We start from the raw sequence: 54,785 nt of genomic DNA on the forward strand, positions 1-54,785 counted from the left end.
GATAAGATATCGGGCATGGGCTTGTTGTGGCTTTTGAGTTGTCGTTTGGGAAGACAATAACTCTACTACATCAGCCCTCTCTCTTCATCCTCTTATTTTGGCGAAGGTATTGTTAGCATCAATACTAATTAAACCTTGTTGTTGTAATTTTCCTAACAATCTTGTAATGGTAACTCTGGTAGTACCGCAAGCACTTGCTATATCTTCATGAGTCAAGCGGACGCTTAAGCGAGTCCCTTCTTCTACTGGTTCACCAATTTCCTGTTTGAGAAGTTCTAATAAATGTTGTAAACGGTCTTCGACTAATTGCTTTTTGGAGATGACTAAAAATGATTCTGTTTGTTGTAATCGTTGATTGATTTTGGGTAACAAACTATGACTCAATGCTGGTGTAACTGATAGTTCTGACAGATAAATTGGTACTAACTCCACATCTGATAAAGCAGTAGCTTGGTAAATGGATAGAGAAGTCATCCCAGAACCAAACACCATTTGTGTTTTTGCCAATCCTAACAAGATTTCTTCGCCAGTTTCACAAAATGTACTGAGTTTGACTAAACCTTGGAAAATATACCAAACCACTGAGTTATTGAGAGGAATCGTTTCACCTTTAGAATATTTGTATCGAGGGCGATTTTGGATGAACTCGCTGTAACTCTCGGTTGATTGTAATTCTGTTTGCTGGCGATCGCTAATATTCCGCAGTAACCAGAGTAAATTAATAGCCTTACCTTCCGGGTTACGGATGACTCTGACTGTGAAAGCTGCGTCAAAATACTCGCCATGACGTTGTTGCAAGCGAATAATTAACTCTTTTGTTCTATCTGCTTGATATAGCTGATGGAGTTCTTGGCGAAAGTGCTGTCTTTCTTCTAAACAAACAAATTGAATTATAGCTTTGCCGATGAGAAATTTTTTGGGAATGTTCAGTAATTTCGTTGCAGCTATGTTGGCGTTTTGAATAATCCCCGCTTTATCAGTGACTAAAGAGCCATCTGGCGCATACTCAAATAAATTTTGGTAATTTTGGCGTTCGGTTTCCAGTAAAATTTGTGTTTCTTTAAGTGCTTCATTTTGCTGATACAGTTCTTTTGCTGCTAACTGTAACATCTTGGAATTACTATAAAGTTCTTGATAAGCCTGGGGTAGCATATCGGCAGGAATCCAAGGTAAAATACTAGCAGTTTGGTGCAAATCTGCTAGAGGTTTGTGCAAGGCTTCTAAACGTTTGATAAATAATTTTATATTCATCTTGTCGTCCTGCTATTTGCCAATACGGTTCAGTTAATGAGATGAGATTTGATTTCTCAATTTCTGCTCTACCTATTAGATAATGAGCAAGATTTGGGGGATGCTCCCCCAAACCCCCTCCAAAATTATTCTTTCGTTTTTTGTTGAGTCATTATTTTTTGGTTTTGTGGTGATTTAGGTTTCTTATCTGAACCGTATTGTGCTATCTGCTTGCATATATCAAGAACATCAAAATTTAAGGATTCTATTAACCAACATAATTGGTCTGATAAACTGCGTAATGATGCTTTTTATCAGAGATATTTAGTATTAGATTTATTTGAAATATTAGAATTGATTATTTTTAATTTATGCTCATCAAGATACTACAGATAGTTTATTTATGGAGACTTGGCTATTTGATAAAGTTAGGTCAATTATCATATTTCATATATAATATTACCAAATAATTTATCAATTTTTGCCTTGCCTATCTTGTCACTTTTGTTCACATATCAAATAGAACTTTTATATATTTAATATTGAGCATTTTTTAGGATTTAGGATAATCCATGAACATAGATTCAGTCTAAATTTATATTACAGCCTACTAGTAGTTATTGCTTTTACTTTTGTGATAAAAGTTTAGAATTGGCTCAAAAATCTGTAATAAAGTGGCTAAAATGAGACTGCGATCGCACAAATAAATATTTATGAGATACTTTCTCAGTATTCAAAATAATCATTTTAGCTCCCCGACTGTTGATAAATCGGGGATACTGTTATTTACAAATGATGTAGAACTGCTTTAGCTCAACGATAGTTGTGAATCTTATCGCTAACTTCTATCAAAAGAATAAACACACTACTACCGCAGGTATAGCTTTACCAATAGCCAAGCTTATACTAAGCTAATCAGGATATAAGCTGCACTATTGAAATTGTACATAAATGACTTAAACTCTCTCCTCTGCCCCTCTGCTCCCCTGCGGTCTAAACTGCAAACTAAGTGCTTAATAGCTTACCGTAAACCATCATTATCAATAGCACTATAGCTATCGTTGGCTAAAAGTCCTAACCAGGGGTCAGAACTAGGAGTCAAAAAAAGTTGCGCGTAAACTTTCTCATTCAATTCGGCTACATCACTAGTTTGGGCTTCTTGGGTAAACCATTGATGAATTTGGCTATGCAACATATATTCATTTCTGATGGAATCTAAAGCCATCAAATTTTCAAATTGATTGACGATTTTTTGCAAATTTTCAGATTCAGTTTTGGTTGATGAGAATTTTTTGGCGCTGATTAAAGCGATGCTATTTTGATCGAGTTTGGCATCAGTGGCATAAAGTTGAGCAATTTTATTCCAAGCTTCTTGGTCGGTAATTGCTGCTAAGTTATTGCGATTTGCTTCCGCACCAGGACGTAAAGCACTCAGCATCGGAGTTTCGACGGCCATTTTTGTTACCGCCAAAGAACCTGCGACTTCTGCTGTGGGTGATGGGTTATCTACTAATCTCGGAGGAGTTTGAATCCCCAAGCGGGATAAATCAGCAGTCCATTGAGTTTGGATTGCATTTAGGCGATCGCTATGGTATTTCCTTAAAAAAGCCTGACGTTGAGCAGTAGGAAGTTTACTGTATTCTTTGGCTGCAACTTCAGCTTGTTGTAGCTGGCGTAAAAAAGCTTTGGGGCCGTACAGTCCCGGAATGGCATCAATCGGACGACCAGAAGCATCTAATATATAGTGAATGCTGTTGCCTGTAATGGTTCGTTCTAGTTTGCGACCATCCCCAAAATCAATGGTCACTTTGGGTACAGGTCTGACTGATTGCCAATGTAAAATAAAACGATTTTGTAAAGCTTGAGAAATTGCCGCATTGGGATATAGTGCTACACGAAAAAACCGACTATTGGCACAGCTTAAATCTTGATCTAGCCTGCCTAACAACCGCAGAGATAAAATAGGTTTACCACTAGCCTTGGCGGCGGCTTTGGCTGCTTCTAAGTCAGTGTACCAATACAACCGCGAAGCATAACAATCTCGCTGTTGACAAAGTTGATCTAAGGCGGCGCGAATTTGCGGATTTGGCACAACTGCACCGGAAGAACTTGTATTGAGTTCAGTTTTGTGAGTATTGAGGAATTTTTGCAATCCCTGGCTTCCCTGTTTTCGCAGCACAGTCACTTCTTGAGATAGTGCAGCAGTTTCACTAGTTGATGTTTGTGCTTGGGCGGTTGACCAAAAGTTTACAATCACCAAACTCAGAACAAAGGCTTTTGTGAAGTTTTTCAATGTCATATATTCCTAGATAAATAGAAATTGCAGTACTAAAAGACATTTATTTTGTGAGTCTAAATCAGCAGATTCAGATGTTATGTTTATAACTCAACTCCGGTTGCGATCGCCAAATGGAAATTTGAGTGAGTAGCTATTCAATATAAAGACTTTATATCCAATTTTAAAGTTTCTGCTTTTAATCAAACTTGATCAAGCTGATATACGTCTATTGATTAATGGTTAATCAAAACTTGATGTAGATAACATAATCAACATAATTATTGATAAAAACTTTATATATTGATACCCTGTCAATCCTTAAATATGCGAATAAATTGCAGCCTGATAAATATTAATAGACGTAGTAAAATACGTAATTTTGCTCTTCAGAGATGACTAACTATTCTCTTAGTATTGCTGATAGTTGCGTTGCTCCAAGTTGTGAATCAATCCCATATTTATTATATCAGTGTGCATCTATCAGTTGATTTTCTAATTGTTTTTTAGATGAGTTTTATTTCAAAGATTGCTTTTAAATAGCAGCACTTATTCTGTCTTATTTATGAAGATAAAACTCGGAAATTTAATAGCACAACGCAACACTAATCTGAAGTCCAACCAACACTAAACCACTGCAATGAAACAATATACTTGTCCTTTACTAGCACTACTTTTAAGTGTAGTCTCTAGTTTTATTTGCATTCCTTGTCGCGCTCAAGTTAACACAGAAGCTAAAGCAACTGAATTAGATAGTAATGTTTCATCTGAAAATACATCATTGACGAATGATGAGCGATCGCTAGTTGATAATGCAGACAATTCTGCAAGTGTTAAATCAACAACTGTATCTGAAACTGCTGAGAATACAGTTGCGGTAACTAATAACCCTACCAAGCCTCAGCCGACATTTCGCGTTCCCATCAACAGTAGAATTTTTGCGGCTCCTTCGATGCGGCAGTAGAATTAAAGTTGAATTTAATTAACTCAAATCCCCGACTTTGTGATTAAGTCGGGGATTTATTTATTTATACATAATTTATAATACAATACGGTTCAGTTAAGAGAATAGTAGGTTGGGTGTAGCGATAGCGTAACCCAACAAAGCCTTGAAAATGTTGGGTTCCGTTCCTGTACTCAATCGAAAAACGCTGTATTAAGACTGCTGTAGCAGAACTTGTTCATAACGTTTTCCAGCAATATCCCAGGTGAATTCTGTTTCTACTAATTGTCTACCTTGTTCAGATAATTCTGAACGCAGTTGGGGATGATCAAATAATTGACTAATAGCTGTGACATATTCTGCTGGAGTGTTAGCTCTCAAAGCGCGTAGTGGTTGATCTGCAATATCTACAGCTAATCCTTCCAAACCGCGATCGCTGGCTACAACAGGTACACCTGCGGCCATTGCTTCCAAGGTTTTATTTTTAATGCCAAAACCAGTGCGGAGCGGGACTACACACACTGTAGACTGGTGTAAAGATTCTGCCATTGAAGCCACACGCCCAGTTACAATCACACCAGGAAGATTATTTAACTCTAAAACTTCGGGAGTTGGTCTAGCACCAACAATACTAAAGGTGGTGTCTGGATAATGTTTTTGTAATTGCGGTAAAACTTCAACAGCAAAAAAACATGCTGCATCAATATTATGTGAAGCATCCATAGCACCCACAAAAATTAATTTATGTCCGCCTGGGTCTTGTTGACGACAGGGAAACAATTCTAAATCCACGCCGTTGGGAATCACTTTAATTTCCAGATCAGGACGCAGTTTGAGAAATTCTTGGCGATCGTCTTGGGTTGTCACCACAATGTTAGAAAACTTATTACAATAACGCTGTTCGTAGCGTTTGAGAACCAGAGACAAATAAAGGCGATCGCGCGTTGCATTTTGCGCCGCACCCATTTCTAAATGATCACGAATCCAGCCGTAAACAGAACTGTGAACATCAACCACCGTATTTACTAGATGACGGTAGTCTGGCTGAATATAAATTTCATTGACGCTATGTTCACAAGTAATTACATCGCACTTCCTGGCGCGGACATATTCATCAACCCAAGCTTGAATCTCTGGAGAATAGCGATGGAGTACATTTGGCGGTGTGGCTTTGAGTACCGACTCTAAAAACCGGACTGTTTTACCGACTAAACGAGCGATCGCATTTTTTTCTTGGGGTTCCGGCGGTAAAGGAAAAACAATCAATTCACTCACATATTTCCGTAATTCCTCTATCTCGGCTGATGTTGTTTCCTTGTTACTCTGTGTAATTAACGTTATGTCGTGGTTATATTGAAGATATCGCAGTAAATTAAAAGTTCTAATTTCTGTTCCTCCACGACTGGGCGGGTAGGGAAATGTAGACGATAGCATTAATATCCGCATATAATTTTGCTGCTCCTTTTTTGAATAGTAATTGTGATGCAGTTATGGCGTTAATCGATAATACTTTAACTCTTATTTTGTAAAATGTAAGCTGATGATACTCTGGGAATAATCATCATTTGATTCAGTCCATTCCAAGTCAATTGATCAGCAAAAAAAATGAATAATTAACCGATACTTTATATCATTACTGCTAATAAGAATTAAGTTGTTGAGTTTGGCGATTCTTCCCCATCACATAGCAGTCCTAAATCATTTATGAAATTTCTATATTTCTTCTTTCTTCTTTCTTAGCTTTGCGTCCTTCTCTACGAGACGCTACGCGAAGGCGTTCTTGGTGAAGCAGTCCGGTCTTGGGGGTTTCCCCCATGAGGAACTGCTGTTAACGCAGCGTTAGCGACGCAGGAGCGTCACCCGGAGGGCGGTTCGTTTCCTTATTTATATTTTTCACAACTCATGTAGGATTACTAGCAATTCCATATCAGTCGTGAACAAAAAAACTGTTAACTACGTCAAATGTGCATTAGTTTGACTAGTGCAGTTATTTGACTGCTGCATCCAAGTTAAATGTTATAAATATAGCGGTAGTCAGATATGTTAGGACAATTTGAAAGCTGGAATGCCACGAACAGTAAGACTTTTCCTCCTGCCTGGTTGGTGAGCGAAGCCGAACCACTGCCTCCAGCCTTCTGCTATAACTTTCATAACTTAAGTACAACTGCTGACTAATGTTGCAATTTTTCCCATACCAAAGCTTAAAAATTCATGCTTGGGTAGCTCAGTTATTGACTAAATTTAGGCAATTTTTAAACTGGCGCTCAATTCAGCGTCTCCTACCAGTTTTGTTTATCGCCTCATTCAGCATAGTGGTATTTTTAGGCAATTGGACACCGACAAATGCTCAAATATCTGAGTCACCCCGCCAACAAATTCGCGGAGTTTGGTTGACTAATAACGACTTCGATATTATGAAGTATCAAGCCAAAGTGCAGGATACAATGGCTCAATTGCGGCGGTTGAACTTTAACACAGTCTATCCCGTCGTCTGGAATGATGGTTATACAAAATATCCCAGTGCAGTAGCACAACAGCAGGGTATTCCCTTTTTCTTCAAAGGTGCAGAAGGACAAGATATTATTGCTGACATTATTAACCAAGGCCGTCGCCAAGGATTAGTCACTATACCTTGGTTTGAATTTGGGTTTATGGTTCCCTTAACTTCAGAATTAGCATCCGCTCACCCAAATTGGCTGACACAAAAGCAAGATGGAACTCAAACTTCAATTACTGCGGCGGGTGAAGTAGCTTGGTTTAATCCTTTCCATCCTGAAGTCCAAAAATTTATTACTGACCTTGTAGTTGAAATCATTACCAAATACAACGCTGATGGGATTCAATTTGATGACCACATGAGTTTGCCTGTGGATTTTGGTTACGACAGTTACACGATAAAACTATATACCGAAGAAACTGGCAATCCACCTCCCCCCAACCCTCAAGCCCAAGCATGGGTGCAATGGCGGGCGGATAAAATTACAGCATTCATGCTCCAACTTTATCAAGCGGTGAAACAAATCAAGCCTAATGCAATTATTTCTGTTTCGCCGAATTACTATGATTTTGCTTATAAATTTCAACTGCAAGACTGGCTGAATTGGGTGAGATTGGGTATTGTAGACGAGCTAGTAATGCAAGTTTATCGTAACGAATTAGAAGCTTTTATCAGCCAAATTACTCGCCCAGAAATTATTGAAACACAACAATATATACCGACTGGCATAGGTATTATGACAGGGTTGCGAAATCGCCCAGTTTCTCTACAACAAATTCAGTCTCAAGTCCGGGCGGCTCAACAACGCGGTTTGGGTGCTGTGTTTTTCTACTATGAAAGTTTGTGGGATATTGCACCTGAACCTGTGGCGCAGCGACAAGCTGGATTTTTAGAAGTTTTTGCTAACCCTGCGTTGCGGGATACTTCTCAAATTACCCGTCGCAAGCCTACTTTTGATACGATATCAGTCCCTTTATATACTAAAGGTTCCGTTAGTCAAGCAAGTCGAGGCTATTTTTTAGAAATATCTGTAGCCAACGGGCGACCGAGACGTGTTTTGTTAGATACAGGTTCAGCAGGTTTAAGAGTACCTCCAGAATTTTTCGGGAATGCTCCCATCCGCAAAACAGGTCAAGTTGTCAAGGAAGTATTGAGTGATGGGACAATCTTAGAAGGAGAATTAGTTTATACCAATTTCCGAATTGGTTTCCTGACTGCTGAAGAACCTGTTCCGGTACAGGTTGTGACTAGCCGCAAATGTACTAGCCAAAAACCAAATTGTTCGGCGAAAAGTAGTACAGCGTTTTCCGGTATTATCGGTGTCAATTATTTTGAACGGTCACTTCCTTATAACCCGTTGAGAAAATTACCAGGAAATTTGAGTAACGGAGCGATCGTCACAGGTAATGGTGGTACTAATAATAGTGGTAGTCTCACCCTTGGCTTGACCGAAAAAAATCGCGCAGGTTTTAAGATGATTTCCCTGAAGGCGCAACCTGCAATTGATGGTATACCTGGCAATAGATGGGACTCTAGACTTAACGCCGTCTGTTTAACTATCTCTGGTAGTGCGATGAAAAATAGCTGTAACAGCAGAATGGTGACTGACTCTAGAAATACAAGTGGTTTTGTTGAGTTGAAGTCCCCAAACCTCTCAGGCAAACTTAAACCCGGAAGGTTACGCCCAGAAAACACTGTTAAAATAGCTATTCCTCAAGTTTTGGATTACAGTTTAGTTCCAGGCAACCGTGATGGGTTTAATTTGTGGAATATTGCGATTTCTACCCAAGCTGAACAGCCTGTATTTGTGAATAGTGGTATTGGATTTTTTGATCGATACGATGTTCTTTTTGACGCAATTAATGGACAACAGGGGTTTCGTGTTCGCCGTTAACAAGACTTACGTAGAGGTGTGAAGGCAATACGGTTCGGTTAACAAATGTATCTGTTGAGGTGAGCAGGGGGGCGGAGGAGCTTCAGGTGCAGGGGAGAGCGTACCTTCGTTCCCCCTTTCACCCCTGCACCCCTGCACCCTTGCTTGCCTACACAAGTAAGTTTCTTATCCGAACCGTATTGGGTGTGAGGGTGTAACGAAAAGAAAAAAGCCGATGCAATTCTAAGTTGCACGGCTTTCGGTGTGGTATGAGGAGCTTAACTAAATCTCATAATACGGTAACTAACTAGTTTGCTGTATGCTCGTAACAATTTTGGTAACAGAAATTTTTGGACAGTACAGACTGAGAAGTAGCCGTTTTGAACTTGCATACATAAGAGCATTTGCCGCTTATTAAAGCTAATTTAGCCTACATTTTGGCGGAATTTTTGTTTAAGTAATTATTGAGAGGTATTTTCTCTTGAAAACGGTAGCTCATATATTTCTAAACACTGAAGAGATTGGTAAAAACGCCGATAACGCCTGTCGGTAAGCAATTCATTGTTAACTAAATTAATTCGTTTCCCTGCTGCTTCAACTTCAGGCGCATCGAATGGCTGTGTTTCCCTAAGAGAAGAGTATACGCATACTACCTGTTCTAGTTCTCGAAATTTCTCGACAAACGGCATCAAGGTTATCATACGTCTAACAATATTCTGTACTTCTGGCGTATGTTGTGGATCGAGTCCTCTTTGTTTAGCGTTAGTGATTGCTGCCTTCAATAGTTCCACTTCATTAGACAGGACGGGTGGGAAGCTCGGTCTTTTAAAAATGTTTAGTGATATCAGGCGCAGCATTTGTGTTGATTTCACTTAGATTTGGCTGGCTTGAATGAAGATATTGAATACTTTATGATTTATTTTAGCAATACCTCTGCCAATTTGCGAGGGTTCCAAGCCTGTAACAATGGGATGAATACTTCCCAATCAAGTAAGCTTGGCAAAAATTTGGGCTAATAAAATAGGCTCAGGCTTTGCCTGGATTTCTCTCTTGTGAGAAATCCAGGGGTGTGGGAGGGGTGGGAAGTGTGGGAGGATGGTGAAAAAATCTTTCTCCCCACACTCCCCACACTCCCCTCTCTCCCCTCTCTTCCCACACTCCCCACACTCCCCTCTCTCCACACCCGCTACCCATACGTGAGAAATTCGGGTTTGGAGGAAGCATTTTTTAAGATGTAACCTGCACCTGTTATAAAAAATCCCCTGGTTTTTACGGTTGTCACCAGAGGAAAAATTAATATTGCTCTAATTTAGGATGTTTTTCTTGTTATTAGCATAGCAATATTGACTAGTTTCAAGTTGCCAAAATGGCGGAAAAAAACAGTTTTTTTACAAAGAACAATTCAGAATTCATGGTAATTTTAAAAATCATCTAGAACTCATAGTTGATTTATGAAAAAAATCAGTACACGTAGATAAGGCTTCTTTCCTACTCTGTGTCTACACATTCTCTACTAAATTCCAGAAATAGCCGTCTGGTGCGGTGAAAGAAAAACTTTTTTCTCGAAACTCATTTTCGATGATATTTGTAAAGTTTAGCACCTGACTGGATTTGATGCGATCGCAGTATTCATCGATGTGCTGCACACGGTAAGTATACAACGACATTCCTAAACTTCCTGGTTGGGCGGCTTCAAACCGTGATTCTACGTTCATCGCTTCGGGAAAGCGAATTATATAAAGTCTCCCACTCCGCGCCGCCATTAAGTCAGTTTGGGAAGAACGGGGATCATCAAAGGTTGTGACGATAAATTTTTCCCCTGGCTTGAGGTCGAATAAATCTCGACCTGCGGCTGAAGAATCATAGCTAGTTTCCACATCATCGCGCACACGCAACAAACCTAAAACTTCCTCATAAAACTTCAGGCTAGTTTTGCTATCGTCTTGAACAATAATCCCTATATGAGTAAATTGGCTGGTTTTAAATACCGATGCTTCGTTGATATGTCCGTAATTTGGGATGGTGTAACCAAATCTTTGAAACAAAACTTGTCGAGTTAAGGGTTGCAGTAGTAACATTTCTCGCACCCCAACAGTTTGGTCGATAAAAGGGCGGCTTTTGCGTTCTTTGTTGTAAATTACTTCCCAGTAGGGAATACTATAACGCACTGAGAAACCAGCCGCTTTGGCTTCTTCGGCATGATTTAAAATTGTTAAAATATCAGAGGTGAGGGTAGTTGCCCAACGATTTCCCTTGGTTTTCATAGATGCTAACCCCAAACCTTGATTAGTGGGATTTTGCCAAACCATCAACCGAATCAACCCATGATCTGCGTTTTGATGATATAAGCGAATGGAACGCACAGCAGAATTTACACCATATAATTGATAGGCTATCGCCGCAGGTAATTGACCAACTTGCCCAATACGATAACCAAATTGTTCCCAATATTGAATGGCAAAAATTGGGTCGGGAACCCCAATACATACTTCATAAATACCTGTTATTTTAGGTTCTTTTTCGAGAGTCATAGTGAATTTAATTTAGATATAACCAAATAATATTAATTCAGAAATCAGGTGGTGGAACAGGATTTTTTTGTCTCACGCAGAGACGCAGAGGCGCAGAGGAGGACACTTGCGTGGGCGGGTTCCCCGACTTGAGCAAAGTGTCTGTCATGCAGAGAGGTACAGAGAGTTTATTTGTCGGTGATTTGGTTTAAGTCTTGGAGGACTGCGGCGGCTGATTGATAGCGATCGCTAAAATGATAGCGTACCATTTTATCTAAAATTATTCTGAGTTCAGCACTGATTTGGGCTTTGGGTTGCCACATAATATTACCTGTGTCTGGGTCTGGTTGTAATTCTTGGGGCAAAATACCAGTAATCGCCTGAATTGCCATCATCCCCAAAGCATAAATATCACTAGATAAGCGCGGATGTCCGGCAAATTGTTCTGGTGGTGCATAGCCCCTTGTACCAATAGCAACTGTGGGTAATTCTGTTTGTTCACTAGTTGGTGGCTGCATTAATTTCACTGCACCAAAATCAATTAAAACTAAGCGATTATCTTGATTGCTTCTAATAATATTATGTGGTTTAATATCTCGGTGAATTACTCGATGTTCATGGACAAATGCTAAAACTTCTAATACACCTTTGAGCATTTCAATCACAAAATTTTCGGTTTTTGTGCCATATACAGGTGCTAATTCTTCGTGGAGTGTATGTCCAGCAATGTATTCTTCGACTAAATAAAATTCTTGTTGGTCTTCAAAATAAGCCAGCAAGGCGGGGATTTGCGGATGTTTCCCTAAAGCTTCTAAAATTTCAGCTTCGGTATTAAATAATCTGCGGGCGACTTCTAAAAATTTTGGGTCTCGGCGTGCCGGCATTAATTGTTTGACAACACAAGTAGGACTACCCGGACGTTGAGTATCTTTGGCTAAATAAGTACGTCCAAATCCGCCTGCGCCCAACACTCTGGAAATTTGGTAACGTCCACCCAACAGTAAATCACCAGTTCTTTTTTCGGGTTGTGTAATTGTGGCTGCGGCGTGGGTATGTTGGTCAATAATTTTAGTCGCTTCTGCGGCGGAGGTAGTTTCTTGTAAGAGAATATTTAATTGAGCGATCGCTTCTTGTTGTTGTTCAACTTGCTGAATAATTAATTTAGTTTGCTTTTGGGTGTTGTACGCTGTATAAACCAACATCCCCACACTACTAAATACAAAGGCCGTCGCTGGGGGAATTAAGGGTATCCAAGCAGCAATTAAAAATAAACCCCCGCAAATTCCTATTAAACAAGCGAGGACTACACCTCCCACAACTAACAGCATTAGGGGATGTCCCCACCGCCAGCCTAAAAAGCTACCTAGCAAAGACCAAGCCAACACCCAGATTATTTCCAGCCACTCAGGCCAATACCAAATTAATGGTCTACCATCTAACACCGTACTGAGAATTTGACTGGTTATTTGGGCATGAATAAATAAATTTGATGTTCTAGTGGGATGGTCTGGTGAAGCACTGTAGGGAGTATATACCCCAGGATAAATACTAGTAGCAGTAGTGCCAATAATGACTAACTTATCTTTGACCCAGTTGGGATTAACTTGATTGTTGAAAACTTGAGAAAGAGTAACTGTTTGCGCTAGGTGATTAGGGTGGCGATAATTTAATAATGTTTGATAACCAGCCGCATCTGTCCCTACATAACTACCAGAATTAGCAGTGAGGATAGGGAAAGTGGTTTTACCAAGATGGAAATATTTTTCTGCAAAATCTACATTTATCCCTTGTTTTTCTAAATAAATAATTGCCATTAAACCCGCAAAGGAAAATTGCGTTGCACATTTATTGCTATTAGTCGGGTCGGCAAATAATAAACTCCGGCGAACAATTTGGTCTTCCTGGTTATCAGAAAGTAAATCATTATAACCAACATTATCGATAGGAAAATTGGGCGGTGGCGAAATTTCTGATCTACCTTGACTGCTTAACAAACAAGTAGCAACAATATTCTTCTGATTAGCAATTCCAGCCGCTAGATTTTCTTGATCTGAGCGATAAATATTTAAACCAATAACGCGGGGTTGATAAGATTCAAGTTTCGTTAATAACTGATTGATTGTGGCATCAGATAATGGCCATTTGAATTTTGCCAAATCCTCTTCAGTAATTGTAACTATTAATAGTCGCGGATCTGGTGGTTCTGGAGGGCGCGATCGCAACATTTGGTCATAAGCCTTTAACTCCCAAGGTTGTAACCACTTCAGTTCCCGCATTCCCCACACCAAAGCGGTAACTCCCACACCAGTGACGACAACCATTCGCCACCAGTGAATCTTCGTCAAGGTGTCACGATAATCTTGATTTCGGGTTAAGGCAGTTCGCAGGTATTGTAATATTCCACTAATCACAGAGTTGTAGTAGAAGGCAGGAGGTGAGGCAGTCCCCGTCTTGGCGGTTCCCGTCGATGGGGGAGGCAGAAGGATGAAATTCTACACTTCATCTTCAGACGTTAATTCTTTGCTTTATTTAATTTAACAGCTTACTTGGCTGGATGTTGCCGTTTAATGAATGAATAAAGTTCAGCAAATAATAGGTTGTATAATCTATTGCAATCCTAAGTGGGGAAAAACTCTCTCCCTTGTCTCTATTTTTCATTGTCAACTATCCGTTTCTCCTCTCCATTACTAAAACTCAGCCATGTCAAGCACCGCTATTGAAACCATCATTGCAGACTACTTTAGCAACATTACCGCCATGAATCCAGAAGGCTGGATCGAGAACTTTGCTGAAGATGCAGTGAGTCATGACCCAGTTGGTGAACCCCCAGTCAAGATTCGGGAAGATTATCACCGATTTATCGGGCAATTGCAAGCTGTATTTGAGAAACTAGCCGCAACAACTGAACATATTTTTGTCGCTGCTAATGAAGCAGCCGTCAAGTGGACAATGCAAGGAGTAAGTAAAACTGGTAAATCAGTCAGCTTTGAAGGAATCACAATTTTTGAGATTAACCAAGACGGCAAAATTCAAACAACCCGCGCCTATTGGAACCCCAAACAATTGGTAGCACAGTTGCGGTAGGAAATGAGGCTGTAGTTAGATCGGCACAATGTTTTTATCTGTGCTGGGTAATGCACTCACCCAAATTTTATTTAACATTTTTGGCGAGACTACAAACGCCTCTGTGGGAATTGCTTTGGGTTCTGTATTGATTTTTATTTTCTCGGTGTGGTTTTTGGCTAAGTCATTGGCTAAAATGCGATCGCCTGAAGTTGATTTAGGCAAATTACCACCCAAAAAGCACAAAGGACTCTTGTTATTAGTCAGCCGAGATGAACCTTGTCGCAAAGCCTTAGAATATCATCTGCCACAATTAGAATGTTGCTGGTTGATTTGTTCTACCCAGTCAATTGATATTGCCAAAAAGTTAAAACAAGACTTTTCTAAATTAACAATTGCTGAACCAATCGTAGTTAATGATATCTACGACCCTCTAGAGTTTTATCACGTTGTGCGAAAAATTTATAAAAGCCTGCCCTCTGGATGGACAATGGAAGATGCGATCGCAGATTTTACAGGGATGACTGCCCAAGCTAGTGTTGGTATGGTACTTGCTTCTTTATCTGTACAAAGTCCCTTACAATACACCCCAGCCGAATTACAAGATGGACAAGTAACAGGACGTTCTTTCAACCCCATTGAAATTACTCTCAAGCAGCAGTTCCGCAAATAGATTAGCTAAATTTTTGTAAAATTACTGTTATATCTAGTAGTCTGCCAAGATAACTTTGCGTGGTGGCTGGCAGAGGGGCAGAGGGGCAGAGGAGAGAGAAGAGGCTTCGGGGCAGAGGGGCTTCGGGGCAGAGGGGAGAGTACCTTCATTCTCCCCTGCTCCCCTGCTCCCTTGCTCCCTTACAGGGTCTACACAGCAATATTGGGTTGGTGGACTACTAGGTTTGAGGCGTTTTCACAGAGTTTTTTATTGTTCATCGACGCATCTCGCCAAATCGCCGAAACCCTATATTTTTCGTTGAGATGCGTCGACTGCTTACAGGGCAAGGGTTTGAGGTATGTGTTTTGGTCAATTTTCCCTGATGATTTATAATGATTTTAGAGATGCGTCGATTTGGCGGCTGAAACTCTTACTGGGTAAAGGCTCCTAGACGAACTCCCTACCGATTGGGTCAAATCGGAATAGTTGGAAACCTTTTGAAAATCAGATGAACTGCCTCTCCAAACCCTACCGATTGGGTCAAATCGGAATAGTTGGAAACCGCAGGTAAAGCATCAAGAATCCGAGCCATAGAACCCTACCGATTGGGTCAAATCGGAATAGTTGGAAACCTCTAATGCTTTTTGGAATGCTCTATTAAACCCTACCGATTGGGTCAAATCGGAATAGTTGGAAACCTCTAATGCTTTTTGGAATGCTCTATTAAACCCTACCGATTGGGTCAAATCGGAATAGTTGGAAACAACCAGTTGACATTCTCGTCATTGGAGATTTTTTCCCCCTACCGATTGGGTTAAATCAGAATAGTTTGTAACTCAAAATTAGAAGCTTGAATTTTGTAGTTCTGATAACTAAAAAAGAGGTTAGATACTAATATATCTAACCTCTTTTGTTTATCTATTATTGATATTTTGATAAATCAAATATTTTCTTGTTGATTTAACCAAACTACTAAATCAGGCAGCGATGAAAATCTGAGGATAGCTCTGCCTAAAGCTTCTATAGCAATCCTACCCCAATTGTGAGAAAATACGTAGACAAAAATCCTTGTTTTATAAGCATTTGAGGCTTATTGAACTCTCATGTATCATTTAGGATTGCTATAGCTTTTCTTTATTTAAAACTTGAATTCGCTCAATAATTGACGAATCAATTTCACCAAATCGTTCATTTAGTAATAACAAACAGAATTTAATTTCACCCTTTTGTTCACCCTTCTGAAATATATGCTGATAAATTACTGACTCTTGCATAATCTCCTCTCGTAATAATTGAAGAATTAAACCTTGTTCATACTTTAACCCTGCTAAAATCTCTGTGTAAGCAGCAGTATTTTGTCTAGTCTCGATATCTGGAATTTTAGCAATTTCTTGAGCAACCTGGGATAATAACACTGGGGCTGAATCTGTTTGCGTTAATGGTGCTAGAGGTAATAACCCTAGATTGCTAAGAAATAATGCTGAATCTTGCTCCCACATTCGGATAATTTGATAACGGTGGGTTGTAACTTCACTAACATATTTTGATGTAAAAGCAATTGGATCTGTTGTCTCTTGTAGAAAAATAACTACTTGTGTGACCGGAACTTGATATTTACGTGTTAATCTGACGTAATAATCTAGCATCCGCAGAGCGATTGGTGTTTGAGATTTGATTGTGGTCTGAAATTCTAAATGCAAGATGCGATTTTCTGTTTGCAGAAACGTCACGGAATCAGCACGGATTGGTTCGATACTCAATTCTGTTTTGAGGATTTCAATTTTTTGCGGTTCTTGATTTAATAACCAACGGATAAAATCACGGGGATATGTTTCCGCCAGGATTTTACACAGGTTGTCATATTCTGCCATCTCAAGGATTACGCCTGATTTTTATCAAAGGAATTTTTGGGGAAAACACCGTTTCCACACGTATGCAATAGTAAAACTGTTGTTGAACGATCGCAATTATCTATGCACAGCTACCAAATCAGTTTAGAAGGCGAAGTTTTGCGGGTGGGATTTAATCGAGTTTTACCCGCGCAGGGCGATCGCATTGTGCGCGACGCTCTAGAATTATTAGAACAGATGATAGATTCTGGGCAAATTCCTGGGGGAAATCGCCTATTGATTGACGGGCCGCAATCTGTACCTGTAGCTTATGTGATGGCGCATAAACTATCACATTTATATCAGGCGATCGCTGTTCTAGATCCCAAAATTGGCACACCAGGATACAAAACTTATATAGTCACCATTTCCCACGGTTCCACAGAATACAAAGTTGGTGATTTAATCGAAACTAAAGAACCCCAACCCGTGCGTTCAACTATCAAAGTGGTATTGTGCGGCCCGCAGAATTCTGGTAAATCATGTTTGCGAGATGGACTAAAAAAGACTATTTTAGGCAATTTAGGCGCACCTTATCCTTATGTCATTACAGCTTGTCCTGATGGCGAAGGTTCATGGCATCAAGAAGCTTATGAAAATGATGAAGAACTAGCTAAAACTACCAAATACATCAATAAAGCCGATTTTACCCCAGAATTTACCCAAAAAGCAGCTAATTGGGTTGAAAGTGCTAATCAGCTAATTAATATTATTGACGTTGGTGGTAAAATCACACCAGAAAATGAGCTAATTATGCAGCCAGCAACCCACGCAGTTATCTTATCAGGAAAAATAGACAAATTTGCTGAGTGGGAAGAATTTTGTCATAAACTAGGATTAAAAGTAATTGCCAAAATTCACAGCCAATTAGATGCAGAAAAGGACGAAGTTTTTCTAGCTCATAATTGGCAAGAAAATACAAATAAGCTGTTAGAAACAGCACCATTACTTACAGGTAGTGTGCATGGTTTAAAGCGGGGCGAAAATTTATCAACTCGTCCAATGGTAAATATTTTAGCTGAGGTATTAATTCATTTGACGAAGTGTTAATTCATCATAAATTGATGTAATTGAGTGCTAAAAGCGACTATTTTAGAAAGTAATATCGCGTTTTTTCTCTATTCTGCATAATTTAAATCTGATTGTTCAATTTGTGAAATTGGATTACTTTAGCTATGGCTAATCAAGTTTACACAGCAATTACTTTTGCACCCGTTCAGGGGTTTATCGAAAAATCTCGAAAGTTACGAGATTTATACGGTAGTTCTTTTATCTTGTCTTATCTAGCCAGTACCATTTGTAGGAAAGCCAGAGATAAAGGATTTTGGGTGGTTTCTCCAGCTACTATCAATTTGACGCAAGGAACTCCTAATCAAATAATTATTAAAGGTGATTTTCCCGAAACAGAAGTTAAAGAAGTTTTCGACTCTGCTTGGGATGGAGTTATACAAACTTGTCGCCAATGGATTGAAGATCATGTTCCTGGTGAATATCATTGGCGAAGAACATGGAATTTATGGTCAAGTTACGCTTGGGAATTTTTTTGGGGACAAGGTGAATCAATTACTAACGCGCGAGGTAATTTAGATCAAATCAAGCGTCGGCGCAATTGGACAGCGATTAACTGGACTGGTGAAAGTTCAACCTTATCTGGTGCAGATGCGATCGCAATTCCCAGTCTGGGTAGTAATCATCCTAAAACCTATAAATATGAAACTCAAAAAAATGAAATTAAAGCGTTTTACCAGCAGTTAAGTTATGCAGTTGGTCATGATTTTATTGAGCATATTAGAAATGAACTCAAGAAAAATAATCCAGAAATACATAGCAGGTTAGTTGAGAGATATGGTCAAGGATTTATTAAATTTATTGAAGAAAGATTTCCTAAAATTAGTCAGCAAGAACGTGACGAACTCATTAGGGAATATGGTTCAGGTATTATTGACCCCGATGAGGAATTGAGTATTGCTGAACTGATTAAACGTCTGATTACTTTAGAGGCGATCGCATCTCCTATAGGTATTCCTACACAAGAGATTCCTGAAACATATCGTGATTTAAATCGGCTGAATACAAAGAGAAAAAAAGACAAATTAGAACCTGACAATCGGTGGACTGGCTGGTTTCAAGGTGATGGGGATAAAGCCGGAGACTATCTCAAAAAATTATCAGATATAGAGACTAATAATTTTAGCCTTGCTATGATAACTTGGGGTGAAAACATATTAAAAAAAAGCTTGAATAATACAGGTCGTGGTAGAATAATTTATGCAGGTGGTGATGATTTTTTAGGTGTTTTATATCGCACTCCTCCTGACAAAAGATTTCTCGGAAAATTAGTGACATACTTAAATGATAAAGCAGGAAAATCCGCACCAAAATTAGCAAAAGAAATAACTACTTTCCGACAAGAATTTGACAGTAGAGGTTTACATAAAGACGTAAAACTTTCTGTTGAACTTAGACATGAATTTACTCAAATCATCAAAGATAATTATAAAAGCGATGGAATTTTAAAAGAAGCACTAGCAGACGCAGGTCTTAAGCATCAAGAAGCAGAAATATTGTTTAGAGAACCTGTACTTAAACCTCAAGAATGCCTTGATTGGTTTTATAACTTTAATTCCGCAAACGAGAACGCCTTATGGAAACAACATAAACAACCAATTGGCGTGAGTGTGGGATTTGTTTGGGCTGCGCCTGGTGTTCCACAACGAGAGGTATTACAAAATTGCAGAGATGTAGAGAAAATCGCCAAAAATCAAGGACGCGATCGCCTGGCTATTCGCATCTTGTTTAATGGAGGTAATTATATAGATTGGGCTTGTCCTTGGTGGTGTTTGCAAGAAGTATTGCAAGGATATTGCGATCGCCACAAAAAAACACACGAAAAAGCCAACTGGGGACATATCTACACAGATGTGGCAATATTAGAATCTCGTCACGCTTTTAAAAATCAAACAGAGATAGCCAAAGAACTATTTGGTATTTATTTTCCCAACCAAAAATATCTTTTAGAACAACACCTTTGGGATGTAGAAGAAAAAACAGGGATTCTTGGTAATAAAGAATCTGATTGCAAGGATGTTACTGAATCGCTAAATAACTGGGTTATTAATCTTGCAAAAATAGGATTTCAATTATGTCAGTAGTAGAAATAGCAAATAGCAATTCTAGCAGTAACTCGACAGCAGAATCACTTTTTAAGTATTTAGTAGTAATTGAACCATTAGGTTTTTTATATGGCAGTGCTGGCAGATTTTTATCACCAGACAACTTAGTAGGACGTTCTGGGACAAGCTTTCCCCCTAGCACAGCCAGCTTATCTGGTTTATTTTCGGCTACATATACCCAAGAGGAATCTGACGAAGAAAAGCGCAAAGCCAAAATCGAACCTTTACATTTTGCTGGCCCTTTTTGGGCAAAAAGTTGTTCTCCGCAGAACTTTTATGTGCCGACACCTTTTAATTGTTTAGTTAAGAAAGGAGAAGCAAAAATTTCATATCAATTAAGTTGGAATGGAGCCAAATGGCAAAATCAAAATGAAGAATCACCATCAGATAAATTTGAAAGTAGCCATTGGTTAGCAATAGAAGACTGGGAAAAATTAACATCAATTGATTGGAGTAACCCGCCAAAAGTCAAAAAATCACCTTGGAAACCAGTTCCACAATTGCACCCCCAACTAAGAGAAGATGAACGGTGCGCCAAGATAGAAAAACTAGAAGACGGCAGCGAAAGAGGCAGTTTATTTTTAGAAAACGGAGTTCAACTAGACCCCGATTACTGCTTAGTTTATCTCTGCAATGACAAAGTTAATGATGGTTGGTATCGCTTTGGCGGTGAGGGACATATAGTAGATGTGCGATGTCTGCCATTGGATGAATCTATCAAAAATCTGCTCACACAAGATGTTGGCAAGAGTTTCGCCTTAATTACCCCAGCAATTTGGGGGTCAAATCGCCTATCAACTCGCTATCCAGAGGCGTGGGATAGCGAACTGTATTTAGACACCCTGTTGACTGAACGTCCCCACCCTTCCCGCTATCGACTCGGTGGTGAAGGCAAAACCAAACGCCTATCACGAGGACGCTATGCAATTCCGGCGGGAACCGTTTATGTCATGAAAACACCCCTGAAAGCTTGGCAAACATGGAACCCTGAATGGTTCCCCAAAGAAGGCCCGTCCTTCCAACGCTGGGGAAGCGGACTAGCACTACCCTTACCAAGTGCGATCGCTTAACAGTTAGCAGTTATCAGTTAACAGTTATCAATATGGAGTAATATCAATGTACAAAAAAGCCTACGGCATCATCGAAACCTTAGCACCTCTGCACGTCGGTGCAAGTGCGGGAGAAGAAACCGGGAATTTGAACTTAATTTTCCGTGACCAATTTACCCAAACTGGGATTATTCCTGGTAGTTCAATTCGTGGTAGATTTCGGGCAGATATGCGATCGCATGAACAAGGTACGGAAAGAAAATGGTATGGTCACGAAGCTGTATTAGGTGAAGAAAACACCACCACCGAAGCCTTAGTTAAGTTTGAATATGCCTCCTTAGTCTGGCTACCTGTTTTCTGTCCTGGTCAACCCATTGTTTGGGTAACTTGTCCTTGGTTACTCAAACGTTACAAGCAAATTACTGGAATCTCTGCAACTCTACCAGACCCTTACACAGCACCCAAAGCTTTGCAAGGTCGTCAAGTTGACACTAACTGTAAAGTTTTGTTTTTTAACTTAGGCTTTATCAAAATCCAGAAAGATGAAGACCTCTCAGATTGGATACCAACCGGATCTAACTTGAATCCAAACAACTTAGTTGTAGTTGATAACAATGATATTGCTATGCTGCACGACATGGCACTTTACCGCCAAAGCCGAGTCAAACTTGCAGACAACGAAAAGAAAGTAGAAGGCGGTGCATTTTTTAACGTCGAAGCTTTACCAGAAGGAAGTATCTTAATTTTTCCAATTGCCTTGAAACAAAAAGGTTGGCAACCCTTTGGAAATGATGCGTCTGATGAACTTTATTTTGGTGGACTAGAGTCAATTGGCTTTGGTCGTTGTCAAGTTACTTTAGGGGGAGCATATAAATAATGACTGAGACATCTGACAAACAAGAAAAAAACGGTTGGAAATCTTACGGACTAGACCGAATAGCACAACAATTGGTAATAAATGCTAAAAAGCGAGATGAAAAGTCTCTCAACCAATCTTACAAAATGCGGATGTCTGTTGCTTACGGGTTGGAACGTTTTTGGGGAGAACATCTGCGTTTAAAAGCTAAAGAACCGGAGAAAGCTGAATATTGGAAAGCAACCTGGAATGCTTTAGCTGAAATTATGGCAAAGGCGGGAGTCACAATTCCTAACGATCCTGTCAACCTCAATAATGTTGAGCAGATTCAAAAAATGTCGGATAAACTCTGGCAATTGGATATCAATGACCAACGGGTAGCGTTAGCAGTGCTGACACAACTATGTGACTGTATTGTTTGGTGGACGCAACGATATAAAGGGGAAAAATCATGACAGTCATTCCCGACCCCGCGAAAAAAGTCCCGATGATGTTTCGGGCGCAGATTAATGGACGTTGCCAAATCCAAAGGCTGGTTCCTGGTGCGGAAGAACAAGACGCTACACGTTGGGCTGATGAATGGGTAGACAAAGCTTATCCCAACCTTCCCGAACCTGGGACTGAAGTTCAAACTCGGACTTACACCTTAACTTGGCGATTTATTACCAATAGCGGTCAAGATGATGGTGTAATTCGCCCGGTGATTGGCGCGAGGGGCTGGCCGTTTTATCCCGGTAGCAGTATGAAGGGGATTTTTCGTCGCGCTTGCACCAAAGAACAAGCAGCATTGTATTGCGGCACAATTTCGGCTGATGGAGAATTGCAACCAGGAATTTTACGTTTTCATGGTGGTTATCCTACTGATACCGCCTGGACGGAAAATTTAGTAGACATTGTGCATCCGCAGCAGAATTGGCAAGTTAAGAATGGCAATAAAGAATCAGGGGCGTTTATCCAAATTTCTTTGTATAAACCAGAACTGCAATTTGGCATTTCTAGTAACATCCCTTTGAAAGATTCAGATTGGCAGACAGTCTGGGAAATATGGGAAAAAGCACTTTCTACAGGCATTGGTTGTCGTGTGTGTGCTGGCTACGGGCAACCAGAACAACACAAGGGCAATATTCTTTACCAAGGACGCATTAAAGGCCAGGGACAAGCAGCGAAGTTAATTGATGGCACAGGGGAGTTTCGCGCTAATATTTTTCGGGCTGGTTTGCGGGGTCATGCTTTGCGAATTTTTGGCGGGTTGACGAATGCAGACATGGCAGAGCAAATTGTCAATCAGCTGTTTGGTAGTGTCCAAGGTAAGGGAAATATCGGGCTTTTGGGGATGAGTTTTCGAGATTCTCACTTAGAGATAGACAGCTTTGGCAGAGGTTCTTACGCCCAACCTACTTATAATGTTGAGGGTGAATTAGTTTGGTTACTGGCTAGTAAACTGGCTGATTCTCAACAAGAAGAAGCTTTGAAAAAATTGGTAGCTGATTTAACGCGGTTCGCTGTTGTGTTAGGTGGTTTTGGCAAATCTTGGCGACGGGCAGATCATCGCCTATTTTATGAAGAATACTACGAAGAGGGATACAAACCGCTAATTGGTTGTCACTGGCAATGGTTGGGAGAGCGATCGCTCATTCGAGACGTGCAAGTGCGTAAACTAGAGCAGGTGGGTGAATTTATCGATAAAGTGCGGCAAACTGCCCAAGAATGGATGCAGTTGCAAGGCATCACCCCCAGCCCCAAACAACCAACTACTTGGCGCGAAGCATGGCATCCCCAAAACGTGCAAGTCTGGGGACGACAAGCCAATGACAAAGAAGACAGTGAAGCTATTTTTTGGCTGCATGGCCCTTACCAAGAAGCAATTTCGAGAACGCAGCCAGAAGGTTCAATCTACCGTTCGTCAATTACCGGGCAGATGGGGCAAATCGGTAGACTTTGGCATCGAATGTACCCGCTTGTTCGTTTAGTCAGAGATCCCAAAAATCCTAATAAACCACTGCCCAAAACCACCGCCGGCTATTTAGAACTGCTGACACTGTTTCCCGATGATTCTCCTGAATCAAAACAGTTTGTCAAGTTTCTAAATTCCCAGCAAAATCAAGCCAAAGGTTTTCAGAAACTCTGGCCGCGATCGCCTTCATAAATTACGCAAATTCGATTAACCTCTCCCCAACCCCTCTCCGAAGCCTATCCATTACCCGGATCTTTCTCAACAAAAAGTAAAAAGACTTAAAAAAAGCTGAAAAGGTTGATAGATATAGTTTTGAGGAGGAGAAAAAAGAGGGGAGTAAAAAATGGAAAGGTGGGCAGCATCAGAATTGAGGTATGTAAATTTGGGAGATGGGCGAAGAAACAAGCGGCTGATCAAGTTAGTAGAAGACTTGGCAGCACAACCAACAAGTAGTGTACCGTTAAAACCGCCACAAGACTGGAAATGGCATTAGCAACATATTCTATTGTGGCATGGCGATTACTATGGCTCACTTACGAAGCCAGGGCAAATCCAGATATCTGTTGTGAGACTGTTTTAAGTACTTTTGAATGGCAGTCTTTGTGTGTCACTGTGAGTCACAATCCAATTCCACCCAAGACACCACCAACATTAAGACAAGCAGTACGTATGATTGCCAGCCTCGGCGGTTTTCTTGGTCGTCAAGGTGATGGTGAACCTGGAGTGAAAACTATTTGGAAAGGGTTGCGGCGATTACACGATATTGCTGCCACTTGGAAATTAGCACATCAAACTTAACACACATACTTTCTGCCTTTTGTCTAGTCCTCCTATTGCTATCCTCTTCTCAAATCATCTCTTCAATTAGCTTTCAGCTTTTGTTAAGAAAGATGTGACTAATGGATAGCTTGGAAAGGGGGGATTTAGGGGGATCGAAATATGTACAACTTCACATTAAATTGGTATCAGGATGATAGCGATCGCTATTTTTATCTGTAATCTGACTGCACAGTTGACATACTCACTGGCGCGGATGAGTGGGTGTTTAAGAATTTGAGGCAATTTTTGTGGTTCAAAGGCTTATGTCGTATAGCTTTGAGGTGGATGGCTACAATATGGAGTTCCGCGCAATTCCTAGAAGCTTTGCCTGTTATGCTTTTGAGGCAATTTACAAAGGTGATGTCTTGACGAGCCAACGGCTAAAATGCTACTTTCTTTCTAGTCCCGCGCAAAGTGGCTTTAAAACCTTTGCAATATCAAGGTTTCAGAAGCCCGCAGCCGCTTCTATTCTTTAGGGGCGGAATTATTGGAAATTTGACTTGACCGCATCTAGTACAGCAATAACATGATTAGAAGCCGCTTCTATTCTTTAGGGGCGGAATTATTGGAAATAGCAATAGAAAATAAGTTTGGTTGGCAGTGATCCGCCGCTTCTATTCTTTAGGGGCGGAATTATTGGAAATACACAACGTATTAACTGAATATACACAAGCACTACGGCCGCTTCTATTCTTTAGGGGCGGAATTATTGGAAATTGTCCCCACTTGCCACCTGACTTTGCAGGAACAGGCCGCTTCTATTCTTTAGGGGCGGAATTATTGGAAATAGGATTTGCAAAGACAAAAAACAACATATAAAACGCCGCTTCTATTCTTTAGGGGCGGAATTATTGGAAATTTTAATTTACCTAAAAACATCTTTTTGCTATTAACGCCGCTTCTATTCTTTAGGGGCGGAATTATTGGAAATAAGTGGTGCATTTAGGTTGATTTGTATTTCCTGAGCCGCTTCTATTCTTTAGGGGCGGAATTATTGGAAATGATATTGACCAACGTGTTGATGATGCCTAGATTCAGCCGCTTCTATTCTTTAGGGGCGGAATTATTGGAAATTACTCATATCTGGATGACTGGCTATTTCATCCCACAAAGCCGCTTTTATTCTTTAGGGGCGGAATTATTGGAAATTGTGTAAAGAGTGGTTAGAGAGTTTAGACATCCCCGGCCGCTTCTATTCTTTAGGGGCGGAATTATTGGAAATTTGCGGTTCCTGGTGAAACAACCTCGTGAGATACAGCCGCTTCTATTCTTTAGGGGCGGAATTATTGGAAACATCATCTCTTTCCTGAGCGTGTTGTGTGGCTGCGCTTTACCGATTAACTCAAATCGGAATTATTGGAAACGCCTGGTAGACCACGATGGTCGGTGTAATGGAAGTCAAACTTTACCGATTAACTCAAATCGGAATAATTGAAAACACTTCTACTGGCTGTTGTGGCGATATATCTCGCCGAAAGTGTTTTGATTCCTCAAATCAGAATTTGAGCGGTTCTCAGTTGGATGAAGTACATTTCAACCCCACCCCCAACCCCTCCCCGCGTGCGGGGAGGTGTTGGGGGTGGGGTTCCGACTGTATTACAAGCAAGTAAGAACCGCTATCACCAAAACAGCAAAAAGAAACCCGACTTTATTTAAAGTCGGGTTTTTAATAGTGGAAATAACTTATCGGATCAAAATCATGCGGATTAAAATACTCATCACCTCATCTGGATTAGCAGTGGGTAAAAGTGGACTCCAGTCACCAGTGCTGGCGTAGCCAATAACGTGCAGGTGGTGAATAGTATTGCTAACAGCTTGGGGAGAACCCATGAGTATGTGTTTAATGCGTTCTCGCTTAGATGATGGATTTTGAAAAGCTAAATTGTGAACAGGTGTATTTAACATTTCGCCCTCTAAAAATTGTTGTAATTGTGATTGGGCAAAACGTTGATGTCGTGCAAACTTTTTGACTTGTGCCATGATAGAAATTATCTCCCAGAAAGGGGGTTTAGGGAAAGGCGATCGCAAGCTCTTGGCGGAGGGCGATCGCCTTTCTTAATCCTATGTTAATGTATAAAATTATACCTGTAAATACTTAAATACAAAATATTTTGTAGTTTGCTTTTGAAATGGTGTAAATTTTCATCACTCTTACACCATTTCACTTTAAAAATGATATGGATATGAAAGCATCGCTTCGACTTCTCCTGACGGAGACGCTGCGCGAACGCTCGGCGACCGGAAGCCGAGTTGCAGAGGAAGTGATTTGTATCAGTAATTTCGTGAATTAGTATTACACCCATTCTCAATAAAAAAACGGCGTGCGTAAGTTATGTACTAATAAAGGCAAAACCCCTTGGAATCGTTAGATTTCCAGGGGTTTAGTGGTATGCCAGGAACGAGACTTGAACTCGTGACACGAGGATTTTCAGTCCTCTGCTCTACCAACTGAGCTATCCCGGCGGGTGCTTTGTTTTTGCGCCACGATTTATAATCTTAGCAAACGAAAAATGATTCTGCAAGGGTCATCTAAAAAAAAGTTATGCAGTTTGCCAACCCAGCTTAATGACCACGAACACAGCAATGAATAGCAAGAACTGAACCAGCACAATACTAGGGCCAGAAGCGATGTTAAAAATCCCTGAAACCAGAATACCTACAATGCTGCTAATTGAACCTACAATTACCGACATCCACAAAAAGCGGCTAAAATGCTGACTCATCAGCTTGGCTGTCGCGGCGGGGATCACTAAGAAGGCGTTAACTAGTAAAACTCCCACAGCTTTAATCGCCACTGCAACGGCTAGTGACAGCAGCACCACAAAGGCGTAACGATATAATTCCACGGGAATACCTTGGACTTTAGCAACATCAGGATTGAGGGTGAGTAAAATTTGCTGGCGCAAAGTCGAGAATAAGAATATAGCGCCGCCTACAAGGATGAGTAGGGTTAAAATCAAATCGGTGGTATCAATAGCGAGAATATCGCCAAACAGCACAGCCATCAGGTTACCCCGATATCCTTGAATCAAGCTAGAAAGAATGACACCGATCGCCAAGGCACCAGAGAGAACTATACTAAGTACGCTATCACTGCCTAAATCGGTCTTATCAACAAAGTAAAGAACGATAACGCCAAAAACCAAGGTAAAGGGTAACAGCATCCAAGTAGGATTTAACTGTAGCAGGACACCCAAGGCGACACCAACTAAAGCCGCATGACCAACGGCATGGCTAAAAAACGATAATTGTCGTAAAGTGACAAAACTACCCAGTAACCCTCCCAGTATGCCCATCAACACAGCACCAATCAGCGCCCGTTGCATAAAGGGAAATTGTAATAAACTCACTAAATCTTGACTGCTAGTAATGGCTAACTCTGCAATGGAGTAACTCATATAATCATCCGGTGTGATTGTTGAATCTATTTGTGTGGGGGGTGTGGGGAGTGTGGGAAGAGAGGGGGGAAAGATTTCTTTACTATCCTCCCACACACCTAGATTTCTCTCTTGTGAGAAATCCAGGTTTATCTGGGTGTAATGATTTTTTCATAAATCAAATATGAGTCCCATATAATCCAATACGGTTCAGTTAAGAGAATAGTAGGTTGGGTGTAGCGATAGCGTAACCCAACAAAGTATGCGTGAATGTTGGGTTCCGTTCCTCCACCCAACCTACACCTGATTTTTTTCATAAATCTAAATATGAGTCCTATATAATCTCCGGTGTGATTTTTGTTAATTGGAAGATTGCTATAAAGGTGCAGGTTAGGTGAGTGGTTAATCATCTAAAATGGCCAGTGAGTATTTCAGAGGATGTTTGAAAAGTATTTATTCGTAGTTTTAAGTACTCGTTGATCCCCTCTAGCCCCCCTTAAAAAGGCTGCGGTGTACACACAAATCCGGGTTGAGTGCATCTATCCCGCCTCGGAATCAATTCCGAGTCTCATAGCGCAAGTCCTCTCAAGAGGACTCAAGCAAAAGTTCATTTCAGTCCACTTGAGTGGACTTTGGCTATGAGCCTGGAACTAAAGTTCCAGGCGGGATGCGGTTTCATAGAGCAAATTTTCGACTTGTGTGTACACCGTAGCTTAAAAAGGGGGGAATTAATCTCAAAGTCCCCCTTTTTAAGGGGAGACACTGCGTTGCGGGGTTCCCCCCGTTGTAGCAAGTGTCGTGGATTTAGGGGGATCTAAAATATTTTGCTACCAACAAGCAGACTTTTAAAACAACCTCTCAACTCAAACTGCCATCTATCTGCTGTTTTGATTACCATGACTGAGCAACCTAATACTAATTTGCCATCAGCAGATTCTCAATCTACCAATGAACCGTCTGGAGGTCAAACGCAGTCGGTTAATAACAATTGGAAAAACCGCATTACAGGAATCTGGCAAAAAGCTACATCTAGTTTGATGCAGTTGCTACCTGTGGAACAAGTATCGCAGACTGTGGTTGAATGGTATAGTGTCAGCGAAGCTCAGGTAGCAGAGATTTTAGAAGCTGTCCGTGCTGAACTGCCAACTACAGAAGCTTTGTTAATTGGTAAACCCCAAGCTGGTAAAAGTTCGATTGTGCGGGGACTGACTGGAGTTTCAGCAGAAATTATCGGACAAGGTTTTCGTCCCCATACCCAACATACTGAACGCTACGCCTATCCTTCTGGTGATTTACCGTTGCTGATTTTTACCGATACGGTGGGGTTAGGAGATGTTAATCAAGAAACTCAAATTATTATCCAAGAGTTGTTGGGTGATTTGCAAAAGGCTAGTCGTGGTGCGAGGGTGTTAATTCTCACAGTCAAGATTAACGATTTTGCCACGGATACGTTGCGAAAAATTGCCCAAAACCTACGTCAACAATATCCTGATATTCCTTGTTTACTGGCGGTGACTTGCTTACACGAAGTTTATCCTATTGATGTGGTAGATCATCCAGTTTATCCACCAGAGTATGAAGCAGTTCAACGGGCTTTTGCAGAAATTCAGCAAGCTTTTAGTGGATTGTGCGATCGCGCTGTGCTGATTGACTTTACTTTAGAAGAAGATGGTTACAATCCGGTATTTTATGGTTTAGAAGAGTTTCGAGATGCTTTAGCGGAATTGTTACCCGAAGCCGAAGCCCGCGCCATTAATCAGTTATTATCACAGGGAATAGGTCAACAAATTGGGAATATCTACCGTGATGCGGGAAGGCGGTATATGTTAACTTTTGCTGTAATGGCAGCAACATTAGCAGCCATACCTTTACCATTTGCAACCATGCCTGTGTTAACAGCATTGCAAGTATCGATGGTAGGACTGTTAGGTAAATTATACGGGCAAACCATCACACCATCGCAAGCAGGCGGAATTGTGAGTGCGATCGCCGGCGGATTTTTCGCCCAAGCCATAGGACGGGAGTTAGTGAAAATTATCCCTGGTTTTGGCAGTGCGATCGCGGCTTCTTGGGCGGCGGCTTATACTTGGTCTTTAGGTGAAGCAGCTTGTGTTTATTTTGGCGATGTTATCGGTGGCAAAAAACCTGATCCGCAAAAAATCCAATCTGTGATGCAAGCCGAGTTTCAAGCAGCGAAAGAACGGTTTAAGGGAATTAAGCGGTGATTTGGGGGACAAGGGAGACAAGGGGATGTAGACTTTGTGTGGTTTTGCGATCGCTACAAATTGATTTTATTCTGTTGTCTGATTTTAGAGAATTAAGTTCAGTTAAGAGAATAGTAGGTTGGGTGTAGCGATAGCGTAACCCAACAAATTCTTGAGAATGTTGGGTTCCGTTCCTCCACCCAACCTACACCTGTCACCTATCCCTTATTACCACAGCCGATTCCAACATTTTAATTGTGCCAGCATCGGCATCTATTTCGACATTTAAACCAATTGGCAATGTAAATTTATCTTTAATATGACCAATCATTGAACCATACCAAGCGGGAACTTTTAAGGGAATAATATGTTCGCGTAAGACTTGAGTTAATTTAAAAGATGGTTCATCACCAATACTACAGTCAGTGCATCTACCAAATATCAAACCAGAAATTTGATTGAGTATTCCAGCGTTTTTTAGCTGAGTTAACATTCGGTCGATGCGATAAACATCTTCTCTGACATCTTCCACAAATAAAATGCTTTTGTACCAAGCAGGTAGATAAGGTGAACCTACCATTGCTGCTATCACTGATAAGTTACCACCTATTAATTTACCTGTGGCTTTTCCTGATGCAATTGTCTCAAATTGGACATCTTCAGTTTTAAGATTTTCCATTGTGACTGCTTCGCCATCAAATAAGATGCGCTTGGCATAATCTACTGTAAACTCATTCCAAGTAGATGTGGCATTTGGCCCGTGAAAAGTCAGGACTCGACTACGGGCATAAATAGCCAACACCAAAGCAGTAATATCACTAAACCCCATGATAATTTTAGGATGAGCGCGAATCTGGGGATAGTTCAGTAAAGGTAAAATGCGATTACAACCCCAACCGCCGCGCATAGTCATAATGGCGTTGACGGAATTATCTGCAAACATCGCGTTTACATCGTTGGCGCGGTTAGCATCTGTACCAGCTAAATAGCCGTACCTATCTAAAATATGGTTGCCTAATTTAATTTTTAATCCTAACTCGGTGAGCGATCGCTTGGCATTGGCTAAATCTTCCGCATCAATGACACCAGCCGGAGAAATTAATCCTACCGTATCTCCCGCTTGGAGGCGGGGTGGCTTGATAATGGTGTTTGGCGATAGTTGACCTTGAACCTTAGCCAGAGGTATCTGTGTAGCTAAAGCGGTGAAACCACAGGTGGTAATAAATGTGCGTCGTTTCAAAATTGGAGAGTGGGGAGTAGGAAAGAAATTTGATTATATTCACATTTTGTACCAAACGACTAATACCAATTCGCAATTCACAATGACCGCTCAATTACCACGTAGTCGAACCACTGCCTCCTACTATAATGCTACCCATCTCCTGCCAACTTTATCAGTCTTGTCTTTCTAAGAATAAAAGTTGGGTTTTGGCAGTTGATCATTTAACGCCCAATTTCCTATATCTCTGATTTTATAATCAACAGGATCATGGAGAGTGAACGTGCGGAGATTCCGCCAATAGCGGTCAAAACCATACTTGGCATTAGTAGCGCGTGCGCCCATCACTTCAAAGATGCGGTTGGTGATATCTAAGCCGACTCTAGTAGCGACGACTTTGGCTGTAGCGATAAACAGCGCACATTCTCCCCGTTGTTCTGCGGTAAGTGACCATTCTTTTTCCCAAGCTTGTTGTAACAATTCTCCTGCTTGGTCAACTAAACAAGTAGCAGTCTGAAGCTCAACCCAGAAATTGCCGTAATGCTGGATAATGTATGGATCTTGGGTAGCACTTTCTACACCTGATGTCAGCCAAGGTTTAGTATTAGTGTGAGTATAGGTTTTAGCAGCTTCAAATGCTCCTTGGGCAATTCCCAGGTAAATATTAGCCAGATTCAATTGAGTTAAGCAGGCGCGAATCGTGGTGAAGGGTTGACTGGGTTTATCTCTAATACCCAGAATTTCGTCTGGATATACCAGCACATTTTCAAATGTCACAGTACCGCTATCTGTCTGACGTTGCCCTATGTTATCCCAATCATCATGAACAGTCACACCTTGGCGTTGGGTAGGAATTGCCAGAATTTTCAATTCACCAGTTTTTTGATCAGTAGCGGTGATCGGTAATATATCCGAGTCTTGGGAGCCAGAGCAAAAGCTTTTGCTGCCATGAAGACGGAAATAATCATTTTCCGGTATTAAAGTAGTTCTTTTATCTAAAGGGTTGAGAGCATTGCACCAAAACCAATTGTTGTGAATAGTTTCTGCATAATATCGCTGCTTCTGCTCTGTTGAACCAAATATATGCGGAACTACTACCCCTAGATGGTGGTAAGAAAAGACGTGAGCAATAGAACTATCAACCTTGGCAAACTCGCGGGTAATTCTGAAAACGGTAATCCAGCTTTCTCCTAAACCACCGTACTCTGTTGGTACGATCAATTTTAGCAAGTTGCTTTGGCGCAGGCGATCGCGTTCATGTTTTGGTGTTCCCCCTTGGACATCGCGTTCTACAGCAGTAGCAGCAAATTCCTGCGCTAAAGATTTAGCTAGATCCAGATAATTTTGAGACTCTTTAGTTTTGATTAATTGCATACTTCGCAACTTCTCCTGCGAATACTATGTTGAGGGGTAAATATAATTTTTCTAAAAAAAGATTCGGAGTATTTTTTTAATCCATCTTTTTGCTACGAAGTTAGTATTACATATACGGGCCAATAAATCAAGCTTGAATAAAAATATTTTTTTCAAAATTACACATCGTTGTTACTACATAAAAAATATTTTTTCAGGAAAAACTAAAAATTGAACCTTTAATAATATTTTTTTATTTACTTGTTTTTGTAGGTTATGTATGCAATATTATTAAATTAAATTCGCTAAACGTATTTAACTGCTGGAAAGATACTGATATATCTAGAAGTTTAGCGATATTAATGAAAATTTTTGAGTGTTAGATAAAGTCAAGATTTACCCTAATCAGGCATAAAATTTCGCCTTGGCAAATCAGGGAAATACTGATTATTTACACTAAATTTTTGCAACCACCAATATAAGGAGTACGAGAAATGTTCAATCGTTCATTTCATAATTTATTTATGGAATCGATGATTTTGGGGACTACTTTACTAACCAGCACATCAGCTTATGCTGAAGATAGTAATTTAGTGACTATAACCATTGCACAAACACCTCAAATTCCGGCAATCAATAATGATGAAAGCCTTGAACAGACAAATAGTATGTCTCAGGTAACATCTGTATCGCAGTTTTCTGATGTACAGCCAACTGATTGGGCTTTTGGCGCACTCCAGTCTTTAGTTGAACGTTATGGATGTATTGCAGGTTATCCGAATGGCACTTATCAGGGAAACCGCGCCATAACTCGCTATGAATTTGCAGCAGGCTTAAATGCTTGTTTATCTCGAATTAACGAGCTAATTGCCACAGCTACATCTGACTTAGTTACCAAAGAAGATTTAACTACCATACAAAGACTGCAAGCAGAATTTACTACTGAACTAGCAACTCTACGGGGTCGCGTTGATAGTTTAGAATCTCGGACTGGGGAACTAGAAGCTAATCAGTTTTCTCCAACCACAAAGCTAGTAGGAGAAGTTATCTTTGCTGTCACAAATGCCTTTAGTGGCTCAGTTAATGGTAGCAACACAGTTTTTCAAGATAGAGTCCGCCTTGTTTTCAAAAGTAGTTTTACAGGTAGAGATAATTTAAATACTCGGATAAGCACTGGTAACGCTAATCTTTTACAGTTTCCTGGTGGTACAGCCGAAGGTTTGCAAACTTTTAATCTTGCGCCGAGTAACAATAACGTGTCTTTAGATTGGCTGTCTTATTACTTCCCAATTAGCCACAACATCAATGCTTATATAGGAGCCGTCAACGGAGTAATTTATGACTTTGTTCCGACTCTCAGTCCTTATTTGGATAGTGCATCAGGGGGTGGTCGTGCTTTGACAGAGTTTGCTTCTTCTAGCCCTATCTACCGTATTGGTGGTGGTGCAGGTGGAGGAATCAATTATCGATTGAATGACAACTTGCTATTGAGCTTGGGTTACTTAGCCGGAGATCATGCTAGTCCTCAACCAGATAGAGGCTTTTTTAATGGTCAATACAGCGCATTTGGACAAATAACATGGAACCCCAACAATAACTCTGGTATTGGTTTGACCTATGTAAATGCCTACCAAAATCGAGGAGCAATATTTGACTTGGGTAGTAGTTTTACACTTGTGGGAACAGAACAAGCTAATAGGCCATTTGAGAGGATGATTACCAACTCCTACGGAGTAGAAGCTTTTTATAAATTTAGTCCTCGATTTGCAGTCAATGGTTTTTTTGGCTACACTAACGCCAAAAATCTAGCAGGTAGTGGTAGTGCAGATATTTGGTACTATGCTTTGGGCTTGGCATTCCCGGATTTAGGTAAGCAAGGGAACCTTGGTGGTATTATTGTGGGCGCAGAGCCTTATCGGGGTGGAAATCCTGCACCTGCAAACGATTTCTCCCTACATATTGAAGGCTTTTACAAGTATCAGTTGACAGATAACATTGCCATCACCCCTGGCGTAATTTGGATTACGGCTCCGGCTCAAAACAATGATAATCAGGATGCTGTAATTGGCACGGTGAGAACAACCTTCACATTTTAAACAATCTCAGCAACGTCACAAGTTTTGGCGTTGCTGATTGAAAAGTAAATTTTTTTCAGGCATACAGCACTTTGCAAGAGCTAAAAATTACGAATTACGATTCAAGCTTAGGGGTTGTTGTTCTTCAATTAGTGGCGGTATATCCTGCCAAAGGCTAATTCCGTCGTATAGTCCTGGAGCCATTAAGAATACTTGAACCCAAAGGATATTGAACCACCAGTAAAGCCCTTGGATAATATTGTCCTGACCTACTAGAGATACTGTCACTAGGTACAGCAAGACGGAAACTACTAAACTCACAACAGATGCAACTATGCCTTTTATTGGCTGTGATAGTTTTGTAAAAGGCCACATATTGAATTGCCAAACAAATCCTAAACCAACAGTTGTCCAAATAGCTGCAAAGGTTGGGCCTGTAGTTGTGGTAAACAAATCCAGTCCTAGCTGTTTGAGGAACAATTGTGTAATTAGAGTCAGGAATAAAATAATCCCCGTATGAAGTAACCCCAAACGTGGCATTCCTAGTTCTAATTTGTTTAAAGGCCAACGTTCAAAGAAACTACCGAATACTGTTGAGCAAGGATACCAATACCAAGGGATATAAAAAGGTTGAAGCCCCCACATTTGTGGCAAAAAGGTGAAGGCAGGGGCAATAAAAAAGACGGCAAAAAAGATATTGAGAAAGCCGCTAATGGGATGCCATTCGCGGACTTTATCAGTTGTGACAATAGTGTTGTCAAAAAAGAACAAACTGGCGGCGGCGGCAATAATCGCTGTTTGTCCCCACAAACCAACAGGTGTATCAGTGAGAATTGGTTTTGCAGAAATGAATTTCCAAACTTCTCCAGTTAGATAAACTAGTGCCAACAGCACTACTAAATTCACTGTTCCTCTCCCCAATCGGGTAGAAGAAAAGCGGGAACCTGGATAGCCGTTGAGGGAAAAACCGAGATGCCACCACCAGACGAAACATATAGTGATATACGTCAATTTTGTGCCTACATTTAGCTGCATAATTTGACCAAAGATGAGTTCAAAAATGTAGCTAATAACAGCAATTACAGCAATAAAAAGCAGCCCCTTAAATGGCTGTTTTTTCCAAATACTCCGCCTCTGGGTTGGGTTTGCAACACTCATAGGATCAACTTGAATAATATTGGTTGATTAGGGGCAAAACATTCTGTAAAAATTCCCTCTGAATGCTTTACCCCAATAGAGAATTAGGCCATTACAGCCAAGGATGGCGCGGGGGATAAACACCATTCAGGAAGTAGTTACCAACAGCGTAGTATTTCCAACGCACAGGATCGTGGAGTGTGTGAGCGCGGGCATTTCGCCAGTGGCGATTGTAGTTGAATTCTTCCAATGTAGATTTAGTACCTGCTAGTTCAAATAACTTGTTAGTAGCGAGGATTGCGGCTTCGGTGGCTAAGGCTTTGACTTCTGCAACTGCAATCGAGGCTTCAACTACCTTGGGTTCTTCTAAGCCTGACTCGTTGGCGATGTCAAGAAATTCGCCTGCCCGACGCAGCAAAGCTTCGGCAGCGTGGACTTGAATCTGCACGTTACCAAATTCATATAGTGTCAGGGGGTCTTCGTAGCCTTTTTCTAAATTGCTGTCAACCCAAGGGCGCGTATATTTACGGACAAAGTGAATCGTGTCACGGACTGCGGCTTTGGCAATTCCCACGTCTACGGCGGCTTGGATGATTTGAGCGATCGCACCCATTGGTGTTGCTCTCTCAAAGGCTAAATAGTGCGGTATGACGTGTTCTGCCTTAACTTTGACATTTTCAATAATGGTAGTACCACTAGCTGTGGTGCGCTGTCCGAAGCTTGTCCAGTCATCAAGTAAAGTTAGTCCTTCGGCATCTCTTTCAACAAATGCCACTACTGTTTTACCATCGGGGTTGCTGGCAATCACAGGAACCCAATGTGCTAATAATGCGCCAGCCGAGTAGTATTTGCGTCCATTGAGTACGTAGTCAGAACCATCTGGTTGTAACTTGGTTTGCACATCGGTGACAGATTTAGTACCAATTTCCGAGAAGGCGTTACCAAAGCGTTTACCTTGTAGAACTAAATCAAAGAAGAACTTTTTTTGATCATGCGTGCCATCCAACCTGACTGCTTCCACCATGTAGAGGTGATTTTGGGGAATTTGACCGAGGCTAGAATCGGCTTCGGAGATGATTTTAATTACTTCTGCTAGGGTGACATTTGAGACAAAAGCACCGCCATATTCTTTCGGGACTGTAATTCCCCACAATCCGCTTTGAGAAAACTTCTGCACTTCTTCGGCAGGTAAACGCCGAGTTTGGTCGCGTTCTGAGTCACCCTTAGCAAACTCCGCCGCTAATTCGTGGGCGATCGCGATCGCTTCTTTGTCATCCCGAATAATATGTGCCTTCTGTTCTGTATTGATTAGTGATGTCATAATAAAACTTCTCAATTGTGATTGATCGTGTTTAAACGCAGAGGTACGCAGAGTTATCCCAAATTGAATCTGCTAGGAAATTTGGGCAATGAGGAAGATGATTTGGTTACGTAAAAATTGTGATATCTGCGTAGTATTTGCCTGTTGCTGTAGAAGCGGGTTTAGCTGCGATCGCAACAGCTTGGCTCTACAAAACCCACTTCTACAAGATAAGTAACCACGCAAAATTAATTACAGTCATTGCGAGCGAAGCGAAGCAATCCCAGCCCTTGCGATTGCTTCATTTCGCTTCGCTCCATTCGCAATGACTTTGTGTAATTAATTATGTTTAACTACTTATGTGACTGTGAATCTACACCACAGCCAACTCATTAGCAGTCCGACGATGAGATTTAAGTTCGCGCACAATGGGGATTACGTTCTTACCAAATGCGGGCAAATCATCTGTGTAGTGTAAGAAGCCGCCGAGAATTAAATCAACTCCCGCTTCATGGAATTGGCGAATCTTTTCCGCTACTTGTTCAGCAGTACCAATCAAACCTGACTTGAAGCCATCGTTATACTGTACTAAATCTTCAAAATTGGAATTTGCCCACATTCCCTCACGTTCACGAGTTGCAGCGCCAGCTTGTTTGACAGCTTCGCCAAATCCTTTGACTGCTTCTACATCGGCTTGAGCAATAATGTCGCGCAATACTTCATAGGCTTCTGCTTCCGTATCTCGCACGATGATAAAGGAATTTAGCCCAAACTTAATTGTGCGTCCTTCTCGACGAGCTAATTCAGACACTTCAGCAATCTGCTCTTTCACACCTTCTAGGGTATTACCATTCATGAAATACCAATCAGAGACACGGCCAGCCATGCGCCGGGCTGCTTTGGAGTTACCACCTTGGAATATCTCTGGGTGGGGATTCTGATTCACCGGTCTAGGCTTGACCCAACCGCCGTTAATCCGGTAAAAGTCGCCTTTAAAGTGAAACTCATCCTCAGTCCATAAGCCTTTGAGGACACGGATAAATTCTTCGGAACGACGATAGCGTTCGTCATGGTCTAACCAATGTTCGCCATAGATAGTGAATTCATCTTTGAACCAGCCGCTAACTATATTCAAAGCAAATCGTCCGTTAGAGAGAAAATCAATACTGGCTCCGATTTTGGCAACTACTCCTGGATGCCATAATCCAGGATGAACCGCCGCAATCAACTTCAATTTTTTGGTAACGGGTGCGAGGGCTGATACGGTTGTAAATGCTTCTAGCTGGTACTCAGCCCCATAGCTGGCGATAAATCTAGCTTGTGCTAGAGCATATTCAAAGCCAACCTCTTCAGCAGTTTGAGCTAGTTGAGCATTATAGTCGTAAGTCCAGTTTGTTCGTTGGGGAATTTTACTAACTACTAACCCACCACTGACGTTGGGAATCCAGTATGCGAACTTAATATCTACCATAATTGTGTGTTTGAGAATGAAACAGCTTGGTTATTGGTGGAAGTTTGCTTGTGATGCAACAAGTCCGAATTTGTCATCACTAGACAAATCACTTAAAATTTGACCCAAAAAATCTAAAGCTTGATAGCGGCTGCAAAGTCCTCTGAGTTTACAAGTAGACAATCTCAGGATTTGATATTGGCAATATATCATAACCCGATTGAGCTACCGTATTTTCATGGATCAGACTTTATCACGACAATTTTTCCGATGTCGTGACTGCATATACTTAAATTCCATTTCTGTATTCCATTTTGGAATACTGCTAACGTTTGCGGAATATTTAATTATTCTTTTATATTTGCTAGTTATCATCCTGATGATGTCAACGAGACCCGAAATCCAGGACTCAACAAAGGATGGCTACTATTCCAGATCGTGATAAGTGAATGCTTTGCATCTCTCATCTGCAACTATACACAGCAGAAATAAATATGGTAGTGTGAACTACTAAACTACGGTGGCAAGATAAAAATACCGTGGTTTAAGTAACGTAAGTCCGACAAATCTTTTTTTGACCTCTCCCCCAGCCCCTCTCCGACGCGGAGAGGGGAGCAAAAAACTAATTTTTCTCCTCCCTTTCCGTTTCAGAGAGGGAGGCTGGGAGGGAGAGGTTTAATACCTTAGAGAAAAAGCACAGGAGAAATATTTATGCCACTTCAGTTTGGAATTTGGTCGCCTGTCTGTGGTGGATGGTTGCGGGTTGTGAATCATGAGGCTAATGTATCTACGCAAGATTTAGTAAAACTGGCAGTTGAAGCAGACAAGTTAGGTTATGACTTCTATTACATTCCTGAACATTACTTGAATGCTATTCATGGCCCGAAATATCATGTTGCAGATGGTTGGATTACAGCAGCTTTAGCCAGTTTGAACACCAAGAACATCAAGATTGTTGCGGCTGTACAACCCGGTTTTAAACTACCTGCGGTGGTAGCTAATGTAAGTGCAAACATTCAAAATCAACTTAGTAACGGCAGATTTGCCCTGAGTGGGATTGCTGGATGGTGGAAGTTAGAAGTAGAAAGTTATGGAGATGTTTGGCTACCCCATAGTGAGAGATACGCCCGATTAGAAGAGTATATTGATGTCATCAAGGGGCTGTGGACAGTCGATGACTTTAATTATGTTGGTAAATATTACACTATTGAAAATGGTATTATCACTGATAAACCTACACCAAAACCACCTATTTTCATTGCTGGCGAATCAGACCGGGCAATTAATTTAGCAGCCCGTCACGGAGATTATTTATTTATCAATGCTGATGAACCAGAAAAAACAGCAGCATTGGTGCAGAAGGTGAAAAAATTGGCGATCGCTCGCTACGGTCGTAATATTAGAGTAGCCATGAGTGCTTTTGCGATCGTTCGTGAACATACAGCCGAAGCTGAAGCTAGACTAGCTGCAATTTATCGTTCTGCGGATCAGCAGCAGATTAAATACTTTCAAGAGCAAATCGATCCTAACGTAGTTGCCCACAACAAACTAGATATCAGCCAAACCATTGAAGCGAATCTCGGTTTATCTGCTCAACTGGTAGGCGATCGCTATACAATTATTCAACGTCTCAAAGAATACGAAACTGTTGGCGTTGATTTAATCATACTCAAATTTGAATCGATGTTGGAAGATACTATTCGCTTCCACAAACTAGTTATTTCCGAATACAAACAGCAAAATAACTTAGTTAGGTTGTAATTAAAAATCTTGCCCTAGACAGCATGAATAAGATTAAACTCGAAGATATTACCCTCAATCACCTCAAAATTTTAAAAGCGGTAGATGACTGTGGTAGCTTCTCGAAAGCAGCCCAAAAACTAGGATATAGTCAAGCACTAATTAGTAAAAAAGTAAAGCAAGCCGAGGATTTTTTCGGAGTAGTTCTGTTAAATCGTTCTCCTGGCTCTATCTGCTTAACTAATAAAGGCAAAAAATTGATTTCTCAAACACTTAATGTCGTTGAAACTGTAGAAAATCTACGAGAAGAATTTCACGCAACATTTAGCGCCGAGGGTGAAGATTTGATATTGGGGGCGACTAGTTTAATTTTAGAAGTCTGGTTAAAACAATATTTGCAGCGATTTCAGCTTTGTTTTCCCGGTAGAAATATCAAAGAAATTCAGGCTCAAAATAGTAGTTTTTTCTCACATTCTCAACTCTTAGATATAGATTTACTGCTCAACAGTTGCTCTGGATATAAGGAAGAACATCACTGTACTAGATTAACAACTCATAAAATGGTGTTGTTCTCTTTTGGGAAAAATAAATATTTCAATGAGTATCGCTTGATTAAAACAAATGAGATTGATTGGGATGAAGTCTTACTTTTAGATGAAGTTCATCGAGAACTATCTAAAAATGGAATTTTGTTGCATCAATTAAGTGGAGTCAATATACTATCAAGCTATCAAGATGTCCTCAAATATGCTTCAGAAAATCAAAAATTAACTATTTTACCTGACTTTTGTGAAGCTGATATCATATCTCAATACCAAGTTTTAACCCTGACTATACAAGATGTTAATGAATATGGAATTTATATTCATGTTCCCCGCTTTAGTGAATTATTAATCTCCGCAGAGGGTTTAGTCAGAAGTTTTAGACTCGAACAAAATAACTTGGAAAGTGTGCCTAATGTAAATTTAATTTTAGGTAGCTCTTCTGCTAAAGAGGAAAATGTTCTAAGAATAGGTATTCAGCGTGATTCCATAGGACAATTTATTGCAGGATATGGAACCAAGTATATTTCTGATTTACAGAGATCATCCTCATTAATTGAACAGCCTATTTTTAAAAATATTGAAATTAATCGAGATTTCGAGCTACAAATTCTGCCCTGTTCTTCTGGAGAAGAAATGAACCATCAAATGAAAAGGGGAGAACTAGATATTTGTATTTTAGATGATATTTCTCTCTTGAATAATGGGAGTCAATTCTTTGATGATTTAAGTTTTGGTTCTAAATTGATTGGGATTGCTTCGTATAATCTTTTGGGTCAGGATGTGAACATTGTTCTCCATAAAGATTCTGCCATAAATACTGTCCAGGAACTTAAAGGCAAGCGAATTTCTACGTTATTTGGTTCCAATGCTCATCGATTCATCATTACTCTGTTTGACCTCTATAATATGGATGTGAGTAAAGATTGTAAATTAGTAAATGAAGATCCACAAAGGGCTAGTAGGAGTCTCGCTAACAAAACTATAGATGCCTACGTGTGTTGTCACACTTTTGCGTCAATTTTAGAAGGATATGCTTTTGTCAGAAAACTACCTCTATCTCAAACAGATAGTTTAAGAATTCCATCAATTAGAGGAATTGTTTGTCGTTCGCAGTTTATTAAAGAAAACCCGAAAATTGTTGTAGCTTATTTACATGATTTACTAGTTGCTAACTATTGGTTTAATTCATCCCCAATTCAGGCAACAGATTTATTAACTAAAGTGATTGATGTGAGAAAAAACCAAATAAATCAGTTTTTTAATCCTGTATTTGGTAATCGTATTGATCCGACACTCAAACCTCAATGGTCTTGGTTACTAAAAACTTTAAATCGCAGGTTGGAAGGAAAATATGGCATTTCATTGTTTGATGTAGATTTCTGGATAGATGATTATTTTTTGAGGCTTGTCTACAACCTGCTAAATTTAGATTATCATTTTCATCAGGTTTCTTTTGCAAGTGAATTTTCTAGTAGCTATTTTTTAGAAGAACAGTTTAGCCGACACATGAAAGTTCTCTATGAGAATTATGATTTACCACAGAAATATTGAAAGCTGATAAAAAAGTTTACTCTGACTTACGCACTGTACAAAATAACTATCTTGTGTATCAACGGAAATACGTTGTTTCAGCCTTTGATCAATCACTCTAGATTAGGTGCGATCGCTAAAATATCATTGAAAAATCTAGCTATAAACCTTAAAAACCCTACCTGTTATTTTGGTTTGTCTGTCAATGCGTAAGTCCTAGAGTATTTTAATCCGCATGATTTTGATGCGATAAGTTATTTCAACTATTAAAAACCCGACTTTATTTAAAGTCGGGTTTCTTTTTGATGTTTTGGTGATAGCGGTTCTTATACCAATTTGAAAAATGATTGCGACAAATGGGTTACTGAAAAGCTCACCAGTAAGCAATTTCCCAATCCAAAATCTAAAATCTAAAATCCAAAATAGTATTACTTGCTTGTAATACAGTCGGAACCCCACCCCGCATTTGCTAACGCAAACGCTCCCCTCCCCGCGTGCGGGGAGGGGTTGGGGGTGGGGTTGAAATGTACTTCATCCAACTGAGAACCGCTCAAATTCTGATTTTAAGAATCCAACAACTTTCGGCGAGATATATCGCTACAACAGCCAGTAGATGTGTTTTCAATTATTCCGATTTGAGTTAATCGGTAAAGGACGGAAAAATTAAATATGTCTCAGGACACGGCGCGTTTCCAATAATTCCGATTTGAGTTAATCGGTAAAGTCGACAGTTACTGCGACGAAGCCGCCGATATCTTCGGGTTTCCAATAATTCCGATTTGAGTTAATCGGTAAAGAGTTCGTCTAGGAGCCTTTGCCCTGTAAGGGTTTCAGCCGCCAAATCGACACCACTCTGAATAACATTATAAATGTTGGGCGAAATTTAACCAAGTACATAGCTCAAATCCTTGCCCAGTAAGCAATCGACACCACTCAACGCAAAATATAGGGTTTTGGCGATTTGGTGAGTGGTGTCGAAAATCATTTTGTTTTCTGATAAAACCCTTGTAGAGACGTTTCATGAAACGTCTCTACATTTAAATTCATACCTCGATTCAGCAACGCCCAGATAAAAATAGCGATCGCTATCATCCTGACACAGATTTTTCACCACTATTAAATATGTATGCAATTAAAATTTAAGTACGTCTCATTCCATTCGTCGGGATTTCTATTCAAGATGAGCCGAAACCTGGGATTTACTCAACTCCTGCACTAAACGATGTGCTTGGTGCAAGTATAGGGGATGTTGGAGAGTGGCTGGTAATTGATTCATTAAAGTTCTGGCTAAGTGCATATCACAACCAGTAACTCGTGAAATTATGGCTGCGCCTTCAAATGTGGCTTCTGCGGAAATTGTTTTTTCGACTCGCACTAAGCAGTGTCCGGGTTTGATGGTTCCGCGTTCGACGGCTTGCAGTCCTTCGATGGTGGCTAAGACGACCAAGCGATCGCCTACAATTAATTTGATATCATCAGCAGGCATAAACTTGGGTGTATGCTGTTTAGCTCTCAGATGAAAAATTGGTACTACTCGATAACCATAGGCGATATCAGCGATTAATTTGCCATTGAGGGTGTCATCAGCTTCAATTTGATATTCGGTAACTAATATTGTTTGGTTATGCAAACGAAATAAATTTAAAATATTTTCCCCAAATGCTGCACCTGCAAATGCTTCGGCGGCTAAGGCGTAAACTCCCATAATTCTGGCGTGAGGTAGCAGCAGTCCGATATTTTCGCTAAAACAAGGGTCAAAGGTACGAATAACTAAGTTAGCTTTTGGGTTGACAGTGCGTGCTTTTAAAGCAATTTCCAAATTTGTCACTTCATCATCGGTGACAACCACAACACTTTTTGCTGTTGAAAGATTGACTTTTGTTAAAGCATGGTTGAGATTTCCCAAAACTAAGGGCATTTGGGGTAACATTCCTGATTCCAGGTCTTTGGTATTTACGCCTACCAATGGTTGTTTGAGTTCTTGCAACAACTGGGCGACACTTCTACCAACTCTCCCCATCCCCACTAATACTACATGGTCGGCTTTGGGGATGCGGGGACGACGTTTAGAAAACTGAAATCTTGCAGATAAGACACGTTCCGTCATTAAGGCATAGAGAATACCAACAAACAGCGTACTAGTGACACTCGTGGTAATACTAAATAGATGCAGCCACCATGTCAGAGGAAAAGATATTTTTTGCTGTCCCCCAAACACATCACCGTAACCGCCGAGACTCAATACCAAAGCTACATTTAGCGCATCTTGCCAAGAAAGGTCAGGATACTGTGCTTTGAAAAGCAGTGTTCCTAATAAGAATAAACTCACTAACAATAATGCCCCAACTAAAGCGACGCGGCGGGTTTGACCACTGTCTTCCCAAAACTGCGTTAATTTGTGGCGGAGATTTTGCCATGATATTTCTGTCACCATTTCATGCCAAAATTGCCCAAAGCTGTTCATTTGTTTGGGGGAAGTCTTGAGATTTTCGCTGACTTCAATGTAAAAGATAGAGTCTCCGGGGAGAATTTTTGCATCTGGTTTCCATTGATAGAAACCTTTGGGTACTGGTTGACCGGCTGTGATGTGGATAAGTACACGGCGTTGGCTAGTGTTAATTTGCGAAAGACAACAATGACTCCAGCGATGGGAAGCATGGATAGATACTGCAAAAACTTGGAGTAAATGGTTTTCTAAATTAAAAAATCCTCTGGTTTCACAGCCTAATGCGGCTAAGGCTAAACTGTGGGCTGGTAATTGGGTGGCTTCAAAGGCGATAAAGTTACCCAAACTGTCTTGGAGTAAATCGTTGAGATTATTTTGGGCGGAACGGATAACTAAACGTACATGAGGATTAAGCGATCGCGCCGCAAATGCCGCCGCTATATTCACTCGCTCATCACTTGTTACAATCAAAATTGCCCGACAATGTTTTATCCCTGCTTGTTCTAATATTTTCGGTTGCCGACAATCACCAATCACCAACTTATCGATTAACTCTGGTAATTCTGCAATTTCCCAAGTGTGAGTATTTACCTGTTCAATGGCATTGACCTTAACACCAAACTCCTTCAGCACAGATACACAATATTGTCCTAAATTTCCCAGTCCACACACCAAGAAAAAGTTCGGATCTGTTGTTGTATTGTGTTCCATATTTTGATGTTAGTCAGCAGATTTTACTTGACTTTTTTAGTTTGTAGTTACTACGTTTACTTAATATAATTTGCTTTATGTCTATATTTTAGAGAATGTTTGAAAAGTATTGGGCGAATAAAATTCGCTACTACACAAACAAAGTCCACACTTCGACTCTTCTCCTGCCAGAGACGCTACGCGAACGACAAGCTCAGGGCATCGCAAGCTCAGTGACAGTCTAAGTGGACTAACACAAAATCAAGATTTTCAACCCACGTAGGCGGTCACTGAGCTTGTCGAAGTGTGAGTTTCGTCTGTGTAGCCGCGATTTCCAATCGCCCGGTGAGTAATAATTTAGACTTTCCAAACATCCTTTTAGGCGATCGCAATTTTGCCACCACATCAATTAATTCTTGTAACGCCGCCAATGTGTCAGCCTGATTTTGATTGCATTCCATAATTCACCTGTCGCCCAGCTAAATACTTCTTTACCTTAAGCAAAGCATGATTAGCTTATCTCCGATTATTCTATAGCCTTTGAATGAGGGATTAGCAATGGCATCATCAAGTTTACGTCCGGCAAAAAACTTTTCCTCTGGGGTAATGAGGGCTTGGGGAATTTAGGGGGGATAAAATTTGGATTATTTATTCCCTTTAAGTGACTCAATCAGGTTGCCAATTAACGGAAACTGTTTTATTACTCTTACTGTTAACTCTACAAAATTTTCCTCAGAGAGACGGTCATCTTGTCGCAGTTGTAGAACGCCAATTAAGATAATAAATATAGCTGTACCAATAATACTTAAAGCTAAATAATGAAACGGTAGGAAACCACCTAAAGCTGCAATAAATGTGAATACAACTACAAATACAAATAAGTAAAACATGCCATTTCTAAAAGCCCAAGGTAATGTAACTTGAACTTCTGATTTAGAAGACTCATCTGGTTTTTGTGGCTCTGTCATATTATTATTCCCTTCGGTTGAATGTTGAATTACAACTCTTTCGATATTTCCGGCAAAGGTGAAGGAGGAAGGATACATAAAATCTCTGCTTTTGTCCTTTTCTAATTCTCTTCTATCCATTACATCGTCAATTAAGCTCAAGACATTGACCATTTGATAAGGTTTCTTTTGGCATTGAATCTGGTGTTGTTGATCAACTATGAACTGGCGCAATTTTTCTGAAAGATAAAAGTGAGGGTCTTGCTTATCTTTGCAGGTAAGACAGTTGCAGGGAATTAACTTGTCGTATTTGAGTCGTTTATAAGATTGATGAATTTTATCTAGTTCGTATGTGACTTTTGTCATCAAATCTCTTTTAAATTTACCTGCAATTCGGATTTTAATTTCTCGCTTGTCGTAATATTCAATTACTTCAGCTTTTGTTTCTTCTTGGCTGATAATGACACCTGTTTTCCAGACAATTTGTTGTTTGTCCATCACATCAATTAAGTTGTGTATAGCAACAATAAACTGAGTGATGATACCTTTGGGCATGAATTCGTAAGTGTAGCGGAGGATGAGGTTATTCGTTTCATACCATTCATATTGCGGTTGTTTTGCTGTTAAAAGTTGTGGTGCAATATATGTTTTGGGATTATTAGGAATTTCGTAACATAGCTTGAAATTGATCATCAATTGCAAAAGTTCTCTTTGCTTTTCGGCATATTCTTGCTCGTGCCAAATTTCTTTAAGCTTTTGCCAGGTAAATTTGCCCAAATCTTTAATTACCTGCGAATTATCCAAAACTCTGTAAACTGCATCAGTACCCCACTTGGGTTTGAGGATGAGAGTATTGTACAAGATGGGATCATCTTGAAAGTGTAAGCAAACTCCTAAATCATGGAGATAACCACTTAGCTGCAATTTATCTTCATGTCTGGTAAAACCATTTTGCTGGCAGATGTGGAGATATTCATCCAAACTGATGTAATTACGTGGATTATTTTCTAAAGTTTCTCTCACTTTTACCCAAGTTTTAGGTAGTGGTGTACCCAGGTGAGGTAAAGACGTAATTTGATGCTTAATTTCTTTGATGACGTTATTTAAACGTTGGTCATTTTGAGCGAGGTTGGTTGCTAAGGTTTCCTTGAGGTTATTAAATTGCCCTTTTAATTGTGGTTCATTAATTTCGCGGGTTCTATCATTCTTCTCATTTTTAATGATTAGCACTGGGCTACTTTCACTGAGCAATTCCACCACATTTAGCCAGTAGTAAAAATCAGTGTCTTCTTTGCGATTATCTGCAACTAAAACATAGAGAGAACGTTTAGTGAGGAAAAATTGGTGGGTGGCATGGTAAATTTCTTGTCCACCGAAATCCCAGATGTTGACTCGAAATTCTCGCCCGTTTTCCATTGGGAAATCCCACCGGATCACCTCAATTCCCTTAGTTGAGTCGTCTTTTTGAAGTTGGTAATTTTGGTCTTTAATTTTACTGGCTAGTGTTGTCTTACCTGCGCCGCCTTCACCAACAATGAGTAACTTGGCTTCGTACAGATTATCTGTACCTTCCTCCAGTTGGCGGAAATAATCTCTAATCGCTGCAATACCTTTCGCAGCAATTTCTAGCGGTGGCGTTTCGATGGGGTTGTCCCTTAAATCCAAGTATTTGAGTTGTGGCAAACGGGTAATTGCTTCTGGCAGTCTGGTGATTTGGTTGTCGTTTAAATACAGGATGGTGAGTTGTGACAGACGGGTAATTGCCTCTGGCAGTCTGGTGATTTGGTTGTTGCTTAAATACAGGATGGTGAGTTGTGACAGACGGGTAATTGCCTCTGGCAGTCTGGTGATTTGGTTGTTGCTTAAATTCAGGATGATGAGTTGTGGCAAACGGATAATTGCTTCTGGCAGTCTGGTGATTTGGTTGTCGTTTAAATCCAGGGTGGTGAGTCGTGACAGACGGGTAATTGCTTCTGGCAGTGTCGTGATTTTGTTGTAGCTTAAATTCAGGGTGGTGAGTTGTGACAGACGGGTAATTGCTTCTGGCAGTGTCGTGATTTGGTTGTAGCTTAAATTCAGGGTGGTGAGTTGTGACAGACGGGTAATTGCTTCTGGCAGTGTGGTGATTCTGTTGTCGCTTAAATTCAAAACCTCTAACCATTCCAGTTCAAACACCTCAGCCGGAATCTCTGTTAACTTTTCCTTGTCGTCAGTATTCCAATCATTGCTTAAGTCTAGTTCTTTAAGCTTTTTCTCTTTCGTTTCTTGAATTTTGTTAAAGAAACGTTGAGGCGTTTTTGCCATACTGAGGTTCACCTATCAACGATAATTATGATTTTATGCCCCTGATTGGCTAGACAATCTCAGAGCAATTCCCCCTGAAATATCACACTACATGAGTAGTAATAGATTTTACGTAATTGTGATAAAGAATTTATCATTGTAAATTTGCAAATAGCAGGCGAATAGTTAAAACTCGTGAATGAGTCTTTGATATTCGTGAATGAGTCTTTGATATTCGCGCGTGAGTCTTTAATATTCGCGGACGAGTCTTTGATATTCGCGCGAGAGTCTTTGATACTCGCGCGAGAGTCTTTAATATTCGCGGACGAGTCTTGGATACTCGTGCGAGAGTCTTTGATATTCACGGACGAGTCTTTAATACTCGTGAATGAGTCTTTGATATTCGCGGACGAGTCTTTAATACTCGTGAATGAGTCTTTGATATTCGCGGACGAGTCTTTAATACTCACGCGAGAGTTTTTGAGACTCGTTCACGAGTCCTCTCCGCTTCGGGGAGCAAGCGCGTTGCGGAGGTTCCCTCCGTTGTAGCGACTGGCGTGAGAGGTTTGGAGAGAGGTTACAAAAATAAGTTGCACATTGCGTTTTAGAGGTTGTTTTAAAAGTGGTTTGTTGTGTATATCGGCACTTACAGATCCCCCCAACCCCCCTTAAAAAGGGGGGCTAAGAGCCTCTTAAAGTCCCCCTTTTTAAGGCTACCGTGTACACACAAGTCTTGAAATCCTACCTATCGTTTGGTTTCGTCAATCTAGCTTTCGGTTTTGCGATCGCTCTGAAAACCTGTCATTGCGAGGAGGAACGACGAAGCAATCGCCAAAACTACGAGATTATGCGATTACTTCGCTCCGTTATCACTGCGCTCGTAATGACAATTTAAGGAGGCTATAACGTCTGAAACCCTTGCAGCTAACACTTGTGTGTACACCGTAGCTTTTTAAGGGGGATTTAGGGGGATCGGATCTAAAATGTTTGGCTACCAACAATAGGACTTTTAAAACATCCTCTTAGAATATAGGAAAGTTTCAGGCGACAGTCGCTATTAATTGCATCTTCATCAAGAAACGATATCACTTCTCCATAGCTACAGCACTTACCCCATCCCTCACCAGATGTCCATCTTCCATGTAAATAATTCGGTCAGCAATATCTAAAATGCGGTTGTCGTGGGTGACTAGCAAAATTGTACAGCCTTGCTCTTTGGCAAGTTTTTGCATTAACTCCACGACATCGCGCCCAGATTGTTTATCCAGGGCGGCTGTTGGTTCATCTGCCAAGACTATTTTAGGCTGATTTACTAAGGCACGAGCGATCGCTACCCGTTGTTTTTGTCCACCCGATAAGCTATCAGGATAGTAATTCAGGCGATGTTCTAACCCAACTGCGGCTAACATTGCTTGGGAACGTGTCAGCATTTCTTGGGGTGCAATTCCACGATGCACTTCTAAACCCATACGCACATTCTGAATTGCTGTTAAACTACCATGCAAGTTATGAGCTTGGAAAATATATCCATTACTGCGTCGAGCTTGGGTTAATTCTTCACTACTAGCATGACAAAGTTCCCGATTTAATACTTGTAAACTACCAGATTGGGCAGAACGCAAGCCACCTACTAAGGTTAATAATGTAGTTTTACCAGAACCCGAAGGGCCAGTCATAATGATAATTTCACCAGCGTTAATGGTGAGGTTAATATTAAATAATACTTGTTTCCGCAGTTGCCCTTGACCAAAGTAATGGTCAAGATTTTGGATGGATATAACAGGTTTAGAGGAGTAATTAGTTTCCATATCGATTTTTTTTACCTCACGCAGAGACGCAGAGACGCGGAGAGTGATGAGTTTTTAAAACATATCGGCGGGGTCGGCGGATTGGAGTTTGCGAGTGGCGATCGCTCCAGATAAACTACACATCATTATTGTTAAAATCAACACAAATAATGCCCGACTTGCTGTCATATATATGGGTAGATTTGTCGCCGTGGCAGCTAATTGATAAAGTCCTAATGGGAAGATGAAGCCAGGAATAAACCCCAAGACGGCTAATATAATTGCTTCTTCAAAAATGACTCCGAGTAAGTAGGAATTGCGATAGCCCATTGCTTTGAATGTGGCATATTCTTTAATATGGGCATTCACATCAGTTGATAAGACTTGATAAACAATAATCACACCTACAATCACACCCATTGATACACCCAAACTGAAGATAAAACCAATGGGACTTTCGGTTTTCCAATAATCTTCTTCAAATTTGATGTATTCTGCGCGGGTTAATACTTTGATATCTTCACTTTGGAGATGTAATTTTAATGCTGCTGCAACTTGTTGGACATCATAACCTGGTTGAATATTAATTAAACCGAGATTAATACTGCCTACTTGTCGTTTCGGAAATAAGCGTAGAAAGTTTTCATCACTAGAAACTAATGTACCATCAGCGCCAAATGATGCACCTAATGTAAATCCACCACTCAGATTAATCGTGTGTTTATCTACTTCTGTGGTGACAGTTTTACCTGCATCCAGTTGCTGAACAACTTTTTGATATTCACCTCTGGATGCGCGATCAAAAATGAAGGTATCTGGTAGTTTAATTTTGTCTAATTGGCTTTGAACTCCGGGAATGTTTAAGGCGGATTGTTCCGGGTTAAAACCAATGGCTTGCATGGAGGTTTTGCTGCGGGTTTGGGGATTTTTCCAAGTCAATAAACCGATATACATGGCTGTAGCTGATTTCACACCGGGTACATCTGCGGCTTGCAACAGTCGCCGCCGAGAAAATGTCGCTAAATTCTGCATATTCCGGCTTTGGGGACTGAGCAAAATAATGTCTGCAACCAGGGCGCGATTCAGGCGGGTGTTGCTGTCATACAGTGCATTTTGAAAACCTAGCTGCATAAAAATCAGCACATCAGCAAAGGCAATACCAGCTAATGCAACTAACAAGCGGCTTTTGTGATGACTGAGTTGCAGCCATCCCAAAGGTGTGCGGCGTTGCAGTTCTTGGATCATTCCTGTCATAGTTCAATTACCGCTTTGACTTGTAAATTGGTAAATTTGGCGGCTTTGGTGCTGGAAGCTTCATCTAGTTGCACATGAACTTCCACGACTCTAGAGTCAATATTTTCGCTGGGATCTGTGTTGATGACATTTTGGCGTTGGACTTTCCAGCCAATCCAATCTACTGTTCCCGACAAGTTGCTAGGGAGAGAGTTGCTGGATATTTGCACTTTTTGTTGTGGACGAATTTTGCTAACGTCGCTTTGATAAACTTCTACGACTGCATACATCTGGTTAGTTTGTCCAATTTCCACGATGCCATCGCTAGATACTAATTCACCAGAACGTGTATGAATATCGAAGACTACACCATCTTGGGGCGATCGCACATAAGCTTGCTCTAAGTTTGCCTTGGCTTGGCTGGCGGCGGCAACTGCTCGCTCAATTTCTGCCTTCGCGGCTTGCACATCCACGGGGCGGACTTCGGCAATACTATTTAAGCTGCCTGCGGCTGACTGGACTTGTTTGCTACCTGTTGCCGTAATTCGAGCTAAAACTGCCTTGGCTTCACTAATTTGTTTGCTACCAGTACTATCTATGCGGTTCAAATTGGCTTTGGCTTCGCTCAACTGCTGGGTGATGGTATCTACACTCAAGCGTTTACTGTCAAAGGTAGAAAGGGAAATTGCACCTTCGGAATACAGTTGCTGATAACGACCAAATTCGGTTTCAGCATTTTTTAATTCGGCGGCTAATCTTTTAATTGTTGCCTGTTGAGCAGTCGTGTCACCTTGCCATTGTGCTTCTAACCGCGCAATAGTTTGCCTTTGTTCGGTTTCTTGACCTAAACTTTGGGCTTGTAAACGGGCAACTTCGGCTTTTTGGGCAGTAATTTCGCCTTGTTTCGCACCCGCTTGCACTTTCGCTAAATTTATCCTCGCTACTTTTACAGCTTCTTGAGCTTCTTGCCAAGCTGCCTGGAGGCGATCGCGGTTATCTAAAATGGCAATTAATTGCCCAGCTTTGACTGTATCGCCTTCTTTTACCAACAGTTTCTCAACTCGACTAGTTTGACTAGCCGCCGGAGCCGAAAGTTTAATGATCTCTCCCTTGGGTTCTAGTCTCCCTAACGCTGTCACCGTCTTAATTTGCGGTAAACTCACCTCAGTTGTGGCTGTATTCTGAGTGGGCGTTGATTGCACTTGCCAAAATTTATAACCTGCGATCGCAATACCTAAAGCAGCTGCCAAAATTATCAGTTGGCGAGAGTTAGGCTTAAAGTATGCGGAATCTTTTGCTGCGGCATTACTCACCGTAAGCTCCCTTTTGGTTTAAATTCTTACTAAACTAGAATGTTTAGTTTTGATATTACTAAACTAAACTGTTCATTCCAGTAATGTCAAGAGTCACTCGAAAATTTTTAGGCGAAATGACCAATGAGCAATGAAAAAATTGATGCTATTCTCGCTGGAGCAATGCAAGAGTTTCTCAAAAACGGCTATGCAGCGACAACAATGGATAAAGTTGCAGCCGCAGCAGGAGTATCAAAAACAACTATCTACAGCTACTTTCGAGATAAAGAAACTTTATTTGCAGCCCTTGTAGAGCAATTAGCACGGGAAAAAATTCTGCCACTATTTAACTATCAAGACCCGCAATTTTACCAAGACGACCCACAAATTTTGTTGCGGCGTTTAGCCATCAATGTCTTAGATAAAGGGACTAGTGAACAAGAAGCACTAAACTTCGTGAGATTAATTATTGGGGAATCTGGGCGATTTCCTTCCTTAGCGCAAATTTTCCTCAAACATATCGAAAAACCCGGTTTCGATTCGTTGAGTGAATATTTTACCGCCCATCCAGAACTGCAATTACCTGATCCTTTAGTAGCTGCACGTATATTTATTGGTGCATTAGTACATTTTATGATTCTTCAGTATATGCTACATGGTCAAGAAATTGTGCCAATGGAGCGCGATCGCCTAATTGATAACTTAGTTAAATTAATCACCATTAACCTAACGCCTAAAACTGAACTCGCAGATAAATATACTGGTACAAGACAGAAAACACCAAGACGCAAACGCACATCCTCCGGCAAATTTCAAACAGATTACAAATCAGAACCTAAACAGTTAAGGTCGATTCGACTCACAGATACAGCCTGGGAAAAACTCGCAGAATTAGCGACTGAAAATAACCTTACCCGTAGTGAAATGATTGAAATCTTCGCCCGTCAAAGCAACCGAGAAAGGGAGTGGGGAGTAGGGAATCGGGAGTAGGGGAGATGGGAAAAAAGTTTTTTCCCGTTGCCAAATAATGTATATACATGGAAAATTTAACCTCATGTATATACATGGAACAATAATTCATCTTCCCAACTCCCAACTCCCTTTCAAGGGTAGGTTTTTAACAGAGTGATGAGTAGCGACTCTAAAAATCACGATTTAATCAGAGTTCCACCCCTACACCCTAAATCAAGGTTTTTGGGGCATAACGTAAAAAACCTACACCAGTCAGGGAGTGGGGAGTGGGGAGTGGGGAGTTGGGAGTGGGGAGTGGGGAGTGGGGAGCTGACAGGTGTAGGTTTTTTACAATTAGGAGGAGTTAAAGCAGAAGAAATCGTCAACAGGAGTAGAAGGAAAAGAACTCCAGCGATGAAGATGAATCGGAAGGTGATTGAGAA

Annotated in this window: 37 protein-coding genes, 1 tRNA gene, 1 pseudogene and 1 CRISPR repeat array; of the genes and pseudogenes, 18 read left to right on the plus strand and 21 right to left on the minus strand. The window is 40.6% G+C overall.

The window, feature by feature from the left end:
• Positions 1-84 precede the first annotated feature (84 nt).
• Positions 85-1,251: a PAS domain S-box protein gene (locus H6G79_RS28875; RefSeq protein WP_190593430.1), complete on the minus strand. Its 1,167-nt coding sequence runs from the start codon at positions 1,249-1,251 to the stop codon at positions 85-87.
• Between the two features lie 1,000 nt (positions 1,252-2,251).
• On the minus strand, positions 2,252-3,529 hold the full coding sequence (locus tag H6G79_RS28880; protein WP_190593432.1) for a hypothetical protein: 1,278 nt from the start codon (positions 3,527-3,529) through the stop codon (positions 2,252-2,254).
• A 616-nt stretch (positions 3,530-4,145) separates the two neighbouring features.
• Between H6G79_RS28880 and H6G79_RS28885 the strand changes: the two genes are divergently transcribed.
• Positions 4,146-4,469 carry a hypothetical protein gene (locus H6G79_RS28885; RefSeq protein ID WP_190593434.1) on the plus strand — a complete coding sequence of 108 codons (324 nt, stop codon included), beginning with the start codon at positions 4,146-4,148 and terminating at the stop codon, positions 4,467-4,469.
• Positions 4,470-4,661: 192 nt separating this feature from the next.
• Here the strand turns inward: H6G79_RS28885 and H6G79_RS28890 are convergent, their stop codons facing one another.
• Entirely contained in the window at positions 4,662-5,894 is a 1,233-nt protein-coding gene (locus H6G79_RS28890; RefSeq protein ID WP_190593436.1) for a glycosyltransferase family 4 protein, read from the minus strand.
• 594 nt (positions 5,895-6,488) lie between these two features.
• Here H6G79_RS28890 and H6G79_RS37505 point away from each other — a divergent pair.
• Together H6G79_RS37505 and H6G79_RS28895 are read left to right on the plus strand one after the other, a co-directional pair.
• On the plus strand, positions 6,489-6,623 hold the full coding sequence (locus H6G79_RS37505) for a hypothetical protein (protein ID WP_277877369.1): 135 nt from the start codon (positions 6,489-6,491) through the stop codon (positions 6,621-6,623).
• Entirely contained in the window at positions 6,623-8,839 is a 2,217-nt protein-coding gene (locus H6G79_RS28895; protein ID WP_190593438.1) for a family 10 glycosylhydrolase, read from the plus strand. The genes H6G79_RS37505 and H6G79_RS28895 overlap by 1 nt, the downstream gene beginning before the upstream one ends.
• Before the next feature lie 440 nt (positions 8,840-9,279).
• Here the strand turns inward: H6G79_RS28895 and H6G79_RS28900 are convergent, their stop codons facing one another.
• The 3 genes from H6G79_RS28900 to H6G79_RS28910 form a co-directional block, all read right to left on the minus strand.
• The gene (locus H6G79_RS28900; RefSeq protein WP_190593440.1) at positions 9,280-9,690 is read right to left on the minus strand and encodes a hypothetical protein; all 411 of its coding nucleotides are present in this window, start codon (positions 9,688-9,690) and stop codon (positions 9,280-9,282) included.
• 627 nt (positions 9,691-10,317) lie between these two features.
• The gene (locus tag H6G79_RS28905; RefSeq protein ID WP_190593442.1) at positions 10,318-11,349 is read right to left on the minus strand and encodes a VOC family protein; all 1,032 of its coding nucleotides are present in this window, start codon (positions 11,347-11,349) and stop codon (positions 10,318-10,320) included.
• Positions 11,350-11,516: 167 nt separating this feature from the next.
• Positions 11,517-13,739, minus strand: coding sequence for a CHASE2 domain-containing protein (locus H6G79_RS28910; RefSeq protein ID WP_190593444.1), 2,223 nt, complete (start codon positions 13,737-13,739; stop codon positions 11,517-11,519).
• A 289-nt stretch (positions 13,740-14,028) separates the two neighbouring features.
• On the opposite strand from H6G79_RS28910, the gene H6G79_RS28915 reads away from it, so the two are divergent.
• Both H6G79_RS28915 and H6G79_RS28920 read left to right on the plus strand, forming a co-directional pair.
• Positions 14,029-14,412, plus strand: a complete 384-nt coding sequence (locus tag H6G79_RS28915) for a nuclear transport factor 2 family protein (RefSeq protein WP_190593446.1) — start codon at positions 14,029-14,031, stop codon at positions 14,410-14,412.
• Between the two features lie 28 nt (positions 14,413-14,440).
• Positions 14,441-15,064, plus strand: a complete 624-nt coding sequence (locus tag H6G79_RS28920) for a CRISPR-associated protein (RefSeq protein WP_190593448.1) — start codon at positions 14,441-14,443, stop codon at positions 15,062-15,064.
• 1,100 nt (positions 15,065-16,164) lie between these two features.
• Here H6G79_RS28920 and H6G79_RS28925 read toward each other — a convergent pair.
• A complete protein-coding gene (locus H6G79_RS28925) occupies positions 16,165-16,914 on the minus strand; it encodes a DUF4351 domain-containing protein (RefSeq protein ID WP_190593450.1) in 750 nt (249 codons plus the stop codon).
• A 102-nt stretch (positions 16,915-17,016) separates the two neighbouring features.
• Here H6G79_RS28925 and H6G79_RS28930 point away from each other — a divergent pair, with 102 nt between their 5' ends.
• From H6G79_RS28930 to H6G79_RS28965, 8 genes and pseudogenes are all read left to right on the plus strand, one after another.
• A complete protein-coding gene (locus H6G79_RS28930; protein WP_190593452.1) occupies positions 17,017-17,982 on the plus strand; it encodes a CRISPR-associated protein Csx3 in 966 nt (321 codons plus the stop codon).
• A gap of 125 nt (positions 17,983-18,107) precedes the next feature.
• Entirely contained in the window at positions 18,108-20,084 is a 1,977-nt protein-coding gene (locus H6G79_RS36400) for a type III-B CRISPR-associated protein Cas10/Cmr2 (RefSeq protein ID WP_199334090.1), read from the plus strand.
• Positions 20,075-21,175 (plus strand): type III-B CRISPR module-associated Cmr3 family protein, encoded by a 1,101-nt coding sequence (locus H6G79_RS28940; RefSeq protein ID WP_190593454.1) that lies wholly within the window; start codon positions 20,075-20,077, stop codon positions 21,173-21,175. Before H6G79_RS36400 ends, H6G79_RS28940 begins: the two co-directional genes overlap by 10 nt.
• A 46-nt stretch (positions 21,176-21,221) precedes the next feature.
• Complete coding sequence (locus tag H6G79_RS28945) at positions 21,222-22,031, plus strand: RAMP superfamily CRISPR-associated protein (protein ID WP_190593455.1); 810 nt, start codon at positions 21,222-21,224, stop codon at positions 22,029-22,031.
• The gene (locus tag H6G79_RS28950) at positions 22,031-22,465 is read left to right on the plus strand and encodes a hypothetical protein (protein ID WP_190593457.1); all 435 of its coding nucleotides are present in this window, start codon (positions 22,031-22,033) and stop codon (positions 22,463-22,465) included. Before H6G79_RS28945 ends, H6G79_RS28950 begins: the two co-directional genes overlap by 1 nt.
• On the plus strand, positions 22,462-24,156 hold the full coding sequence (locus H6G79_RS28955; protein ID WP_190593459.1) for an RAMP superfamily protein: 1,695 nt from the start codon (positions 22,462-22,464) through the stop codon (positions 24,154-24,156). Before H6G79_RS28950 ends, H6G79_RS28955 begins: the two co-directional genes overlap by 4 nt.
• Positions 24,157-24,307: 151 nt before the next feature.
• On the plus strand, positions 24,308-24,457 hold the full coding sequence (locus H6G79_RS28960; RefSeq protein WP_190593460.1) for a transposase DNA-binding-containing protein: 150 nt from the start codon (positions 24,308-24,310) through the stop codon (positions 24,455-24,457).
• Positions 24,424-24,762, plus strand: a pseudogene (locus H6G79_RS28965) (IS4 family transposase); the annotation flags it as partial. The gene H6G79_RS28960 and the pseudogene H6G79_RS28965, both read left to right, overlap by 34 nt.
• Before the next feature lie 479 nt (positions 24,763-25,241).
• Positions 25,242-26,077: a CRISPR direct-repeat array (repeat unit 37 nt; unit sequence GCCGCTTCTATTCTTTAGGGGCGGAATTATTGGAAAT).
• 389 nt (positions 26,078-26,466) lie between these two features.
• On the opposite strand, the gene H6G79_RS28970 reads toward H6G79_RS28965, so the two are convergent.
• The 3 genes from H6G79_RS28970 to H6G79_RS28980 all read right to left on the minus strand — a co-directional run bounded on the left by H6G79_RS28970 (position 26,467) and on the right by H6G79_RS28980 (position 28,181).
• The gene (locus H6G79_RS28970) at positions 26,467-26,763 is read right to left on the minus strand and encodes a hypothetical protein (protein ID WP_199334092.1); all 297 of its coding nucleotides are present in this window, start codon (positions 26,761-26,763) and stop codon (positions 26,467-26,469) included.
• A gap of 410 nt (positions 26,764-27,173) precedes the next feature.
• Positions 27,174-27,246 (minus strand) — tRNA-Phe (locus H6G79_RS28975).
• A 77-nt stretch (positions 27,247-27,323) separates the two neighbouring features.
• Positions 27,324-28,181: a metal ABC transporter permease gene (locus tag H6G79_RS28980; RefSeq protein WP_190593462.1), complete on the minus strand. Its 858-nt coding sequence runs from the start codon at positions 28,179-28,181 to the stop codon at positions 27,324-27,326.
• An 875-nt stretch (positions 28,182-29,056) separates the two neighbouring features.
• On the opposite strand from H6G79_RS28980, the gene H6G79_RS28985 reads away from it, so the two are divergent.
• Positions 29,057-30,385: a GTPase family protein gene (locus tag H6G79_RS28985; protein ID WP_190593470.1), complete on the plus strand. Its 1,329-nt coding sequence runs from the start codon at positions 29,057-29,059 to the stop codon at positions 30,383-30,385.
• Positions 30,386-30,578: 193 nt separating this feature from the next.
• Here H6G79_RS28985 and H6G79_RS28990 read toward each other — a convergent pair whose 3' ends face one another.
• Positions 30,579-31,604, minus strand: a complete 1,026-nt coding sequence (locus H6G79_RS28990; protein ID WP_190593472.1) for an LD-carboxypeptidase — start codon at positions 31,602-31,604, stop codon at positions 30,579-30,581.
• Positions 31,605-31,772: 168 nt separating this feature from the next.
• Positions 31,773-32,957 carry an acyl-CoA dehydrogenase family protein gene (locus H6G79_RS28995; RefSeq protein WP_190593474.1) on the minus strand — a complete coding sequence of 395 codons (1,185 nt, stop codon included), beginning with the start codon at positions 32,955-32,957 and terminating at the stop codon, positions 31,773-31,775.
• Positions 32,958-33,430: 473 nt separating this feature from the next.
• Between H6G79_RS28995 and H6G79_RS29000 the strand changes: the two genes are divergently transcribed.
• Complete coding sequence (locus H6G79_RS29000; protein WP_190593475.1) at positions 33,431-35,032, plus strand: iron uptake porin; 1,602 nt, start codon at positions 33,431-33,433, stop codon at positions 35,030-35,032.
• An 87-nt stretch (positions 35,033-35,119) separates the two neighbouring features.
• Here H6G79_RS29000 and H6G79_RS29005 read toward each other — a convergent pair whose 3' ends face one another.
• The 3 genes from H6G79_RS29005 to sfnG form a co-directional block, all read right to left on the minus strand.
• Complete coding sequence (locus tag H6G79_RS29005; RefSeq protein ID WP_190593478.1) at positions 35,120-36,169, minus strand: hypothetical protein; 1,050 nt, start codon at positions 36,167-36,169, stop codon at positions 35,120-35,122.
• A 91-nt stretch (positions 36,170-36,260) separates the two neighbouring features.
• The gene (locus H6G79_RS29010; protein WP_190593480.1) at positions 36,261-37,469 is read right to left on the minus strand and encodes an SfnB family sulfur acquisition oxidoreductase; all 1,209 of its coding nucleotides are present in this window, start codon (positions 37,467-37,469) and stop codon (positions 36,261-36,263) included.
• Positions 37,470-37,821: 352 nt separating this feature from the next.
• The gene (gene sfnG, locus H6G79_RS29015) at positions 37,822-38,919 is read right to left on the minus strand and encodes a dimethylsulfone monooxygenase SfnG (protein ID WP_190593481.1); all 1,098 of its coding nucleotides are present in this window, start codon (positions 38,917-38,919) and stop codon (positions 37,822-37,824) included.
• Positions 38,920-39,609: 690 nt separating this feature from the next.
• Between sfnG and H6G79_RS29020 the strand changes: the two genes are divergently transcribed.
• Together H6G79_RS29020 and H6G79_RS29025 are read left to right on the plus strand one after the other, a co-directional pair.
• Positions 39,610-40,659 carry an LLM class flavin-dependent oxidoreductase gene (locus H6G79_RS29020; protein ID WP_190593483.1) on the plus strand — a complete coding sequence of 350 codons (1,050 nt, stop codon included), beginning with the start codon at positions 39,610-39,612 and terminating at the stop codon, positions 40,657-40,659.
• 23 nt (positions 40,660-40,682) lie between these two features.
• Positions 40,683-42,734, plus strand: coding sequence for a LysR family transcriptional regulator (locus H6G79_RS29025; RefSeq protein ID WP_190593484.1), 2,052 nt, complete (start codon positions 40,683-40,685; stop codon positions 42,732-42,734).
• Between the two features lie 1,150 nt (positions 42,735-43,884).
• On the opposite strand, the gene H6G79_RS29030 is transcribed toward H6G79_RS29025, so the two are convergent.
• The 6 genes from H6G79_RS29030 to H6G79_RS29055 form a co-directional block, all read right to left on the minus strand.
• Complete coding sequence (locus tag H6G79_RS29030; protein WP_190593485.1) at positions 43,885-45,870, minus strand: potassium channel protein; 1,986 nt, start codon at positions 45,868-45,870, stop codon at positions 43,885-43,887.
• 266 nt (positions 45,871-46,136) lie between these two features.
• Entirely contained in the window at positions 46,137-46,310 is a 174-nt protein-coding gene (locus tag H6G79_RS29035; protein WP_190593498.1) for a hypothetical protein, read from the minus strand.
• Positions 46,311-46,493: 183 nt separating this feature from the next.
• Entirely contained in the window at positions 46,494-49,100 is a 2,607-nt protein-coding gene (locus H6G79_RS29040; RefSeq protein WP_190593487.1) for a COR domain-containing protein, read from the minus strand.
• Between the two features lie 1,064 nt (positions 49,101-50,164).
• A complete protein-coding gene (locus tag H6G79_RS29045; RefSeq protein WP_190593489.1) occupies positions 50,165-50,887 on the minus strand; it encodes a DevA family ABC transporter ATP-binding protein in 723 nt (240 codons plus the stop codon).
• Positions 50,888-50,941: 54 nt separating this feature from the next.
• Positions 50,942-52,120: an ABC transporter permease DevC gene (gene devC / locus H6G79_RS29050; RefSeq protein WP_190593492.1), complete on the minus strand. Its 1,179-nt coding sequence runs from the start codon at positions 52,118-52,120 to the stop codon at positions 50,942-50,944.
• On the minus strand, positions 52,117-53,412 hold the full coding sequence (locus tag H6G79_RS29055; protein WP_190593494.1) for an HlyD family efflux transporter periplasmic adaptor subunit: 1,296 nt from the start codon (positions 53,410-53,412) through the stop codon (positions 52,117-52,119). Before H6G79_RS29055 ends, devC begins: the two co-directional genes overlap by 4 nt.
• Positions 53,413-53,535: 123 nt before the next feature.
• On the opposite strand from H6G79_RS29055, the gene H6G79_RS29060 reads away from it, so the two are divergent.
• Entirely contained in the window at positions 53,536-54,381 is an 846-nt protein-coding gene (locus H6G79_RS29060) for a TetR/AcrR family transcriptional regulator (RefSeq protein WP_190593495.1), read from the plus strand.
• Positions 54,382-54,785: the final 404 nt, after the last annotated feature.

It is taken from the genome of Anabaena sp. FACHB-83, from assembly GCF_014697485.1.
Classification (GTDB): Bacteria; Cyanobacteriota; Cyanobacteriia; order Cyanobacteriales; family Nostocaceae; genus Nostoc_B.

Excerpts from the sequence above, each read along its gene's own strand:
- H6G79_RS29000 (WP_190593475.1), top strand. The coding sequence starts at position 33,431 with ATGTTCAATCGTTCATTTCATAATTTATTTATGGAATCGATGATTTTG.
- H6G79_RS29045 (WP_190593489.1), bottom strand. The coding sequence starts at position 50,887 with ATGGAAACTAATTACTCCTCTAAACCTGTTATATCCATCCAAAATCTT.
- H6G79_RS29035 (WP_190593498.1), bottom strand. The coding sequence starts at position 46,310 with ATGGAATGCAATCAAAATCAGGCTGACACATTGGCGGCGTTACAAGAA.
- H6G79_RS28960 (WP_190593460.1), top strand. The coding sequence starts at position 24,308 with ATGGAAAGGTGGGCAGCATCAGAATTGAGGTATGTAAATTTGGGAGAT.
- H6G79_RS28950 (WP_190593457.1), top strand. The coding sequence starts at position 22,031 with ATGACTGAGACATCTGACAAACAAGAAAAAAACGGTTGGAAATCTTAC.
- H6G79_RS28970 (WP_199334092.1), bottom strand. The coding sequence starts at position 26,763 with ATGGCACAAGTCAAAAAGTTTGCACGACATCAACGTTTTGCCCAATCA.
- H6G79_RS37505 (WP_277877369.1), top strand. The coding sequence starts at position 6,489 with ATGTTAGGACAATTTGAAAGCTGGAATGCCACGAACAGTAAGACTTTT.
- H6G79_RS28880 (WP_190593432.1), bottom strand. The coding sequence starts at position 3,529 with ATGACATTGAAAAACTTCACAAAAGCCTTTGTTCTGAGTTTGGTGATT.
- H6G79_RS29060 (WP_190593495.1), top strand. The coding sequence starts at position 53,536 with ATGAGCAATGAAAAAATTGATGCTATTCTCGCTGGAGCAATGCAAGAG.
- devC (WP_190593492.1), bottom strand. The coding sequence starts at position 52,120 with ATGACAGGAATGATCCAAGAACTGCAACGCCGCACACCTTTGGGATGG.
- H6G79_RS28885 (WP_190593434.1), top strand. The coding sequence starts at position 4,146 with ATGAAACAATATACTTGTCCTTTACTAGCACTACTTTTAAGTGTAGTC.
- H6G79_RS28980 (WP_190593462.1), bottom strand. The coding sequence starts at position 28,181 with ATGAGTTACTCCATTGCAGAGTTAGCCATTACTAGCAGTCAAGATTTA.
- H6G79_RS36400 (WP_199334090.1), top strand. The coding sequence starts at position 18,108 with ATGGCTAATCAAGTTTACACAGCAATTACTTTTGCACCCGTTCAGGGG.
- H6G79_RS28915 (WP_190593446.1), top strand. The coding sequence starts at position 14,029 with ATGTCAAGCACCGCTATTGAAACCATCATTGCAGACTACTTTAGCAAC.
- H6G79_RS28955 (WP_190593459.1), top strand. The coding sequence starts at position 22,462 with ATGACAGTCATTCCCGACCCCGCGAAAAAAGTCCCGATGATGTTTCGG.
- H6G79_RS28890 (WP_190593436.1), bottom strand. The coding sequence starts at position 5,894 with ATGCGGATATTAATGCTATCGTCTACATTTCCCTACCCGCCCAGTCGT.
- H6G79_RS28905 (WP_190593442.1), bottom strand. The coding sequence starts at position 11,349 with ATGACTCTCGAAAAAGAACCTAAAATAACAGGTATTTATGAAGTATGT.
- H6G79_RS29030 (WP_190593485.1), bottom strand. The coding sequence starts at position 45,870 with ATGGAACACAATACAACAACAGATCCGAACTTTTTCTTGGTGTGTGGA.
- H6G79_RS28995 (WP_190593474.1), bottom strand. The coding sequence starts at position 32,957 with ATGCAATTAATCAAAACTAAAGAGTCTCAAAATTATCTGGATCTAGCT.
- H6G79_RS28925 (WP_190593450.1), bottom strand. The coding sequence starts at position 16,914 with ATGGCAGAATATGACAACCTGTGTAAAATCCTGGCGGAAACATATCCC.
- H6G79_RS28940 (WP_190593454.1), top strand. The coding sequence starts at position 20,075 with ATGTCAGTAGTAGAAATAGCAAATAGCAATTCTAGCAGTAACTCGACA.
- H6G79_RS28985 (WP_190593470.1), top strand. The coding sequence starts at position 29,057 with ATGACTGAGCAACCTAATACTAATTTGCCATCAGCAGATTCTCAATCT.
- H6G79_RS29020 (WP_190593483.1), top strand. The coding sequence starts at position 39,610 with ATGCCACTTCAGTTTGGAATTTGGTCGCCTGTCTGTGGTGGATGGTTG.
- H6G79_RS28875 (WP_190593430.1), bottom strand. The coding sequence starts at position 1,251 with ATGAATATAAAATTATTTATCAAACGTTTAGAAGCCTTGCACAAACCT.
- sfnG (WP_190593481.1), bottom strand. The coding sequence starts at position 38,919 with ATGGTAGATATTAAGTTCGCATACTGGATTCCCAACGTCAGTGGTGGG.
- H6G79_RS28930 (WP_190593452.1), top strand. The coding sequence starts at position 17,017 with ATGCACAGCTACCAAATCAGTTTAGAAGGCGAAGTTTTGCGGGTGGGA.
- H6G79_RS28945 (WP_190593455.1), top strand. The coding sequence starts at position 21,222 with ATGTACAAAAAAGCCTACGGCATCATCGAAACCTTAGCACCTCTGCAC.
- H6G79_RS29010 (WP_190593480.1), bottom strand. The coding sequence starts at position 37,469 with ATGACATCACTAATCAATACAGAACAGAAGGCACATATTATTCGGGAT.
- H6G79_RS29005 (WP_190593478.1), bottom strand. The coding sequence starts at position 36,169 with ATGAGTGTTGCAAACCCAACCCAGAGGCGGAGTATTTGGAAAAAACAG.
- H6G79_RS29025 (WP_190593484.1), top strand. The coding sequence starts at position 40,683 with ATGAATAAGATTAAACTCGAAGATATTACCCTCAATCACCTCAAAATT.
- H6G79_RS28920 (WP_190593448.1), top strand. The coding sequence starts at position 14,441 with ATGTTTTTATCTGTGCTGGGTAATGCACTCACCCAAATTTTATTTAAC.
- H6G79_RS29040 (WP_190593487.1), bottom strand. The coding sequence starts at position 49,100 with ATGGCAAAAACGCCTCAACGTTTCTTTAACAAAATTCAAGAAACGAAA.
- H6G79_RS28895 (WP_190593438.1), top strand. The coding sequence starts at position 6,623 with ATGTTGCAATTTTTCCCATACCAAAGCTTAAAAATTCATGCTTGGGTA.